This window comes from uncultured Tateyamaria sp., from assembly GCF_947504105.1.
Lineage (GTDB): Bacteria > Pseudomonadota > Alphaproteobacteria > Rhodobacterales > Rhodobacteraceae > Tateyamaria.
The window spans coordinates 112,805-167,914 of record NZ_CANNGP010000003.1 but is presented as its reverse complement, the minus strand read 5'-3'; the positions used below and the strand labels follow the sequence as shown (position 1 = coordinate 167,914).

The following is a 55,110-nucleotide window of genomic DNA, read 5'->3' as shown; positions in this document are numbered from 1 at the left end:
GTTCGTCAGGTGTCAGGTGCAGCAGTACCTTCGGAGCGGCGTAGTCGTTTAGGTACAGTATCGCCGTCTTGGCGCCAAAATTCAGCGTCTCGGTTCCGGTCAGTAGGCGGGCGCAGGTATCTGCCCCCATCTGCCACAGGATACCATGGCCGCGATCGGTAATGATTCTGGCGGCACGTCCATCTGCGGTGATCTTTATGGTTTCGATCACATCATCCGGGCGCGCGCGTAGCCATGCGGTGCGGGCTGTTTCCAAAGCGAAAGTCGGTGCTTGTGACAGTCCAAGCAAATGAAGCGCCAGCGCAATGCTCGCGATGCCGCCAACCACCAATATCAACAGGATGTGCAATGGCACGACCTGATCCTCCCTGTCGCATATCTGAGCGGCGAGCGATGGCGATCGTCAAGCTTGGCGTTGCGTCAGGTTAGGTCCGTGGACAAAGACGTGGTCGCCCATGGAGCTTTGTTTTCAAGTGGTGAAACCGATTTTCCGAACGCGTTTCTCTCCGGGAAACAGCGACGGTCAGCCGCTTTCCGCCCCAATCAATGTTGCTATGATGGCCTTGGCGCTGTCCGACGACCAATCGGCATCGCCGCGTAGGCGGGCGATTTCGCGCCCTTCGGGATCAATCAACACGGTGATGGGCAGGCCAAAGACACCCATTTGAGCGGCCAGCTTCTGCTTTGGATCCTGGTGGCGGGGCAAGTTGGTTGCATTGATCTCTTCCAGGAACTTCTGAATGGCAGCTGGATTGTTGCGGCCCGTGGCAATGGTCACGACTTCGAAGTTGTCGCCGCCGAATTTGGTCTGTAATTCCGATAGCATTGGCATCTCGTGCCGACAGGGCGCGCACCAAGTGGCCCAGAAGTTCACAAGGATATGCTTGCCCTCGTAGTCCGCGAGCGAGCCCTGACCGGCGCCGTCGGCCAGATCGTAAGACTGTTTCGAAACCGCTTCGGGGGTGCCATGGAAGATAAGTTTTTTCATGTCGCCGTCGCGCAATGCGGCAGCGGCGTCCGTGTCGGCAAGCGCGGGAATTGCACCGAGGCTCAGGGCCATGTAGAGGGCTGCGACAACAGTTTTTTTCATGTCTCTTCCTTAGGTGGGCGACCAGATGACCGACAAATCCGCGAATGCAATGTGGGGTGGCCGTTTTGCGGCAGGGCCAGATGCGATCATGGAGGCAATCAATGCCTCGATCGGATTTGACCAGCGCATGGCGTCCCAAGACATCGCGGGTTCGCGCGCCCATGCCGCCATGTTGGGCGCCACCGGCATCTTGAGTGATAAGGATGTGAAGGCGATCCGGGAAGGGCTGCTCACGGTGTTGTCAGAAATTGACGCAGGTACGTTCCAGTTTTCGACGGCATTGGAAGATATCCACATGAACGTGGAAGCACGGTTGAAGGACCTGATCGGTGAACCTGCAGGGCGCTTGCACACAGGGCGCAGTAGGAATGACCAGGTGGCGACCGACTTTAAATTGTGGGTTCGGGACCAGTTCGACGCGGCTGAGGGCGCGTTGTTGTCCTTGATCGCGGCTTTGTTGGATCAGGCAGAGGCAGGGGCCGATTGGGCCATGCCCGGCTTCACCCACCTTCAGACAGCTCAACCCGTGACCTGGGGCCACCACATGATGGCTTATGTCGAGATGTTTGGCCGGGATCTTTCGCGCGTCCGCGATGCGCGCACCCGCATGAATGAAAGCCCCTTGGGAGCGGCGGCGCTGGCTGGCACGTCTTTCCCTATTGACCGGCAGATGACGGCAGAGGCTTTGGGTTTTGATCGGCCCGCCGCCAATTCTCTGGATGCCGTCAGCGACAGGGACTTTGCGTTGGAATTCCTTAGCGTGGCCAGCATCTGTGCCATGCATCTATCGCGCTTTGCCGAAGAGCTTGTCATCTGGTCGTCGGCCCAGTTCCGTTTTGTCACGCTGTCGGATCGGTTTTCGACCGGCTCGTCCATCATGCCGCAAAAAAAGAATCCAGACGCGGCGGAGTTGATCCGCGCCAAGGTGGGTCGGATATTTGGTGCGAACACAGGCCTGATGATGGTGATGAAGGGCCTCCCGCTGACCTATTCCAAGGACATGCAAGAAGATAAGGAGCAGGTCTTTGATGCCGCGGACAACTGGATGCTGGCCCTGGCGGCAATGGATGGGATGGTGCGGGACATGACTGCCAATCGCGACAGTCTGGCTGCCGCTGCGGGCTCCGGTTTCTCGACCGCGACCGATCTGGCCGATTGGTTGGTGCGGGTTCTGGGGATGCCCTTCCGGGATGCCCACCACATCACTGGCAGCCTTGTTGCACTTGCCGAGGCCGAGGGTTGCGACCTGCCCCATCTGACACTTGATCAGATGAAAGCGGCGCATGAAAGCATCACAGAAGATGTTTTCACCGTTTTGACCGTGGAAAATTCCGTCGCATCGCGTACAAGTTACGGAGGCACTGCGCCCGTTCAGGTGCGCGCGCAGGTCGCCCGGTGGAGAGAGGTGATCGCATGATCCGCATTCTTTGTATCCTGTCGTTACTGGCCGTTGCGGCTTGCGGAGCGGATGGCGAGCCCGTGCAGCCACATGCAGGCGTGAACATCGGTGTCGGATCGGGCGGTGTGAATGCAGGCGGTACCGTGGGCGTCAGCCGCGGACCGTTGTCCGTTGGTGTGAGTATCTTCTGATCCATGGCGCCCATTCGCATGATCTATCTTGGCCTTGCCATTTGGGGGGCCGTGCATCCGATGTACTATTTCATCAATTGGTTTCAGACGAACAGCTGGGACCTGATGGCGATGGTCGATGCGTGGCATTTAAACGCCGCGACCAGCGGTTTGGTTTGGGATCTGACCATTGCGGCCCTTGCCCTGACCATCTGGATCGTCTCGGAAGTGGCGGTGCGCCGGAACTGGATCGCCCTCATTGCCATTCCTGCAACATTCTGCATCGGCGTGAGTTGCGGGCTGCCCCTGTACCTCTTTTTGCGATCCCGCCCGGTCACCTGATTGATCCCGGCGCGCCGTGGGGCTAAAGGCGCTTCTCATGGATCATTTTCTGTATCGCGATGGCGTGCTGCACGCCGAGGATGTCCCGGTAGCCGAGATTGCCGCCGCCGTGGGCACACCATTCTACGTCTATTCGACCGCCACTTTGCTGCGCCACTTCACGTTGTTTGACGATGCGCTTGATGGAATGGACCATCTGGTTTGCTATGCCATGAAGGCGGCGAGCAATCAGGCGATCCTCAAAACCCTTGCGCAGGCGGGTGCAGGCATGGACGTCGTGTCGGGCGGCGAATATGCGCGGGCAAGGGCCGCGGGTGTGTCGGGTGATAAGATCGTGTTTTCTGGTGTAGGCAAGACGGCCGACGAAATCCGAATGGCCCTGACTGGGGGGATCCGCCAGTTTAACGTGGAATCCGAGCCAGAGATGGAAGTTCTGAACCGCGTGGCGGGTGAGGTCGGCGTGATTGCCCCCATCACCATCCGCGTGAATCCGGATGTGGACGCCAAGACCCACGCCAAGATTGCAACGGGCAAGTCCGAGAACAAGTTTGGCATTCCCATTGCCCGCGCGCGCGAAGTTTATGCCATGGCAGGTGCGATGGACCACCTCGATGTGATTGGCATTGATGTGCATATCGGTAGCCAGCTGACTGACCTGACCCCATTCGAGCTGGCCTATCAGAAGGTCGCTGAGCTGACGGTTCAGCTGCGCGAGGATGGGCACGACATTCGGCGCCTGGACTTGGGTGGTGGTCTGGGCATTCCCTACGCTCGCTCGAATGAGGCGCCGCCTCTGCCCACCGACTATGGCGCACTGATCAAGCGAACCGTGGGCCATCTGGGCTGCGAGATCGAGATCGAACCAGGTCGCCTGATCGCAGGTAATGCCGGGCTGATGGTGTCCGAAGTTATCTATGTCAAATCGGGTGAAGGGCGCGATTTCCTGATCCTGGACGGGGCCATGAACGACCTGATCCGCCCTGCGATGTACGAGGCCCACCATGACATCGTCCCGGTGATCGAACCTGCGCCGGGTACGGAACAGACCCCTTATGACATCGTGGGACCGGTCTGCGAATCCGGTGACACGTTTGCCAAGCAACGCATGATGCCACCCCTTGCCGCTGGCGATCTTGTCGCTTTCCGGTCGGCCGGTGCCTATGGCGCGGTTATGAGCAGCGAATACAACACGAGGCCGCTGATCCCCGAAGTTTTGGTCAATGCTGATCAATACGCGGTGATCCGCGCACGCCCGACCTTTGACGAAATGATAAATCGCGATACCATCCCCGGGTGGTTCTGATACGTTCGGGGCGACTTGAGGTTCTGGGCGCTATGGTGCGCCACGATACCGACAAGGGACGCGATGTATGGCGAGTTTTTCCAGACATGACGTGCGACGCGGCTTGAAGTCGCTGCGCTGGCCGCTCGCGTTGACGCGCGGGGGCATGTTTGCCGAGGCCTTCTGGCAGGCGACATGGCCTCTGGCGACCGTTGTTTTGGCTGTATTGGCGCTGCTGATGCTGGGCTTGCAGGACAGCGTTATGATCGAACTGGTCTGGTTCCTTGGCGTCGTGGCGGCGCTGGCTGGTGTCGGTGCATTGATCTATGCTCTGCGCCGCTTCCGCATCCCGACGCGTGAAGCCGCGTTGATCCGGTTGGACGAAACGCTGCCGGGCCGCCCCATTCAAGCGCTGATGGATGAACAGGCCATCGGGGACGGCGATGCCGCTTCAACCGCTGTTTGGCGTGCGCACCAAGCGCGTATGGCGCAGCGCGCCGCTGCAGCGCAGCCAGTGCCGGCAGATCTGCGTATTGCCCGCCGCGATCCCTATGCTCTGCGCTATGTGGCCGTGCTTATCTTCGCCGTGGCCCTGATCTTTGGGTCAATCTGGCGTGTCGGATCGGTGACTGACATGACACCGGGCCCAGGCAACGGGTTGGCGACAGGCCCGGTTTGGGAAGGGTGGGCTGAAAGCCCGCGCTACACGGGACGTCCTACTATTTATCTGAACGATATTGCCGAGGGACCACTTGCGGTGCCTGCAGGGGCGCTCATAACTTTGCGCCTGTACGGTGAAGTTGGCGCATTGACCGTCTCGGAAACCGTGTCAGGTCGCATTGGAGAGGTACCCCCGGCGTCTGCCCCGGAACAGGATTTTACGGTTGTCCAGTCCGGAGAGATTGCGATCAACGGCCCTGGAGGCCGTACATGGGCTGTGACCGTATTGCCTGATGTCGCACCCACTATTGCGGTGCTCTCGACGCCTGAGGCAACCGCGCTGGGCGAGATGACACTTCCCTACAGCGCTTCCGACGATTACGGCGTCGAAGCAGGAGAGGCCCGGTTTTTCCTTGATCTGGCTGAAGTGGATCGCCGCCATGGTCTGAGCATTGCGCCCGAGCCGCGGCCCGAGATCACTGCCGCGCTGCCGATGCCGTTCACGGGGGATCGGACCGAATTCGAAGAGGCATTGGTCGAGGATTTCTCGGAACACCCATGGGCCAATCTGCCGGTGACTGTCATACTCACAGCGCTTGATGCGGCTGAGCAGCAATCGGAAACCGAACCGTTCAAGATGACCTTGCCGGGGCGGCGGTTTTTTGACCCACTGGCCGCGTCCATCATCGAGCAGCGTCGTGATTTGCTGTGGTCGAAGGGCAACGGCACGCGTATCGCGCAAATCCTGCGTGCTGTGGCGTATCGGCCCGATGACGTGTTCCGCCGCGAAGTGGATCAGCTGCGGCTGCGCCGCGTAATCACGAGACTTGAGACGCTGGCGAGCTATGGCTTGACGGATGAGCAGCAAGAAGACGTGGCGCGCGACATGTGGGACCTTGCCCTGGGGATCGAAGAGGGAGACCTGTCAGACGCGCTGGAGCGCTTGCGCCGCGCTCGCGAACGGCTGGAGCAAGCAATGCGCGATGGTGCCAGCCCGGCAGAGATCGAGGAGCTGATGCGCGAGCTGCGCCGTGCGACCGATGACTATATGCAGCAGTTGTCCCGTCAGGCAGAGCTGGACCAGCAGGAGAATGATGAGAACCCGCGCAATCAACCACAAAACCAGATGCAGATGACGCAGGATGACCTGCAACGCATGGTGGATCGGATTCAGGAACTGATGGAGCAAGGCCGCATGGCCGAGGCCGAGCAAGCCCTGCGCGAGCTGCAGGAGATGCTGGAGAACATGCAGGTTACCCGAGGGCAGGGCGGCGAAGGCCAAAGTCCGGGTGAACAGGCCATGGAAGGCTTGGCCGAAACCCTGCGTGAACAGCAAGGCCTGAGCGATGATGCGTTCCGCGATCTGCAGGAACAGTTCAACCCGAATGCGCAGACGGGTGAAAGTCAGGGCAACGAGGGCCGCGATGGTGGTCAGGGGCGCGGCAACCAGCATAGTCAGGGCGGTGAAGGCCAGGGTGAACAGGGCAACAATGAAGGCGCCGGTGATGGCAACGAGGAGGCAGAGGGGCAGTCCGAAGGCGCTCTTGCTGACCGTCAGCAGGCATTGCGAGATGAGCTACGCCGCCAGCAGGGCAGCCTGCCGGGTGCAGGTACGCCCGAAGGCGACGATGCGCGCGATGCATTGGACCGCGCTGGCCGCGCCATGGATGGTGCGGAAGAGGCATTGCGTCAACGCGATTTCGCCGAAGCCATCGATAACCAGTCGCAGGCCATGGAAGCGCTGCGTGAGGGAATGCGCGCCTTGGGCGAGGCGATGCAGCAGGAGCAACAAAACGCACAGCAGGGGCAGGGCACCAGCGAAAGCGACCGCCGCGCCGAGGCGCGTGATCCTCTTGGCCGTGATCCGGGGGCCAACGGATCCGTCGGCACGGAAGAGGGGCTGCTTCAGGGTGAAGACGTGTACCGCCGCGCCCGCGACCTGCTTGACGAAATTCGTCGCCGGTCAGGCGATGGCGAGCGGCCCGATGTGGAACTTGACTACCTCAAGCGCCTGCTGGACCGTTTCTAGGGGCTAGCCCTCGTCGACGGGTGCTGACAGGTTTTCGAGCCATGTCAAACCGGTAGCAACACGACCGTCCAGCCACACTCGCGCGCTGTCGACCTGGGCCACATAGGCGCTGAGAAATGGATCGACCTGCGGGACAGCCCGCGCGATGTCAGGTGCAAAGACATAGATCGCCCCAAGGATCACTGCGAGCAGGATCATCAGCATGAAACCGCGGCGAAAGCCGGACTTGCGGGGTGCTGCCTCAGCCGGGTCCGTTGCCACATCTGCCGCGGGTGCGGTTTGACGGTCACCGGTCGAGCGCAGTGTCGAATTGATCTCTTCGATGTCCGGCAGCAGATCGCGCCGGGACCCGATGGCTGCTGCCGTTGCAGCCGCTTCCGAAACGTGTTCGGGACCGCTGTCTTCGCCCCGCATACGTGCCATTCGTTCTCGGGCTTCGCGGGCCCGGCGGTCTGAATCCGTTTCGGCGCTATCCAGGCCAAGGTCCGGCTGGCTTTCAAGGCTTTCCGCCTCGGTTGCACGGGCTTGTGCTTCGATCTCTGCTTCTTGTCGCAGGATGTCCGCGATGGACGGATCAAGTTCGCGCCGCTGGTGGTCCGGCGCATCGACGCGTTCTTCGTCTTCGACCGGTGTGTCATCCGGCGGAGCCAGATCCGCGGGTGCGTCGGCCTCCTCGGGTTCGTCGGGTGCGTAGTCGGGATGATGCTGAAACCAGGTCTGCCCGCAGTTCGAACACTGCACGTCGCGTCCCTCTGAGGGGATCACGTCATCTACAACCTCGTATTGCGCATCGCAATTGGGACATATCAGCCGCATTTTGGGTCCTGCCTCGGTTTTGTGTATCACCATATGTTGTAGGAATTGTTCAGAAAAGACATAAGTGCGACCACCGGTGTCGCAGCATTCAGATTGAATCCGGCATGGTGCTGAGGCACAACAGGTCCCAAAGGGGCGGGGGCACACGTGATCGAGCTGGAAAATGTAGCTTACAGCTATGGCGGTGGTGAATTGCTGTCCGATATTTCGGTCAAGCTGGCGCCGGGATCATTTCACTTTCTGACCGGCCCATCGGGCGCGGGCAAGACGACGCTGCTCAAGCTGTGTTATGGCGCCTTGTTGCCCACTGCCGGCCATGTGCGCCTGTTTGAACGTGATGTACGTGCCCTTGAACGCGATGATGTTGCGATGATCCGGCGCAAGGTTGGCGTTGTGCATCAGGATGTGCAGTTTCTGGATCATTTGAGCGTATCGGACAATGTTGCTTTGCCGCTGACCGTTTCCGGGCGGCACGCTGATGCCGCCAACGGGGATCTGACAGAGCTGATGGCATGGGTGGGTCTGACCAATCGCGCCGACGCCATGCCACCCGAACTGTCCGGGGGTGAACGTCAACGCGCTGCCCTCGCACGGGCCGTCATTATGTCGCCCGACGTGGTTTTGGCCGATGAGCCCACCGGCAACGTGGATTGGGAGATGTCCCAGCGGTTGCTGACTTTGCTGGTCGAGTTAAACAAGATGGGCAAGACTGTACTGATTGCAACGCACGACCTGTCCCTGATCCGTGCAGCCAAGGCGCAGGTGCAGGCACGGGTGTTGCGCATCTCGAACCGGCGGGTGCAACTGGCGGGGGCGGATTTGTGACGTTTGATCGGAACACTTTGCGCGCCCTTCTTGTTGGCGACCGCCATGCGGACCGAGTTGTGCCGCCCACGGGCTTTACGGCCCAGCTGACCTTGTTCGTATCAGGAGCGATGGCGTTTCTGGCCGTATTTGCCCTGGCCCTATCCCTTGCGTCCGGCCGGTTGGCCGACCGTTGGGGGGACGAACTGGCGCGCACGGCGACCATTCGCATCGTCGCACCCGAAGATCAGCGAGCGATCCAAACCGCGGCAGCGATCGAGGTACTTTCCACGACCCCGGGTATCGCATCGGCCCGTGCGCTGACGGATGAAGAGCAACAGGCGTTGTTGGCCCCCTGGTTCGGGCAGGATCTGCCACTGGACACGTTACCGGTGCCCCGGTTGATTGAAATCGAAGCAGCCGAACAGGGGTTTGATGCGACGGGCTTGCGCCTGCGTCTGGCGGCCGAGGTGCCGGGGGCGGTACTTGATGACCATGGCCGCTGGCGTGCTCCGCTTGTGTCTGCGGCGCAACGCTTGCGCCTTTTGGGCTGGACGGTCGCTTTGCTGATCCTTGGGGCTGTCGCCGCCATGGTGACACTGGCGGCCAATGCGGCGCTGGCGGCCAATGCACAGGTCATTGCCGTGCTGCGCCTTGTGGGTGCAACAGACAGTTACATTGCCAATGCCTTTGTCCGGCGGTTTACGTTGCGAGCCCTTGTCGGTTCTGCTGTGGGGGTGGTGATTGGTGTGATTGCCGTTTGGCTGATGCCTTCAGGGGGGGATACACCCGGTTTTCTGACGGGGTTTGGCTTTGCCGGCGCGGGGTGGCTGGCACCCCTGTTTCTGCCCCCCGTTTGCGGGGCGGTGGCTTTGTTTGCCACAGCCTATGCGGCCAGCCGCGCTTTAAGGACCCTTACATGATCCAATACTTTCGATCCCTTTTCTTCGTGGGCCATATCTATGTCATGATGCTGCTGGTTGGTGTGGCCTTTGCCCCTTACGCTATTGTCAGCCGACACGGCGCCCGTGCCGCCTGCAAGACATACAGCCGCTACGTGTTCTGGTCCATGCGCTGGATGGTCGGCATCCGGGCCGAGGTGCGCGGGGCCGTCCCCGACGGTGAAGTGCTGATCGCGGCCAAGCATCAGTCTTTCCTGGACATCATGATGATTTTTACAGCGCTGCCGTCTGCCAAGTTCATCATGAAACGCGAGATCCTTTGGACACCCATCATTGGTTTATATGCCAAACGTCTTGAATGCGTGCCCGTTGAACGTGGCAAGCGGGGCGCTGCGATTGCCAAGATGGTCCAGGACGTCGAAGCCGGGCGTGCGACACCGGGGCAGTTGATCATCTACAGTCAGGGCACAAGGGTCGCGCCCGGTATCAAGGCGCCTTACAAGGTTGGAACGGCGATCCTGTATGAACAGTTGAACCAGCCCTGTGTGCCGGTTGCGACCAATGTCGGTGTATTCTGGCCCCGCAAGGGAATTATGCGAAAACCGGGCACAGCCGTGGTTCAATTTCTGCCTCCGATCACGCCGGGCAAGGATCGGGAAACGTTCCTTGCTGAGCTAGAGGAAACGGTCGAGGCGCAGTCTGATGCACTGATGCGTCAAGGAGGGTTTGAGCCCAATGGAGTTCATCAAAAACATCCCGGCGCTTGAAGCGCTCTATGGAATCCCCGGGCAGCCATCATTGCGCAAGGTGGCTGACCATCTGACACCGCTGTATGCCAAGTGGATCGCAGCCTCGCGTTTTGTGGTGCTGACGACGGTGGGGCCGTCAGGGACGGACGGCAGCCCACGTGGCGATGATGGGCCGGTGGTGTTGCAGCTTGATCCAAAGACGCTAGCACTGCCCGATTGGCGCGGGAACCAGCGGCTCGACAGTTTGCGTAATATTGTCGACGACGGTCGCGTATCGTTGATGTTCATGGTGCCCGGATCGAACACGGTGGTGCGTGTGAATGGTGAAGCGCGGCTGACAATAGACGAGAGGCTGCGTCAGCGGTTCGAACAGAAGGGGCGAAATCCGGCGACGGTGATCGTGATCCGCATCGGTGAAGTGTATACACAATGCGCCCGGGCGCTGATCCGGGCAGGCCTATGGTCGCGCAATGATGCTGAGGGGCTGCCAACACCGGGTGAGATCCTTGCAGAGGTATCTGAGGGCGAGGAAGGCGGCGCACCTTACGATGCCGCATGGCCCGAGCGCACCGCCCGAACCATGTGGTAGTTTGACATAAAGTGTCCCCGCGGGGACAGAATACGTGAGTTTAGGGGATCAGCACCTGATCGATTGCGTGGATCACGCCATTAGAGGCGAAGATGTCGGGCTGGATTACATTGGCATCGTTCACCTTCACGCCTGAACCAAATTTGCCCACGATCCCGTTCACATCCAGAGTGCCCCCTTGCACCGTTGCGACGTTCTGCCGGGTGCCCAGCACATCTCCGGCGGTAATTTGGCCCGGTACGACGTGGTAGGTCAGGATACTGACCAGCTGATCTTTGTTCTCGGGTAAGAGCAGGTTGTCCACTGTTCCTGCGGGCAAGGCGGCAAATGCGTCGTTGGTTGGTGCGAAGACCGTGAAAGGGCCGGGACCTTTGAGCGTATCGACAAGTCCGGCTGCCTGAATTGCCGCCACCAGGGTCGAGAAGTTCGGATCGCCCGCGGCGATATCGACGATGTCGGGGTCTTGCGGTTGCGCACATGCGGCAATTGTCAGCAGGGCAGCGCCGCCCCCAATCAGTTTCAAAGTGCTGCGACGATCCATGATGATATCCTCTTGTCGTTTAGAAAAGGTCTTTCAGCCCGAACGAGCTTCCCTATCAAGGAGCGCGGTTGGCCAAAAAGGAAATGACACCCCCCCCCTCTGACATAGGCATGAACGCGCCATACGCGGATTTGCTCCGAGGGCACGCCCGTGCGGTGGCGGATGGTTGCCTGTTTTGCCTTTGAATTACGAACGGATGGACACGCAACTCGATCCTATGAGCCGGTTTCGATCCAAATATACAGGGCCGCCCCCCAGAAACGGCCCTGTATCGCGCGCCTGCTGCGGCTGCCGTCAGCTATGGATCGCCCCAAGGCCACAAGCCAGTGCCGCTTCGCGTACTGCTTCGGAATAGGTGGGGTGGGCGTGGCAGGTCAGAGCCAGATCCTCGGCCGAGGCACCGAATTCCATCGCCACGCAGACCTCGTGGATCAGGTCGCCCGCGCTTGGCCCGATGATATGTGCGCCAAGGATACGGTCGGTTTCAGCATCAGCCAGGATCTTGACGAAGCCATCTGCCGCAAAGTTCGCCTTGGCCCGACCATTCCCCATAAAGCTGAATTTGCCCGCCTTGTACTTGCGTCCTTCGGCTTTCAGCATCTCTTCGGTGGCGCCGACATTGGCGACCTCCGGGTGAGTGTAGATCACGCCGGGGATCACACCGTAGTTCACATGTCCATGCTTGCCTGCAATCTGATCGGCGGCGGCCATGCCCTCGTCCTCGGCTTTGTGGGCCAGCATCGGTCCCTCGATCACGTCGCCGATGGCATAGATGCCGGGGATATTGGTCTGCCAATGGGCGTCGACCGCGATCTGACCCCGGTCGGTCATCTTGATGCCCAGAGTATCCAGCCCCAGCCCGTCGGTGTAGGGTTTGCGGCCCGTGGCAACCAGAACCACGTCGGCGTCCACAACGTGCTCACTGTCATCCTTGCGCAGCTTGTAATGTACCTTGGCCTTGCCCTTGGCGACATCCACCTTTTGCACGGCGGCCCCCATGGTGAAGCCAAGCCCCTGTTTGATCATGATCTTCTGGAACTGGCGCTGCACCTCGGCATCCATGCCGGGGGTGACGGTGTCAAGGAATTCGATCACCTGCACGTCTGAACCCAGCCGCTTGTAGACCGAGCCAAGTTCAAGCCCGATAACGCCTGCGCCGATGACCACCATTTTCTTGGGCACCTTGCCCAGCTCCAGCGCGCCGGTGGAACTGACGACAATCTTTTCGTCAATCTCGATCCCTGGCAGGGTCGCAACATCGGACCCGGTGGCGATGATGATGTTCTTGGCCTCGTGGACCTCGTCCCCGACCTTGACCTTGCCCGCCTCGGGGATGCTGCCCCATCCCTTGAGCCAGTCGACCTTGTTCTTCTTGAACAGGAATTCGACCCCCTTGGTGTTCTGGCCGATCGTGTCGGTCTTGTATTGCAGCATCTGCTTCCAATCGACGGATGGCGATTTGCCCTTGAGACCCATGGCACCGAAATTGTGTTCGGCCTCGTGAAGCATGTGGGACGCGTGCAGAAGCGCCTTGGAAGGTATGCAGCCCACATTCAGGCAGGTGCCGCCCAGCGTCTCGCCCCCCTCGACGCAGGCGGTTTTCAGGCCGAGCTGTGCGCAGCGGATGGCACAGACATAGCCGCCGGGGCCGGAGCCTATGATGATTACGTCGTAAGAAGCCATGGGTAAGGTCCTTTTGTTATGCGTTGGACCGGGGGCCAGCCCCCGGACCCCTGTGGTATTTTCAGCCAGAAGAAGGGATGAGTGCCGCGATCAGCATAAGTGTTGTGGCAGTGAACCCGGTAAACCAGATCAGCGATCGCCAGGGGATCAGGCCGAAATAGTAGGCCGGGATGTAGAGGATGCGGGCAATGAGATAGGTCCATGCGCAGACGGCTGTTAAGGACGTGGATTGATCCGACAAGGTGATGACCACGCATGCAATGGTGAACAGCGCGAGGCTTTCGAAGTGGTTGTTCCACGCCCGGATCAGCCGCGCCGTCTTGTCCGATACCTGATCCTGGATGTCGCCACCCATTCGGTTGCGGTCGCGGGGAGACAGCGTTTTGCCCTGCGGCAGTTCGATATTGGTTGGCAGCGCCATCAGGTAAAACTGGAGAACCTGTAAAAGGGCAGCGAGCGTGAGTGCCGTGAGCTCGGGGGTCATGCCGTACCTCCAGTGCTTGTATTCCATGTCCAACTGCACTCGCGTTTGGACGCGACGTATGGTGCCCGGATATGTGATGCGATCGGGATCATGCGCCCAGAAGTGGCAGGATCATAAGCGCGAGGCCAGCCAGCGATGCGAACCACGCGATGGAGCGGATCATTGGGATGCCTGAAGCATAGGCCGGGATGTAGACGACACGCGCCCAGAACCAGAGTGCAGCGCCCGTGGCCGTGGTGGCCGTGCCGAGGTCGGTGACCTTGAGCATCAGGGCGAGCGCGATGAAGGCCGGGAGGGTTTCGAGGTAGTTTTTGAGGGCGCGCTGGATGCGGCCCGCGATCTGGTTCTGGTCACGCTGCTCATCTTGTGGGCCAAGTGCCCAGCCGAGACCTTTCGACAGGTCTGAGAAGGTGGCCTGCAGGAGCGCGTGGGCGATCAGGAGGAGGACCGCGTAGGTGAGGTAGGTGAGTTCTGGGGTCATTTTTTAAAGCTTTGCTTGCTACGCGCTTTATGGTCTTGCGTCATTTCTTGGAGCGCTCCGCCCATTGCTGGATGAAAAACCAACTTAGCGGATGTTAACAAAGGGACGAGAAAGAAAATCGTTCCCGAAATTGCGAGTACTGGGCGGGCAATCACTGCTTCCACATAGCCCCGTGAGTCTGCGGCATATGCACCACTACAGATCAGTATCAGGGCCCACCAGACTTTCAGCGTGACACCCAATTTGGGCGCCGCAAAAGACAGCCCAAGAACCGGTTTCGAAAACCAGAGTGCAACAGTACATCCGATCAAGACAATGATACCGGACCAAAACGCTAGAACTGGACTGGATAAAGAACCTCCCGGGATAATCGCAGCAAAACAGGCGACAGCGCCGACTAAAAAGAGAATTGCCCGGGTTCCATAGTACAGACGAATTTTTCCGAAATCCTTTTTGGGGATGTCATAAAACGTCGGTGCACCGTGTCTGTTTGGTTGGTCTTGTTGCATCACAAATCCATCAACAGACGCCGCGGATCTTCCAGGGCCTCTTTCACACGCACCAGGAACGTTACCGCCCCTTTGCCGTCAACGATCCGGTGGTCGTAGCTGAGGGCGAGATACATCATCGGCCGGACCACCACTTGGCCGCCGATGGCCATGGGACGGTCCTGGATCTTGTGCATGCCTAGGATGCCCGACTGTGGCGGGTTCAAGATGGGTGAGGACATGAGCGAGCCATAGACGCCGCCGTTCGAGATCGTGAACGTGCCGCCCTGCATTTCCGCCATGGATAGCTTGCCGTCGCGGGCGCGGGCACCCTTTTCGGCGATGGCCTGTTCGATGGTGTGGAACGACATTGCATCCGCGTCGCGGATCACTGGCACCACAAGCCCCGTGGGCGTGCCGGCGGCGATGCCCATGTGCACGAAGTTCTTGTAGACGATGTCGGTCCCGTCAATCTCGGCATTGACCTCGGGCACTTCTTTCAGCGCGTGGCAGCACGCCTTGGTGAAGAAGGACATGAAGCCCAGCTTGACCCCGTGTTTCTTCAGGAACAGGTCCTTGTAGTCGTTCCTGAGGGCCATCACCTCGGTCATGTCCACCTCGTTGTAGGTGGTGAGCATGGCGGCGGTGTTCTGGCTGTCCTTGAGGCGCTTGGCGATGGTCTGCCTTAGCCTTGTCATTTTCACCCGTTCCTCGCGTGCGGCATCGTCTGCGGCCACGGGTGCGCGGGGTGCTGCCACTGGTGCCACCGGCGCGGGTGCAGTGGCTGCCGCTGCGACGGCTTTGGCCACATCCTCTTTCATCACGCGGCCATCGCGACCCGTTCCGGTGACCTGATCGGCGCTGATCCCGGCCTCGGCCATTGCCTTCTGGGCGGAGGGTGCGTTTTCCACGTCCGAACGACCTGTCCCCGCGGGGACGGCGGCCTGTGCGGCCTCTGATGCGGCCGCGACAGGTGTTGCGACTGCGCCGGAGGATGAGATCACGGCCAATTTGGCCGATGCGTCGACAGTTGTGCCTTCGGGTGCCGTGATTTCGGCAAGAACACCAGCCGCAGGGGCGGGTACTTCGACGCTGACCTTGTCGGTTTCCAACTCGCATAGCATTTCGTCTTGCGCGACGGCGTCACCGACGGCTTTGAACCATGTGCTGACCGTTGCTTCGGTTACGCTTTCGCCCAATGTGGGGACCATGACATCGACGCTGTCACCGCCTGTGGCGGGGGCTGCGGCAGCTGGTGCTGCCGCTTTCGGCTCGGCTTTGGGGGCGTCGCTGGATGCCGCTGCGGCTCCGCCTTCGGCGATATTGGCAAGCAGAGCGTCAACACCTACGGTTTCCCCTTCGGCAGCCACGATATCGGCCAGGGTCCCCGCCACGGGGCTGGGCACCTCGACCGTGACCTTGTCTGTTTCCAGCTCGCACAGCATTTCGTCGACCTGAACGCTATCGCCGGGTTTCTTGAACCATGTGGCGACGGTGGCTTCGGTGACGCTTTCGCCCAGTGTAGGCACGCGGACTTCGGTGGTCATTGTCTTATCCTTCGATGGTCAGCGCTTCGTTCACGAGCGCGGCTTGTTGGGCTTTGTGCTGGCTGGCCAGACCTGTAGCGGGGCTGGCGGAGGTGGCGCGGCCCACGTAGGCAGGGCGCTGATGCTTGGCTTTGATCCGGGTCAAAACCCATTCGATATTGGGTTCGATGAAGGACCAGCCGCCCTGGTTCTTGGGTTCTTCCTGACACCAGACCATTTCGGCGCCCTTGAACCGCTCCAGTTCCTTGACGAGGCTGATGGCGGGGAAGGGATAGAACTGTTCGACCCGCATCAGGTACACGTCATTGATGCCACGGGCGTCCCGCTCTTCCAGCAGGTCGTAGTAGACCTTGCCGGAACACATCACGACGCGCTTGATCTTGTCATCCTTGACCAGCTTGGTGTCTGAATTGCCCTGTTCGGCGTCGTCCCACAAAACCCGATGGAAGGACGATCCTGTCGTGAATTCCTCGGCCTTGCTGACGGCCAGCTTGTGCCGCAAGAGAGACTTGGGCGTCATCAGGATCAGCGGCTTGCGGAAATCGCGGTGAATCTGGCGGCGCAGGATGTGGAAATAGTTGGCGGGCGTCGTACAATTGGCGACGATCCAGTTGTCCTGACCGCACATCTGCAAAAAGCGTTCAAGGCGGGCGGATGAGTGTTCCGGTCCTTGTCCTTCGAACCCGTGTGGCAGGAGGACGGTCAGTCCGGACATGCGCAGCCACTTGCTTTCGCCCGAACTGATGAACTGGTCGAACATGATCTGAGCGCCGTTGGCGAAGTCGCCGAACTGTGCTTCCCATAGCGTCAGGGCATTGGGTTCGGCCATAGAGTAGCCGTACTCGAAACCCAACACTGCGTACTCCGACAGCATTGAGTCAATCACTTCGTACTGGGCCTGACCCGCGCGGATCTGGTTGAGAGGATAGTACCGCTCTTCCGTTTCCTGATTCACGTAGCCCGAGTGCCTTTGACTGAATGTGCCGCGTGTCGAATCCTGCCCAGCCAGGCGCACCGGGTACCCTTCGGTCAGAAGCGAGCCGAAGGCCAGCGCCTCACCCGTGGCCCAGTCAAATCCTTCGCCGCCGTCGAACATCCTTTTCTTGGCATCGATCAGGCGACCCACGGTCTTGTGCATCGGGAAGCCGTCTGGCGTGGAGGTCAGCGCCTTACCGACATCAGCCAGTGTTTCTGGCGCGATGGCGGTTTTACCGCGCTGGTAATCTTCCTTGTTCTTGTCGAGATGGGACCATTTGCCGTCCAGCCAATCGGCCTTGTTGGGTTTGTAGTCCTTGCCCGCCTCGAACTCATCATTCATCCGGGCTTGGAAGGCGGCTTTCATATCCTCGATCTCGCCCTCGGGGATCAGGCCATCACGCACCAGGCGTTCGGTGTAAAGCGTGAGCGTCGTTTTGTGCTTCTTGATCCGCTTGTACATCACCGGGTTGGTGAACATGGGCTCATCGCCCTCGTTATGGCCGAACCGGCGGTAGCAGAAGATATCGATCACCACGTCCTTGCGGAACTTCTGACGGAACTCGGTCGCGACCTTGGCCGCGTGTACCACGGCCTCGGGATCGTCACCGTTCACATGGAAGATCGGCGACTCAACCACCAGCGCGTTATCTGTGGGATAGGGGGAAGAGCGCGAGAAGTGCGGCGCCGTGGTGAACCCGATCTGGTTGTTCACCACGATGTGCATGGTACCACCCGTCTTATGACCGCGCAGGCCTGACAGCGCGAAACACTCGGCTACGACACCCTGACCTGCAAAGGCCGCGTCGCCGTGGAGCAAGATCGGCATCACGGTCGTGCGTTCGTGGTCGTTGTTTTGGTCCTGCTTGGCGCGTGCCTTGCCCAGCACCACAGGGTTCACGGCTTCGAGGTGTGAAGGGTTTGCGGTGAGTGACAGGTGGACAGTGTTGCCATCAAACTCGCGGTCAGACGACGCACCGAGGTGGTACTTCACATCGCCCGAGCCGTCGACATCTTCGGGCTTGAAACTGCCGCCCTGGAATTCGTTGAAGATCGCTTTGTAAGGTTTGGCCATCACGTTCGCTAATACCGACAGGCGCCCCCGGTGGGGCATGCCGATCACGATGTCCTTAACGCCAAGTGCACCGCCGCGCTTGATGATCTGCTCCATCGCGGGGATCAGACTTTCGCCGCCATCCAGACCGAAGCGCTTGGTGCCCATGTATTTGACATGCAGGAACTTCTCGAATCCTTCGGCTTCGACCATCTTGTTCAGGATCGCCTTGCGGCCTTCGCGGGTGAACTGGATTTCCTTGCCCAGCCCTTCGATTCGTTCCTTGAGCCAGCTGGCTTCCTCCGGGTCCGAGATGTGCATGTATTGCAGGGCAAAGGTGCCGCAATACGTGCGCTTCACGATCTCGACAATTTCGCGCATGGAGGCCACTTGCAGACCCAGCACGTTGTCGATGAAGATAGGCCGGTCCATGTCAGCTTCGGTGAAGCCGTAGGATTTGGGGTTCAGTTCGGGGTGCGGGGTCTGGTCGCGCATGCCCAGCGGATCAAGGTCGGCCACAAGATGGCCCCGGATGCGGTAGGCCCGGATCAACATGAGGGCGCGTATGCTGTCGAGCACGGCCCGCTTGATCTGGTCGTCGCTAACCTCAACGCCCTTTTCCGCTGCCTTCGCCTTTATCTTGTCACCAGCGCCCTTGACCTCTGCGGGGGCGGCCCATTCGCCGGTGAGTGCTTGGGTCAGGTCATCGCCCGGAACCGGAGGCCAGTCGGCGCGCGCCCAGGACGGCCCCTCCGCCTCGCGTTTGACGCTGACCTCATCATCGCCCATCGCCTTGAAGAACGCCTGCCAGCTTTCATCGACCGCGCCGGGGTCATTGGCGTAGCGGGCGTACATCTGTTCGAGGTACTCCGCATTGTGCCCCTGCATGAAAGACGAGGCATGGAACTGGTCGTTGGGAGATTGGTCGGTCATGTTTTCACCTCAGGAGCAAATGATCTCTGCGCGGTTATGTCCGCGCAGTTTATCGAACAAGGTCGGCTGCAATTCTGAAATTGATCGTGTGCCATGTCCGCAGAGAGACGTGGCGAAGTCCTGCAATGCCATTGCAGAAATCTTGGCGGGATCAAATGACACGATGTTAGGATCGCTTGGGAAGTCTACCAAAATGACTCTCAGACCTTCCGGCGTTGTTTCTCTTTGTTGAACGGTACGTTCCGGGCCGGTTATCGCGAACCAAAACAACCCTGCAAAGCTTCCCAACATCGCGAACACTATCAAGAGAGCAGTTTTCATGTTTTGCTCCCCGCCCGGCGGCACCGCCGGGCATGCCCTCTCAGTCCTGATGCCAATCGTTGCAGCATAACTAGCCTTTTATCGCCTCCATAACGGCCTCACCCAGCGTTGCGGGGCTGTCGGCCACCACGATGCCAGCCGAGCGCATGGCTTCAATCTTGTCCTCGGCGCCGCCTTTGCCGCCAGCGACAATCGCGCCTGCGTGGCCCATGCGGCGGCCCGGAGGGGCGGTGCGGCCTGCGATGAAACCGGCGGTGGGTTTCCAGCGGCCTTTCTTCTTCTCGTCAGCAAGGAACTGGGCGGCGTCTTCTTCTGCGGAGCCGCCAATCTCACCGATCATGATGATGCTTTCGGTCTCGTCATCGGCCAGGAACATCTCGAGCACGTCGATATGCTCGGTCCCCTTGATCGGGTCGCCGCCGATGCCTACGGCCGACGATTGGCCCAGGCCCATATCCGTGGTCTGTTTCACAGCCTCATAGGTAAGCGTCCCCGAGCGGCTTACGACACCCACGCTCCCGCGCTTGTGAATGTGGCCGGGCATGATGCCGATCTTGCAGGCGTCGGGTGTGATAACGCCGGGGCAGTTGGGGCCGATCAGGCGGCTCGACGAGCCTTCCAACGCGCGCTGCACCTTCATCATGTCCAGAACCGGGATGCCTTCGGTGATGCAGACGATCAGGGGCATTTCGGCGTCGATGGCCTCAAGGATCGAGTCAGCTGCAAAGGGCGGGGGCACGTAGATGACGGACGCATTGGCGTCGGTCACGTCCATCGCTTCGTGGACTGAGTTGAAAACAGGCAGGTCCAAATGCGTCTGACCACCTTTGCCTGGGGTGACGCCACCGACCATCTTGGTGCCATACGCGATGGCCTGCTCGGTGTGGAACGTGCCCTGTGAGCCGGTCAGGCCCTGGCAGATCACCTTGGTGTTTTCGTCAATCAATACGGCCATTGTGGTCGTCTCCTTCGGGGGTGTTCGTGATGCGGGAATGGCGTGTCATGCGGGGGCAGGCCCCTTGCGCAACAGCGCCCTGATATTGTCGTCGACGTGCAAGCCGACGCGGTTGACCAGTTGGACGGTAAAGTCCAAGCGGCGTGCACTGTCGCGCAAACAGGTCGGGTCGCAACTGTGGCAGGGGCGCAATTCGGTCATTCGGATAACCTCATCCCGGCGGGCAGACGATCTACGGCGATAAAGGTTCGGTCGTCACGCGTGCCAATGTGCACAACTGCGATGCGCCCACGCAGCAATTCACGCCCTTCGATGTATTCAGTACCATCCACAGCCGCGTAAGGTGCAGGCAGCGGAATGGGTGTGCCGAAAACCGGCGGCCTGGCCATCTTGGCCTGAATCGCGCGCATGGCGGTCTGACCATGGTTGCCGGCAAAATCCACTGCACAGCGGCGCTCTGCATGGTCTGGCGTGCCGGGCGCCGGGGCCAGGGACTTGTCCCAGAAGGTGAGAGTAAATGACAGCGGACTGCCGGCGACGCTTTCCATGTTGGTGCGCGCCTGTTCGACGGTCTGCCCGGCTTTGAAGCAGAAAGACACGAACGAATCGATGGCCGGATGCGCCCCGGCCGCTGTAGCCCAAAGCGCGAAGCTCAGCAGGTATGCCCCCCTTACTGCCAAACGATCCACGCTCCTGCTCCAAACGCATTTTTGCGCACGTGCAATGTTGTGCTTCCGGGTGCGCCGACTATTTGCCAGCTTTGTTGTGCACGACCCTGCGGCGCGATTTGCTTGAGGCCAAAACCGGACGCGACCAAAGCGTCGGCCTTGGCTTGCGCAACGGTACCTGCGTTCGCACCTATCGTGGAGACTCCGCAACGTGCACGGTTGTTCCCACCAGAATTCACATCTGTTTGTACCCGTATCGGACCGTCTGGAATACCGCCGACCAGCACTTCATTGCCGGAGCGAGCAGAACGGTCGCGCGCAGGCACGTCAAAATCGCGCAGATTGACGGCGCGCATGCGGTTTGAAAGGCCGCTCACATCAGGTATGGATGCCACGCAAATGTCCGCAAACGCCTGAACACCACGCGCACGTCGCGTGGATGGTCGGGCGCGGCTCGGTACCGACGCCACTGTCGTGACGGACGCGCCGGGCGCCGCGCTCCCAGATACGACAGACCGGATTTCCGACGTCGGAATCTCTTGTGCGGCGCGCACCCGAGGTGCGCTTCCTTCACGCTGCTCCAACCATACCGCCGTTGACGCAAGGCCAATCGGTGGAAGCCCGGCTTGGGTGGAAATGTCTGGCCGTCGTTCCGTGCTGCAGGCAGCGAGAATCAAGACAGCCGCGACGGTCAGACCAGCACGCCACATCACACTTAACCTTTGACTGCTTTCACGATTTTCTGGGCGCCGTCCTTGAGGTCGTCTGCGGCAATTACGTCGAGGCCGGAGTTGTTGATGATATCCTTGCCCTGCTGAACGTTCGTGCCCTCAAGCCGGACAACCAGCGGCACTTGCAGGCCCACCTCTTTCACCGCGGCGACAACGCCCTCTGCAATCACATCACAGCGCATGATGCCGCCAAAGATGTTCACAAGGATCCCTTTGACGTTCGGATCCGAGGTGATGATCTTGAAGGCTTCGGTCACCTTCTCCTTAGTAGCGCCGCCGCCCACGTCGAGGAAGTTGGCAGGCTCAGCACCGTAAAGCTTGATGATATCCATTGTCGCCATGGCCAGACCCGCACCATTCACCATGCACCCGATCTCGCCATCCAGCGCGATGTAGTTCAGGTCGTATTTGGAGGCAGCGAGTTCCTTCGGGTCTTCTTCGGTCTCGTCACGCAGCTCGTTGATGTCGGCATGGCGGTATATGGCGTTGCCATCGAAGGACACCTTGGCGTCCAGCACTTTCAGATCGCCGCTGTCGGTCAAGATCAGCGGGTTGATTTCAAGCATCTCCATGTCTTTTTCCATGAAGGCTTTGTACAGTAAGCCCATCAGGCCCACGCATTGCTTGATCTGCTTGCCTTCAAGACCCAGCATAAAGGCTATACGACGACCGTGATAGGCTTGGTAGCCGGTGGCTGGATCGACGCTGAAGCTCAGAATTTTTTCGGGCGTTTCGGCGGCCACCTCTTCGATGTCCATGCCGCCCTCGGTCGAACAGACGAACGATACGCGGCTGGTGACGCGGTCGACCAGCAGAGCCAGGTACATCTCGGTCTCAATGCCGGAACCGTCTTCGATATAGATGCGGTTCACCTGTTTGCCGGCGGGACCGGTCTGGTGGGTAACGAGCGTGCGCCCCAGCATCTTCTTGGCTTCTTCTGCGGCCTCCTCGACCGACTTGGTCAGGCGTACGCCACCCTTGTCGCCAGCATCTGCTTCCTTGAAGCTGCCTTTGCCGCGGCCACCAGCATGGATTTGCGCCTTGACCACCCAAAGCGGTCCATCAAGCGCACCTGCTGCTGTCTTGGCTTCCTCTGCACGCAGGACAACGCGCCCGTCCGAGACAGGCGCCCCGTAGCTGCGCAAAAGAGCTTTGGCCTGGTATTCATGGATGTTCATGGCGGTTTGATCCCGTATAGATACGTCAACGTTGGGCCTATACGACCAAGACTGAACGACGCGTAAACGGAAAATATGTCGCAGTGGCGGTTTTGTGCGCGAAAATCGAACATTTGTGATCACTGCATTAAATCGTGTGATCACAAAATTGATTTGAGAAAGGAATCAGATCTGTGCTGCCGCAATTTCCTGTAAAACCTGAGGAAAATGGCGTGCGCTGGGGCGTGGTCCTGACCGTGAACGAACCATCGGCTTTGGTTGAAAGCAATGTGCGATGGCATCTTGCGACCGGCGCAAAGGCAGTTTTCGTGTTTCTTGATGACCCGCACGATCCGTCAAAAAATATACTTCAGGGCATCCCGGGTTGTACGGTTCAACTCTGTGATGACACGTATTGGCAGGCCCGAAGGCCAGAAAAGGGGCGCCCACCATCGCAGATGCGACGGCAAACGATCAATGCCAACCGGACGCAAAACCGGTGCGATCTTGATTGGTTGTTTCACATCGATGCGGATGAGTTCATCTGGCAAGATGGTGACCTGGGGGCCGAACTAACTACGCACGAGGATCCCCGCACCGAGCTGAACCTGCCGGTTTGTGAACGGCTCTTTCCAACCGGGCAGCAGCAATCCCTTTTCGAAGGCGCATTTCGGGCCACATCCGACCTGACACCCGAAAATGCCGAAACTGCTTTTGGCCTTTATGCGCCTTTCATGAAACGGGGACAGTATTCGCACGGTGCGGGAAAAAGTGGCGTACGGGTCGGTGCCGGCTTGCGGCTTGGTGTGCACAACGCAACACGCATCGGGTCAGAAGGACGGCAAAGACGGGCAGCCAAGCGCATATCGACAACGTCACGCGTGTTGCATTTTGATGGGCTGACACCCCTGCACTGGTTGACGAAGGTGTTACGCTATCGGCAAATCTCACCAGAGGTTCAGTCCAAGATCCTGCAGCCGCATCGGGCCGGACAGATTGCCTGGATGATGGAACGCGCAGATACAGTGGACACTGCGCTGCAAGCCCATCACTCCATGTTTGCACTGACGGACGAACGGCGCGCGCAGTTGGATGCTTTTGGATTGCTGCGCGATATCCCATTCGAACCTGATCAGGTTTTGGGAGCACATTGCCCGGATCTTGATCCTTGCACCTTTGATGCGGATTTGATCCGCCGCAATCCTTGGCTGAGCGGTGTGATGGGAGACTAGGGCGTGGCCGTATCGCCATTCCGATAGGAGCGCCACTTGGTGTAAAGAACGTATAGCAACGCGACCTGTGGGACAGCTGTCACAAGAAAAGGCAGACTCGCAGCAACATCGATGATCACAAGAGCGCCAACCGCACCGAGAATGCGATTGCGGTCCTTCTTGAATTTCTTACGAGCGGGCGTGTCCGCGTCCCGCTCAGTTTCTTCAAGCGCGGGCGGAACCTCTTCAGCCCGTGCAACCTTGGGACCGAGGTTATCCAGATGGCGCGGCGCGGTTACGCCCTCAGCCACCACGGCGTACACACCGACCTCTTCCGCGAGGTGTTTTGGCGTGGCGGGTCCAAGCGGGCGCAATTCGACAGTCCCCAGCTTGCCATGCGCATGGTCATAGACATGTTGCGAAATCAGGATGCCGCCGACATCGGCCATCTCTTGCAAACGGGCGGCAAGGTTCACACCGTCCCCCAGCAAATCGGGTCCTTCGATGATCACGTCGCCCAGATGGATACCCAATCGAAAGGCCAGAAGGTCCGCACGTGCGTTCAGCGTGCGCTGTATTTCGACGGCGCATTTTACAGCGCCGACGACAGACGGAAAATCAACGATAAGACCATCGCCCGAGGTGTTGGCAATGCGACCGCCACAGTCTGCAATCGCGCTGTCGATGACGTCGCGGGTTGCCCGTAACGCGCGCACCGTGCCTTCTTCATCCCGGCTCATCCGGCCAGAATAGTTGGCCGCATCCGCGGCCAGAATGGTGGTCAGCTTTCGTTCGATGGGGCGCGACTGAGGCATGTGAACCATATACACATTAAAAGGGCCGGATGCGACGGCATCCGGCCCTTTAATTCGCGACCGCAGCAAATTTTATGCGAGGCTGTCGTCGATGCCTTTACAGGCCTCCATCAGACCTTGGACGGCCTTGACCGAGGTGTCGAACATCTCTTGCTCTTCCTTGGTGAGCTTGATGTTGACGATCCGCTCGATCCCGCCCGCTCCGATGACGGTGGGCACGCCAACATACATGCCTTTCAGACCGAAATCGCCATCACAATGGGCGGCGCAGGGCAGCACGCGCTTTTGATCCTTGAGGTATGCTTCGGCCATTTCGATGCCAGCTGTTGCGGGTGCATAGAAAGCAGAACCGGTTTTCAGCAGGCCAACAATCTCGGCACCGCCGTCGCGGGTGCGCTGCACGATGGCGTCCAGTTTTTCCTGCGTGGTCCAGCCCATCTTGACCAGATCGGGCAGCGGAATGCCCGCAACAGTCGAATAGCGGACCGAGGGCACCATCGTGTCGCCATGGCCGCCCAGCACAAAGGCTGTGACGTCTTTCATGGACACGTCGAACTCATCGGCCAGGAAATGGCGGAAGCGGGCACTGTCGAGCACACCGGCCATGCCGCAGACCTTCTCAGCTGGCAGGCCAGAGAATTTCTGCAAGGCCCAAACCATCGCATCAAGCGGGTTGGTGATGCAGATAACAAAGGCGTCGGGTGCGTTGGCGGCAATGCCTTCGCCCACGGATTTCATGACTTTGAGGTTGATGCCCAGCAGGTCATCGCGGCTCATGCCCGGCTTGCGGGGGACGCCTGCGGTGACGATGCATACATCCGCGCCTGCGATGTCGGCGTAGGATTGCGTGCCTTTCAGCTTGGCATCGAACCCTTCCGAAGGGCCGGACTCCGCGATGTCGAGGGCTTTGCCCTCGGGGGTGCCTTCGGCAATGTCAAACAGGACAACGTCGCCCAGCTCTTTCAAAGCTGCGAGGTGGGCAAGTGTCCCGCCGATTTGACCGGCGCCGATCAGGGCAATCTTGGGTCTGGCCATGGGTGAAAATCTCCGCACTAGGGGTTTTTGCTGGCGCGGTGCCTAGCGCGAGATGGGGCCTCACGCAAGGGTGCCGCACCGCAGCGTATCGCGACAGGCCTGCTGGTGCATATCACATTCGCGCGCTAAGGGTGCAGGACAGCACTGTTTTTCAAAGGGTCGTGCGGGCGTGAACCTGGATCTGTGGTTTTTTGCAATCGCTGCACCGGCGGTGGTCTTTGCGGGGGTTTCCAAGGGCGGTTTCGGGTCTGGCGCATCCTTTGCGTCCGCTTCGATTCTGGCGTTGGTGATTGAACCGGGCATGGCGTTGGGGGTCGTGTTGCCCCTGCTGATGCTGATCGATGCAGCGACGCTCAAACCGTATTGGGGCAAGTGGGATTGGCGCGTGTCGGCGTTGATGATTGCGGGCGGGTTGCCAGGCGTCGCGCTTGGCGCGCTGTTGTATTCGCGTACCGAACCGGACGTGTTCCGAGTGTTGATCGGCGTGATCTCTGTTGGCTTTGTAATCCGGCAGGTCGGGCGCAGCCGGGGCTGGATCAGGACGGCGTCGCGCGCCTTGCCTAAGTGGGTCGGTGTGCTGACGGGCACAGTTGCGGGCTTCACCAGCTTCGTCAGCCACGCGGGCGGACCGCCTGCCGCCGTGTACCTTCTGTCTCTGCGTCCCTCAAAGACGGCATACCAAGCCAATACAGTGCTTATCTTCACTGCGATCAACATTTTCAAATTCATACCCTACGCCTTTCTGGGCATGTTCACGGCGCAAACGGCAGTTGCGAATTTTGCGCTCGCGCCCTTTGCACTGCTGGGGGCTTGGCTTGGCGTGCGCGCGCATCACCTGGTGCCAGAACGCGCGTTCTTTTTGCTGACCTATGTGCTGTTGGTGATGACGGGTGCAAAGCTGATCTGGGACGGTCTGACATGAGTACCCGGACCCTCACAGCGGCTGATACAGCACAGGCCCTGACCTTGTATCGGCATCTTGTCGGGGATCAACTGCTCGCGTCCGGCGCGGCATTTGCGGACTTGCTCGACCACCCCGGTACATTTGTCTGGGGCGCATTTGAAGCGGATCATCTACTGGCCATGGCGACACTACACATTCTGCCGAACATGACACAGGGTGGCCGACCGTACGCGTTGGTCGAAAACGTGGTCACGCACCCTGAGTATCGTGGGACTGGGCAGGGGCGGCGGGTCATGCAGGCGGTGATCGATGCAGCGTGGGCTGCGGATTGCTACAAGATCATGCTCCTGACCGGGCGCTCGGCAGAAGCCAGAGGCTTCTACGAAAAACTGGGCTTCGGCGCGGACGAGAAATGGGGCATGACCATTCGCCGTGCTCCTGTGCGTTGAAGGTAATGACGGATCATGATCCGCCTTACGAAGGGTCGGAGAAGCTTGTTTTCGGCCCCGGGCAATGCAAAGGCGCACCCAGGTGCGCCTTACAAGGCACTGTCAGGATGCTGTAAGGTGGACATGTCGTCCGCCGCACCGGTTCAGGCGTCGCTACCCATGGCAGGCAAGGCTTCGGCGAGCGTTTCATAGGCCTGGCCGCTGGCAACAAGGCAGGTCACCCCGTTGGGCGTTGTCACTGTGATCGTCCACGATCCGCTTTCGTCCGAGGCAAAAACCTCGATCACCGAATTATTGGCCCCAAGGCCCATGGATTGGCGTGTCTCGCCATAACCTTCGGCGAGGCGGCTCACCACGATATCGCGCGGCCCGCAATTGCGGCCCTGCTGCGCCTGTGCCGCATAGAAAGGTGAACAGTCATGGCATCCAAGACGACACGGTTTTTCGAGATCATTCAGCTATTGCGCGACGCCAAGAAACCGCTTTTGGCGCGTCATCTAGCAGCGACCCTCGAAGTGTCAGTCAGAACCGTCTATCGAGACATTGCCAGCTTGCAGGCCATGCAAACCCCGATACTGGGGGAACCCGGTATCGGTTATGTTATGCGAAAGGGCTACGACCTTCCTCCGATCAACCTGGACGTCGATGAAGCAGAGGCCATTGCGGTTGGTTTAAGCCTTGTTGCACGCACGGGCGATCCCGGTTTGTGGCGCGCAGCGGGGCGGGCCTCACGAAAACTGCATGAGGCGGCACCGGGGACACGAAAGCTCGTTATCTCATCGTGGGGCGTCGAGACTGAGCCGCCGATAGATCTGTCAGGCCTTCGCGCTGCGATCCGCTCGGAAACCAAATTGGAGATTTTCTATCGAGATGCGGAGGAACGTGAAACCCACCGCATCATCTGGCCGCTTGTTCTCATTTATTATGTGGACAATGTCATGATCGTTGCGTGGTGTGAGTTGCGCCAAAGCCTGCGCCACTTTCGCGTTGACCGTATTGCCCACGGCGATTTCTTGTCGGCCGATTTTAAGGGCGAAGGGGACGCCCTTATTGCGCAGTGGGAAAATACGCAAAAGAATGAGACTGTTTCGACAAAGGACTTCTAGCGCAGAAAAGCCGCCATTGGAGCAGCCGCAGCGAAAGAGTGCTTTGTCCCGCATTGCAGTCATCGATGCACTGCGCAGCGAAGGTCCGGTTCGAGAGTGCGGGCAATCTCACTAAGACTGTGCGCACAACCAAGTGAGACCGGGCTGCTTAGTCCTTTGGGAATATGCATCACCCGTCAGAGTCTTGCTCAGCGTCAAGCTGATCGTTCTGGGACTTCGCCCGCAATGACGCATCTTTCAGCTCAATCTTTTCACTTGAATGCACCAGCCTGTCCATGATGGCGTCGGCGGTCGCATCACCGCCGAGATAGTCGTGCCATTTTGAGACTGGCATCTGGGCCGCGACAATCGTGCTGCGTCGACCGACACGACCTTCGCTGCGCAGTGCATCGATGGCTGCAGTGCGGACAAAACTGCCGTTGCTGGAAGGCAATCCAATGACTGGTTTCACAAATCAAGTGAGCATTCAAAATCTCTATCCGTTTGATTGGTTTTTAAAAGCACGGCCCGCAAACGCTGAGGTGATACAACAGGTGTTTGTTGCTGCATGATTGCCACGGTCATAGCGACAAGAAACATGACGGATCAAACTACTTGCGCGAACTTGGATCGTGCCATTCCAATCAGCAAGATTCTTCGAACTAAAGCGTTTCGAGAAAAACCTGAATCAGGTTTTGGGCGACAACGCGGTGCCATGATCAATCGTTGTGGGCATTTCGAGAAAAGTTGATGTCTCAAGTTCTTCTCGAAACGCTTTAGCCGTTACTTAGTGTCTCGGTCAGAAGTACAAGATTGCCTTCGCTATCGCGGAACATCGTAGATAACTCGTTGGGATTCCACGATGCCGCGACCCCGCGCCAGAAGATGATCCCCCATGCGTCTGTTGAAACGCCATTTGTGAAAACGCCGGCAGAACTAAAGACAATCGCGGAGACTACCACGAGAACAATGCCTGCTTTTCTTTGGTTGGTATTGATCATTGTCACCGGATGCCCCTTGCATTGCTTGTGCATGAATAGCTACGAACTACTGACACCTGTATGTCAGGAGTGTTTCATGCCGGGCATTCACCAGTGCCGCAAGCGCAAGAACACCCGCTGTCATCACATTCATCATCCGTGTCATCACGTTCAGCCTTTCACAAAGGAAGGCGTCACCTCAGGTCATCTGGCCCAGCCGGAACCCCGGCGATGACCGGGCAGCCCCGGTTCACATCTGATCCTATCGCCCACTCCGTGAAGTGTTCAGCGGCCCTGCCGAAACGGTCCTCCCAGAGCGATCGGAATGGGCACAGGCTGCGGATCGAGGTTTGAATAGTGGTTAACGCACCGTGCGCAGTTGTTCTCAATTTGATGGAACAGCCTGCAAGCAAGGGCCGATGGAGGTATTTCTGCAATGCAGCGAAATTGCCCTTGAACTATCTGGTAAAAAATGCCCCTTTCCGCGCAACTTTATGACTCGCAAGGAATCCGTGCTATGGCCCTCGATCGCCCCCTTCGCTCCGTTCTTTACATTCCCGGCTCGAAACCGCGGGCGTTGGACAAGGCGCGGGGCCTTCCTGTGGATGCGATCATCTTTGATCTCGAAGACGCGGTTTCGCTGGAGGAAAAGGAAAGCGCGCGTGCCACTCTGGCCGAAGCACTGGCGCAGGGTGGCTATGGCACGCGGCTCAAGATTGTTCGGATCAACGGGTTTGACACAGCTTGGGGTCGAGATGACGCGCAAGCGGCCAAGGACATGGGCGCAGACGCCATTCTGCTGCCGAAGGTATCCGCGCCTGCCGATCTGGATGCGCTGGCCGAAATCACGGGGGATATACCCTTGTGGGCTATGATGGAGACACCGCTGGGTATGATCAACGCGCCCGCCATCGCGGCGCATCCGAAGCTGCAGTGTATGGTCATGGGCACCAACGATCTGGCCAAGGAACTACAGACCCGCTTCCGACCTGACCGTTTGCCGCTGCAATCCGGTTTGGGCCTGTGCCTGCTGGCAGCCAAGGCACATGGCTGCGCCATTGTCGACGGCGTCTACAACGCGTTCAAGGACGACGCGGGCCTACAAGTCGAATGCGAACAGGGCCGCGACATGGGCTTTGACGGCAAGACCCTGATCCATCCGGCACAGGTCGAGATCACCAATGCGGCCTTCTCCCCGTCCGAGGCCGAGATCGACCTGGCCCGTCGCCAGATTGCAGCCTTTGAAGAGGTGGAGGCGTCAGGTCAGGGTGTGGCGGTTGTCGATGGACGTATCGTCGAGAATCTGCACATCGTGACCGCGCGCGAAATGTTGGCCAAGGCCGAGGCTATCGCGGAGATGGCAAAGGGATAAGCGATGTATTGGATTGTGTTGATTGCAGGTGTCGCCTTGTGGTGGGCGGCGCATCTGTTCAAGCGGGTGGCCCCGGCACGTCGGGCATCTATTGGGGATCCGGGCAAAGGCATCATTGCCTTGGTGCTTGTCGGGTCCATTGTGCTGATGGTCATCGGTTACCGGGGTGTGGATTTTGTCCATGTCTGGCTGCCCCCAGAATTCATGATCCACATCAACAACCTGCTCATGCTGATCGCAATCTACCTGCTTAGCCCGGCGCCCAAGCGCGGCAAACTGGTGTCTGGCATGCGTCATCCCATGTTGACCGGGTTCAGCCTGTGGGCCATCGCGCACTTGCTGGTGAATGGTGATGTCGCCTCGATACTGCTCTTTGGCGGCTTGCTGGTTTGGGCCATTGCAACCGCGCGTATCATCAATGCAGCCGAACCCGGCTGGCAACGTGGGCCAGAGGGTACGCTTGCAAAGGACGCCATGTTCCTTGTCGGGTCCGTCGTCTTGCTGGGCGTAATCGGTTGGGTCCACAACTGGCTGGGTGTCTGGCCGTTCCCGGGGTAAATCCATGAAATTGTACCGCTTTCTGTCCGAAGAGGACACGTCCGCCTTTTGCCACAAGGTGACTGCCGCCCTGAATGCGGGATGGGACCTGCACGGCTCACCGACCCAGACTTGGGACCACGCCGCGGGGATCATGCGTTGCGGACAAGCGGTCGTGAAAGAGGTGCCGGGGGACTACACCCCGGATATCAAGCTAGGAGAGCAGTGATGGCCAAGACCAATACGGGCCGGTTTTTCGAAGATTACAGTGTTGGCGATGTGCTGACGCACGCGGTTCCGAGGACGGTCGGGGCGGGCGAGCGGGCGCTCTACCATGCGCTTTATCCGGCGCGGCACGCCCTGTACTCTTCAGACACGTTTGCGCAGGCGTGTGGGCTTGCCGCGTCACCGCTGGATGACATGATCGCTTTTCACACGGTCTTTGGGAAAACCGTCCCGGACGTGTCGCTGAATGCCGTCGCAAATCTGGGCTATGCTGAAGGACGGTGGCTGAAGCCGGTGTGGCCGGGTGATACGCTCACGTCGCAATCCGAGGTGATCGGGGTCAAGCAGAACTCGAACGGTAAGTCCGGTGTGGTCTACGTGCGGACGACCGGGCGGAACCAGCGGGACGAGGCGGTTCTGGAATATGTGCGCTGGGTGATGGTGCGGAAGGGCGACCTGGATGCGCTCACGCCTGAGACGGTTGTGCCCGACTTGAACAAGGTTGTCCCCGCGGGGACACTTGCGGTGCCCGATGGTTTGACCTTCGAAAACTACAATTTCGATCTGGCCGGAGAGCCGCACCGCTGGGGCGACTATGCGGTTGGCGAACAGATCGACCATGTGGACGGCGTAACGATCGAGGAAGCCGAACACATGATGGCGACGCGACTTTGGCAGAACACGGCCAAGGTGCATTTTGACACATCTGCGCGGCCCGACGGGACGCGTTTGATCTATGGCGGGCACGTGATTTCGATGGCGCGCGCGCTGTCGTTCAACGGGTTGGCCAACGCGCAGATGGTCGTGGGCCTGAACGCGGGCGCGCACGCCAATCCTTGCCTGGCGGGTGATACGGTCCGGGCATGGTCCGAAGTGCTGGACAAGGCCGAAACCTCTGCCCCCGGTGTGGGGGCGATCCGGTTGCGGTTGGTCGCGACCAAGGGCGGCGCGCCGTTCCAGTTGCGGGGGGAGGACGGCAAGTATCTGCCCGAGGTCTTGCTTGATCTCGATTACTGGGCCTTGATGCCCATGTAATGATGTCGGGGTGACGCGCGTCTGACGACGACGCCCCACCCGCCATCCCGCAGGACGCGAAGGAGACATCCCATGATGCGATACGTGTTGCCGTTTCTACTGCTGCCGTGTGCGGCGCTTGCAGATGAAGAGCGCGAGGCCTTTGTCGAGGCCAATCTTCTGGGGGTGTTCTACCACGAGTTGGGGCACGCGTTGATCGATATCCTGGCCCTGCCGGTTTTTGGTCAGGAAGAGGATGCGGCGGATGTCGCCTCCATCCTGTTGATCGACGGCTTCTATGAGGAAGAGGCAGCACAGGCGCTGGCCTACGATGCAGCGTTCGGTTTCCTGGGTGAGGCCGCTACGGCCGCCGACATCGCCTATTGGGACACGCATGGGCCGGATGAGCAACGCTTTTATAACACGGTGTGCCTGTTCTACGGCGCCAACCCCGAAGCGCGCGAGGATTTTGCGATTGACCTGGGATTGCCCTCGGGCCGCGCTGAAAGCTGCCCTGAAGAGTTCGCACTGGCGCTTGACAGTTGGGGGCCAGCCTTTGACGAGATTGCGGGGCAGGGCGATACCATCCTGTTCGATCATGGTGGCCACACCCTGCTGATCTCTGAAGTTATGGCGGCTGAGGTTGCTGCGCTCAACGAGGACTTCGACTTGCCTGTCACCCTGACCGTCCGGATTGAAGAGTGCGGCGAAGCCAATGCTTTCTACGATACAGGCACGACTGAAATCATAATGTGTACCGAGTTCGAAGATCACCTGCGGACGCTATACGATATGCTAGAGTGACATTGCGTTTGTGAAGTGCACTGGTCGTTGGGACGCGCTAGGCTTCCTGAATGTGGCGCTTGATTTCATTCCTTCTGATCTTGGCGTCGCCAACGCGGGCATGCGAGTTGGCGCTGCTTCTGGCCGTGGACGTGTCAGGATCGGTCGATGCTGATGAATACCGTATCCAGATGGATGGCGTGGCCTATGCCTTGCGGAATGGGATCGTCGCCGACGCTCTGGTGGAGCAGCGCGCGCAGGTAACCCTTGTGCAATGGACAGGCGCCTCGCGTCAGCGCCAGACCGTACCGTGGACATCCATCGGCACCCATCAGGATGTACTGGCCCTTGCCAACCAGATCGAAGGTGATGCACGGGTCTGGCGGAACTATTCGACGGCTATTGGCGAGGCACTGGCCGTGTCCCGCGCGACCTTTGCGCCCGTAGATCATTGCTCGCGCAAGGTGATCGATGTGTCGGGCGACGGTATTTCGAATGAAGGGGTTGAACCATCAACGCAGCGGATGACTTTGACACGAGACAACATCACAGTCAACGCAATTGCCATTGAAACGGATGACACGGACCTGACAGCCTATTTCTTTGAAAACCTGATCAGCGGGCCGGGGGCTTTTGTCGTGACGGCCAAGGGATTCGAGGACTATCCCGAGCAGATCAAACGCAAGCTGCAACGCGAGACCACGAAACAGGTGACTTATTCTGCAAAGTGACCAAACTTGTGATCACACGTATTTCAACCGTGATCACGTTTGCGCAGAATCCTGCAAATGCGCCAAAAAACCGCGCCATTTATGAAAGCGTCGCGCGTGACATGTCCGTAAAAAGAGGTATCAAGAAGCAACCGACCACAAAGGATGCACAATGGCAGACGTCAACCGGGGCAATCGCCCGCTTTCGCCGCACCTGCAAATCTACCGCCCACAGTGGACATCGATGTCGTCCATTATGGTGCGCATCACCGGGATAGGCTGCCTGATCGCCTCTGTGCTTGTGGTTGCTTGGCTCTTGGCCGCTGCATCATCCGAGGCTGCATTTGCCGTGGTTGATGGTCTGCTGCGCAGCGTGCTCGGCAATCTGATCCTGATCGCAGCAGTGTGGGGCATCTTTTATCACATGCTGGGTCGGCTGCGTCACGTGTTGTGGGACTTCGGCCATTTTATCCAGGTCCCCGTGTCCGAAGACATGGCCAAGGGCATGTTCATTCTGGCCACGTTGCTGACAATTTTTGTTGTGATCGCAGTTTAGGGGAGGGTTCGATATGCGCTTTTTGACAGACCGCAAACGCGCCATGGGCCTTGGGTCCGGACGTGAAGGTACACACCATCATTGGCAGATGATGGTCAGTTCGATCCTGCTTCTTCCGCTTGTGCCGATCCTTGTCATCCTGTTCGCGTCGGCCCTTGGTGGCAACCACGCCGAAGTGGTGGCGTTCTTCAGCCGTCCGATCCCGGCCATTCTGATGGGGCTATGCCTGATCGTGATCGTGCTGCACCTGATGCGTGAAGCGCATGCGGCGATCGAGGATTACGTTCATGGAACAGCTGGTAAGTTGACGTTAATCGCTACCACCGCATTTGCCTACACTATGATCGCGGCAGGCCTGTTTGCGATCGCGCGCATCGCGCTTTGAAATAACCAAGCGCGCTTCGCCAGCGTCGCTGTGAAACGAGGAGGCCGAAATGGCTGCATATGATTACGAGACGCATGAATATGACGTCGTGGTCGTTGGTGCCGGTGGCGCTGGACTGCGCGCGACATTGGGCATGGCCGAGCAAGGCTTGCGCACCGCTTGCGTGACCAAGGTGTTCCCCACACGCTCACACACTGTTGCGGCACAGGGCGGCATCGCGGCGTCCTTGTCCAACATGGGCCCCGACAACTGGCAGTGGCACATGTATGACACAGTCAAGGGCTCGGACTGGCTGGGTGACACGGACGCGATGGAATACCTCGCCCGCGAAGCGCCCAAGGCTGTCTATGAACTCGAACATTACGGCGTGCCGTTCTCGCGCACGGAAGAGGGCAAGATTTACCAGCGTCCCTTCGGCGGCCACACCACCGAGTTTGGCGAAGGCCCCCCTGTGCAGCGTACATGCGCCGCTGCCGACCGGACCGGTCACGCGATCCTGCACACGCTCTACGGCCAGTCGTTGAAGAACAACGCGGAATTCTACATCGAATATTTCGCCATCGACCTGATCATGTCCGAAGACGGCGTGTGCCAGGGCGTCCTGTGCTGGAAGCTCGACGACGGCACCATGCACCTGTTTGCCGCCAAGATGGTTGTGCTGGCAACTGGCGGTTATGGCCGTGCTTATTTCTCTGCCACTTCGGCCCACACCTGCACCGGCGATGGCGGTGGCATGACGGCCCGCGCCGGTCTTCCGCTGCAGGATATGGAGTTCGTACAATTCCACCCCACCGGCATCTACGGCTCGGGCTGCCTGATCACCGAAGGCGCACGGGGCGAGGGCGGATACCTCACCAACTCGGAAGGCGAGCGGTTCATGGAACGCTACGCACCGACCTACAAGGACCTCGCATCGCGTGACGTGGTATCACGCTGCATGACCATGGAAATCCGCGAAGGGCGCGGCGTGGGCGCGGACGGTGATCACATTCACCTGCACCTCAACCACTTGCCGCCGGAAACACTGGCCGAACGCCTGCCGGGTATCTCGGAAAGCGCGCGCATCTTTGCAGGCGTCGACCTGACCAAGGAACCGATCCCGGTCCTGCCGACGGTGCACTACAACATGGGTGGCATCCCCACGAATTACTGGGGTGAGGTGCTGGCACCAACCAAGGACAATCCCGACAACGTCTCACCCGGTCTGATGGCCGTGGGCGAAGCGGGCTGTGCTTCGGTCCATGGTGCGAACCGTCTGGGCTCCAACTCCTTGATCGACCTTGTGGTGTTTGGCCGTGCGGCGGCGATCCGGGCCAAAGACGTGGTCGACGCCGATGCAGCCGTGCCCACGCCCAGCAAACGCGCGATTGAGGCTGCGTTCAGCCGCTTCGACGGTCTGAGGTATGCCAAGGGCCACGTGCCCACGGCCGAGCTACGCCTCGAAATGCAGCGCACCATGCAGGCCGATGCGGCGGTGTTCCGCACAGATAAAACGCTGGCGGAAGGCGAAGAGAAGATGAAGGGCGTGGCAGGCAAGCTCGAGGACCTGAAAGTCACCGATACGTCGCTGGTCTGGAACTCCGACCTGATGGAAACGCTTGAGCTGACCAACCTCATGCCGAACGCTGTGGCCACCATCACGGCGGCAGCGGCGCGCAAGGAAAGCCGGGGCGCCCACGCGCACGAGGATTACCCCGACCGCGATGACGAGAACTGGCGCAAGCACTCTTTGATCTGGTTTGAAGGCAATCAGGCGAGCCTTGGGTTCCGTGGTGTGCACCTGCAACCGCTGACCAGCCACAACGATGGCGGCATTGACCTCAAGAAAATCGCGCCCAAGGCAAGAGTGTATTGATGTAAGTGCTGATGCTGTGCGTAAAGGTGCCTACGCCTTATGGCACAGTATCACATGCCTGTCTGGGATAAAGTAATGTCATTGCGAAGCCATTCCTGTTTCAACGAACTCGCGGACAACGTCCGCGCGCTCGCAAACGGTTCCGCGCTGGTTGAAATCGTCAACTCAGGCAATTGGGGCGACGGGTTGATCCATGCCGGCCAAGCTGAGTTTCTGGCGGATATCGGTGTTCAGGTTGAGAGGATTCCCGTTCGCCGCCTGCAGAAGAAAGAGTCCTGGAAAACTGGGCTAAGGCGGCTGATAAAAGGGCGTAATGCTATCATTACCGGGTGTGGAGCTTTTCGGGACGTATACAATCGCCCGAGTGAATTTGCTCTGGCGGCCAAGCAGTTCAAGCATGTGTTGGTAATGCCGTCGTCCTTGCCGTTCATGCCAAATCTGGACGCTCGCCGGACAACGTTTTGGAGGCGGGACTCGGCTGAAAGCATGAAGGGTGCGCCGGACGCGAGGTTTTGTCATGATATGGCGTTTTACCTCCAACCTAGCCCGCGCAAAGCAACACAGGATTTGGGTATGTTTTTCCGCGACGACGCGGAACGCAGCGGGGTAACTCTCCCACCTGGAAATGTGGATCTGAGCACCCAGGGGACGCACGAAACCGACATCGGTCCGTTTCTTGATCATATCGGAGCCTGCAGAGTTATACATACAAACAGGCTGCACATTGGTATTGCTGGTGCATTGTTGGGGCGCGAAGTGCACCTGTACCCAGGATCGAACGACAAGATAAAGTCGATGTTCGAAGCATCTCTTCAGCCGTTCTACGATAACGTTCATTTTCACAGCGAACCACCGAGTTCCCTGTATGAGAAAGTCGAAACGCATGAGCCGTCTTGACGAAAAAACTACAGGTTCGTCGCGAAATGATCAAACGTACGTGATCGGCAGTGGATGGTGGTGCTCGCAAGAACCGGATTCACGTGTGAATCCGAAGCGTGGAAAATTGGGCACAAACAAGCAGCGCGAAGTCGAGTTCTTCCAGATTTGGTTGAACAACATAAAAAATTACACTTCGCCATCGTCGATTGCTGTCGTGGACTCTGCTTCACCCATCAAGCCGGATTCTGAGTTGCGTGCACAGACAACATGGATCGAACTGCCTTTCAACGCGCGCCATGCAACTGACCATATCGGTCAATGGAGTGGATGGCTGCGTTCGGTTTTGATGTCCGGTCAATACGCTTTAGCCACCGAGGCCGACTACTTTGTATATGTGGAACAGGATTGCCTGCTTAAAGGTGAACGCATAATTGACCGTTGTCTTGAAGACATGAGAACTGGATTGATGTTCGGTGACGGAGAGGGAACGCCGCAGCCCTTGCAGCAGTCCTTTTTCCTGATCGGCCGCGCGCGCTTGGGCAGCTTTCTAAAAAACCTTAGCGACATCAAGGCCCGCGACAGCGAGATTTCGCCGGAATGGAAGTTTGTCTTTGCGTCGTGGCGCCCCTTTGTCCTTTGCGCTAATATGGGTTTGTTGACGCGCAGAAAGACGCGCGCCCGGGTAGTGCGGATAGCAAGACGTTTCTTTTTTGATGATTTGCCTATGGGCGTTGGCCGCTCTCGCCCGGTGCCATTCGATGCAACGTACTACTATTTCCAGCATGGTTCAGAAGAGGAGATCACGCAGCATCTGGAGGCTTTGTACGGATGAATGCGTTGTGTTTGATAGGGTTTGGGGCAAATGCTGGGCGTCACTCGCAATGCGGTCTGCTCCCTGAGCATTCTGTTTCGGCGGACAAGATGCGCCAGTTGGCTTCGAACTTAGCTCAACACCCGGACCGAAGGGTGGGTAATGATTGACCAAGCCGTACGCGGTCTCCACGCGTCATTTACTCCGAGACGCATCTTGCGTGTCTATGGCATGCGCCGCTCGGGCAACCACGCGCTGATCGACTGGATCATGCGGAACACGGCCGGCGGCGGCCTGTTTCTGAACAACTGCAAGCCGGGGCGCGACCCCGTGGCCACGTCGCGCGGGATCACCGCCTATAGCGGAGGCGAGGAACTGGATCTGGCGGACTGGAGTTCTAAGATCGCAGCAGTCGGTGACGCACCCGTAACGCTTGTGTCCTACGAGGACAGGATGCCTCCGGTCGATCGCAAACCGCTTTATGCTGCGCCCGAGACCTGCGTGATCATCTACCGCAGTTTCTTGCATTGGGCCGCGTCGCTTTTGCGCAAGATCCAAGGCAATCCCGGCTACGGACCGGTGGAGCGGATGCGAGTGATGATGAATGCCGTCGCCACCTACGGCACGATGCTTGAACGGGTTCAGGACGAAGATACCGTGCCGCTGCTCTACGACCGCTGGAACGCAGAGGACAGCTACCGCACCGAGATCGCGGCGCGCCTCGACCTGCCCGGCCGCGATCTGGGCAAGGGGCAGATGCAACGATACGGCGGTGGCTCGTCCTTTCAGGGCAAATCTGCGGTACCTGAAACTCTCGACACCGACAAACGCGCCAGCCAGATGGCGGACGATCTGGAATACCAGTTGATCCTGTGGACCACAGCGCGCGACCCCCATTTCGTCGCGCGACTGGCCGAGGTGTTTCCCGAAGATGCGCTGCGTCTGTCCGATCTACTGCGCACAGCAAAAGCCGAGGTGACCTTACCATGATCCGCGCCACAGCCATTGTTGCCCTTCTGACACTTACCGCCTGCGAGGAAACCACCCAAGCCGTGGATGACGTAGCCCGCCGTAGTGCCAAGGCGGCTGTCGCGGAAACCTTGGTCACCCGGTTTCCTGCAGTGCCGAAACAGGCTGTCACGCCCTTTACCGATTGCATAATTGACAACGCCTCGGCCCGCGAGATCGGTGAATTTGCCAAGGACGCCGTGATCGGCGTTTCAGAAACAACCGTCGCGCTGGTACGTTCCGTGCTCGAGCGGCCAGAGACACAAAGCTGCGTGGTTCAAGCGTGGTGCCACTGCCCTGGAGCAACTGATATGAAACTAACCCTACCATGGCGTCGGACAAAAAAAAGGGATGTTGAGCCAGCCCCCTTCCAAAGCGCGCAATACTGGTCCGAACGCTATGAAAGTGGGCGGACATCGGGCTCTGGTTCTTACGGTCGATTGGCAGATTACAAGGCCGGTGTGATAAACGATCTGGTCAAGGATCAAGTCATTGGGTCTGTATGTGAGCTTGGGTCGGGTGACGGAAATCAGACGTCGCTGTTCGAGATCGAGAATTATACCGGGGTTGATGTTTCTCCGCTCGTTGTTGAGCGTGCAAACGAGAGGTTCTCGGACCGGTCAGGTTGGCATTTCTCCCAGGCCGACGCTTTTTTGATCCAGCCACGGTCGTTCGACATGACCATGTCTCTGGATGTGATTTACCACCTCGTCGAGGACGATGTGTTTGACCGCTACATGCGCGATCTGACGACACTCGCGGATCGTTTTGTCTTGATCTACGCATCAGATCACGACGAACAGCCCGCATCAGTGCATGTTCGCCACAGGGCATATGGCGCTTGGATGGCCAAACACGCGCCCGAGTTCACGCTCGTAAAAACATACGAACAACCGTATCCCATGACTGAAGACGCGGATGTAGATCAAACATCGTTTGCGTTTTTTCGGTTGTTCCAACGCCACGTGGAAGCCGAATGAGCCACATAACATCAATCAAAGTGTTGCGATACCTGCCGTACCTAGGGTGCGCGTGCACAGTTCAATACCAGAGGAGATAAGCTAATGGTCCAACTGACGCTTCCCAAGAACTCTCGCATGACGACAGGCAAAACTTGGCCCAAACCCGAAGGGGCCACGAACGTGCGTAAGTTCAGCATCTACCGCTGGAACCCCGATGACGGGAAGAACCCGCAGGTCGACACCTATTTCGTCGACATGGACACCTGTGGCCCGATGATCCTGGACGCGCTGATCAAGATCAAGAACGAGATTGACCCTACCCTGACCTTCCGCCGCTCCTGCCGCGAGGGGATTTGCGGGTCCTGTGCGATGAACATCGACGGCATCAACACGCTCGCCTGCATCTACGGCATGGACGAGGTGAAGGGCGACGTCAAAATCTACCCGCTGCCGCACATGCCCGTGGTCAAGGACCTGATCCCCGACCTCACGCATTTCTATGCGCAGCATGCGTCGATCATGCCCTGGCTGGAAACCAAGACCAACCGCCCGGCGAAAGAGTGGAAGCAGTCGATCGAAGACCGCAAGAAACTCGATGGCCTCTATGAATGTGTGATGTGCGCGTCCTGCTCCGCTGCGTGCCCCAGCTATTGGTGGAATGGCGACCGCTACCTTGGGCCAGCAGCGCTCCTGCACGCTTACCGCTGGATCATCGACAGCCGGGACGAGGCAACGGGCGAACGGCTCGACGATCTTGAGGATCCGTTCAAGCTTTACCGCTGCCACACGATCATGAACTGCGCCAAGACGTGCCCAAAGAGCCTGAACCCTGCAGAGGCGATTGCCAACATCAAGCAGATGATGGTCGAACGTACCGTCTGATGCAGGCATGAGCGACGTCTGGGCGGCCCTTCTGCTGGCAACACTTGCGGGCGGGTCGATCCCGCTGGGCGCTTGGATTGCGACATTCAATGCCGCCTGGCCCAACTGGCTCAAGACCGAAGCACGCCACGGCGTGATCGCGTTCGGGGCTGGTGCGCTCTTGGCTGCCGTCGCTCTGGTACTGGTGCCCGAAGGCACGGAACGGCTTGGGGCTGGCGCTGCCCTTGGCTGGTTCTTTGCAGGTGGTGTCGCTTTCGCCGTGATTGACCGGGCACTTTCGCGGGCAGGGGGCAAATTCGCGCAGTTTCTCGCCATGATGATGGATTACCTGCCCGAGGCGATGGCGCTTGGCACCCTTATCTCAGGCGATCTTGGCACTGCGCTCCTTGTGGCGGGCCTTATTGCCCTGCAAAACCTGCCCGAAGGCTTCAATGCCATGCGCGAATTGTCAGAGGATGGCCCCGCACCGCTGTGGCTCTTTGTATTGATGGTCCCACTCGGTCCGCTGGCGGCTTGGGTTGGGGTGTCCCTGCCACCCACGCAAGAGGGTGTGATCGGCGCGGTCATGATGCTGGCCTCGGGTGGCATACTTTTCCTGATGTTCCAGGACATCGCACCGCAGGTGCCATTGAAGAATGCGCATCTGCCGACACTTGGCGCTGTGTGCGGCTTCGGCCTTGGATTGGCCGGCGACCTGCTGATCTAGCCCTTTGAGCCAACGTATCTTGCCTCCGGATACGCCCGGCTGCCGCTGAAAGCCGATTTGTGATACTCTGCGCGTGATCAAACGGGGGTGGACATGTCGGATATCACCATTCTCATCGGCACGACCAAGGGTGCGTTTCTTTTGCGCAGTGCCACGCGCGACACCTGGAAACTGACGGGGCCGCATTGTGACGGTTGGGCCATCAACCATGTGATTGGCGATCCCAAGACAGGCAATATCTGGGCCGGCGGCGGTAATGCTTTCAGCGGTGCCGGGATATGGCGGTCTGACGATGGCGGCGCGACATGGCAGCTGTCCAAACTCTCGAAAGGAGAGATGGACACCTGGGCTGAGGACAATCCGGAGGAGGCTGCCTTCTTTGGTTGGACGGCGCACGACACCAGTTTTGACGGGGATGTCACCGCGATCTGGTCACTGTCACTGGCCAACGGGCGGCTTATGGCAGGTGGCAATCCGGGCCGCCTTTATGAAAGCACTGATGGCGGCCAGAACTGGACCCGCAACGATGCGCTCAGCGATCATGACACGCGTGACAGCTGGAACCCCGGTGGCGCGGGGCTGGTCTTGCACACGATTGTCCGCGACCTCAAGGAAGACGCCAAGATGTGGGTGGGGATCTCTGCGGCAGGCGTTTTTGCGACCGAGGATGGTGGCATCACATGGGACCGGCGCAACCGGCTCTCCAATGCGGAAATCTGCGGCCACCATGCGGACCCGACCGCGCCCCGCGATGGCGAAACAGGGCATTGCGTTCATAATTTCGTCCGCGCCAGCACCGATGTGCTCTATCAGCAAAACCACCATGGGGTCTGGCGGTCGTCCGATGACGGCCGCAGTTGGGAGGATATCACCGAAGGGCTGCCCTCGACCTTCGGGTTTCCCATCGCCGTACATCCTCACAAGCCACAGATGATCTGGACCCTGCCGCTCAACGGTGACAATGACGGGCGCTATCCGCCGGATGCCAGCGCCGCTGTCTGGCGGTCAGAAAATGGCGGCGACACTTGGACAGACCAGCGAAACGGATTGCCGCAAGACACCTGCTTTTTCACCGTGTTACGGCAGGCCATGGCGACCGATCAGCAGCCGCAAGCGGGGGTGTACTTTGGAACAAACTCCGGCTCGATTTTTGCATCAAGGGACGAAGGCGAGACATGGGATGAAGTCGCCCGGCATCTGCCCACAATCCTCTCGGTTGAGGTGATGGACCGTATCTGACACTTGCATCCAACGTGCTGGCAGTTAGGCTACGCGCATGACCGATGCCCCCGATTATGCCGACGCCCACCGCGCCATCCCGCCGGTGATCTGCTACCCGCCCGAAACACTGCCGCAACCGGATATGGCGCGCTATGCCCGTGCCCGAGATGGCATGACCAAACTGTCCGAGGCCGTCGCCGCCCCGCGTGAGGCCGCGACTTTCCACGTGCCCGCGGGTTACATCTTTCGCATCTCCTCTGTCGAAGGGCCGCAGGTGGGCGACTTGAACCTGTGGAACGCAAACGATCTGTCCGAGCGGTTCTACTCCGGCAAGACGCGGGCCTTGCACGGCACCCATGTGGACACCGGCGACCGGCTTTGGACCAGCTTTCCCACCCTGCGCCCCATGGCGACCATCATTCACGACACGCTTGATTGGTACGGTTTCGATGAATTTGGGGGTGGTGTGCATGACGTGATCGGTACGCGGTGTGACCCCTATACAGGCAACCTCTTACAGGGCGGTCACTACCATCACTGCTGCCATTCGAACCTGACCCGCGCGCTGGCCGATCACACCGGGATGTCGCTGGTCGAGGCCGAGCCGCATGTGCATGACGTCATGAACGTCTTCATGTGCACCGGCTTCACCCGCGACACCGGTCAGTACTTCATGAAGGCGTCACCGGTCCGTCCCGGTGACCACATCGACTTCTTCGCCGAGATCGACCTGCTGGGCGCGCTCAGCGCCTGTCCAGGCGGCGATTGCGGGTCCGAGCATTCCTCGGACACCGCGCCCTGCTTCCCGCTCAAGATCGAAATCTTTGCGCCAGCATCCGGCGCACTTGATGGCTGGCAAAGTCCACCGCCCAACGGCTACGATCGCAGCCATGGGCGGTGACGGTGTCGTCGCGCTTCGTTAAGCTATGGGGGTAAGATCCTAACAGATCCTTACCCCGACCGCGACTATGATAGGGAACGCGGGGTGAAATGATTGCTTCATCCCTAATTCATTGAAAAATAACTAAAGCCGCATCGCCTCAGGCAAACGCCGCTTCCAGTGCAATTTCCACCATATCACCAAAGGTCTTTTCCCGATCCTCTGCCGGCAGTGCCTCACCCGTCTGCAAGTGGTCGCTGACGGTCAGCACGGCCAGCGCCCGACGTCCGTGGCGTGCGGCAAGGGTGTACAGTTCCGCCGCTTCCATCTCGACAGCAAGGATGCCATGGCGGACCATCTGTTCATCAAGGTCGGGTCGCTCGGCATAGAACACGTCTGACGAATAGATGCCGCCTACATGTGCCTTGGTGCCCTTGGACTCAGCCGCGGTCACCGCCGCCGCCAGCAGACCGTAGTCGGCGCAGGGAGCATAGTTGATCTCTTTGAAAAAGCCCGAGGAGGGGGACGTGATGGTTGTCGCCGTCATTGCGATGATCACGTCGCGGACGTCCACGTGGCGCTGCATGCCTCCACATGATCCAATGCGGATCAGCGTCTGTGCGCCATAGGTCGTGATCAGTTCGTTTGCGTAAATCGACAAGGATGGCATGCCCATCCCGGATCCCTGAATGGTCACATGGTTGCCTTTCCAGCTCCCCGTGAAACCCAGCATGCCGCGGACTTCGTTGACCAGCTCAGCGTTCTCGAGAAACGTCTCGGCCGCCCATTTGGCACGATATGGATCGCCGGGCATCAGCACTGTTTCGGCAATCTGACCCTTTGCGGCACCGATATGAACGGTCATCTATAGCTCCTTCGTCTGAGAATGGATGCTGCAGTACCCGCTTCCAATGGAAAGGAGAATAGGGCATCCACACGCGGTTTGAAACTGGGCGACATGTGGCTCAATGCCCTTTCACGCCTTTGGAATAGCGGATGACCCCTATACGAAAAAAACCGCGCCCCTCTTTCAAAAGGAGCGCGGCCCGATTTCAAATTGAAGTGGGATCAGATTTTCATCTTTTCCGGAGATGTGCCCGCTTCAACCGCAGCCTTGAACCAGTTCGGCTGACGCCCCTTACCAGTCCAGGTTTGCGTTGGATTTTCTGGGTTCATGTATTTCGGTTCGGCATTGGATGCTTTTGCGCCACCGCGACCCGGCTTTTTGCCAGTCAGGTCATCCAGCGAGAAGCCGAACTCTGCCGCAGCTTTCTGAGCAGCGGCCAAGGCGTCCTGACGCTCTGACTTCCGACGTTTAACAATTGCTTCCTCCACGTCGGCGCGTAGCGCTTCAAGTTCCTTGCGGCTCATCTTATCAAGTTTTACTGCCATGATTTCTTTCCAACGACCTAAGTTCTGCCACTCCTATTTTGGAAATTAACAGGGAAATCAATAGCCCGAGTGTCCGACTTTGTGTCAGCAGCGGTAAATTGCCCGCCAAAGTCGAAGCTTTCGCTGCCTGGTGGAATTTCACGCCGGTATGCGTAAATTTCATTTTCGACTGTAGCGCATTTGCAATGGACCAAAAAACCGATGATCAATTGGGGCGCAACCGGTGGTGGTTCACTGCGCTTCTATTCCGCGGCCACTGCCTTTGGATCCGCCAATGTCACGATGTCCTGCATGATGGTATTCAACTCAAAGTCCTTGGGCGTATAGACCCGCGCAACCCCCATGGCCCGCAGCCGGTCGGCGTCATCATCTGGAATGATGCCACCGACAATCACCGGCACATGGCCCAGCCCGGCGGCCTGCATACGCTGCATCAGATCCTCGACCAACGGAATATGACTGCCTGAGAGGATCGACAGACCAACCACATGTGCGTCATCATCACGGGCGGCGGCCACGATCTCCTCCGGTGTCAAACGGATGCCCTCATAGGCGATGTCCATCCCACAATCGCGGGCGCGGACAGCAATCTGTTCGGCACCGTTCGAATGTCCGTCAAGGCCCGGTTTGCCCACCAGGAATTTCAAACGGCGGCCCAGGCGATCACTCACCGCGTCAACCGCGTCTCGCAGATCATCCAGCCCTTCGGTCATGTTGGAACGGCCTGACGACACGCCCGTTGGTCCGCGGTATTCGCCATGCGCTGCACGCATTTGCGCGGCCCATTCTCCTGTGGTCACACCAACCTTCGCGCAGACGATCGAGGCGGGCATGACGTTCTCGCCTGCCTTGGCAGCCGCGCGCAAATCCGCGAGCGCAGACTGAACTGCAGCATCGTCCCGATCCGCCCGCCAGATGTTCAAGCGGTCAATCTGTTCCTGCTCCACTGCGGGATCGACAACCATGATCCCACCATCTCCCGTCATCAGCGGAGACGGTTCCCCGGCCTGATACTTGTTCACACCTACAACAACCGTTTCACCTTTTTCGATACGGTTCAGGCGCTCTGCGTTGGATTGCACCAATTGCGCTTTCATATAGTCGATTGCCGCAATAGCCCCGCCCATTGCATCAAGATTTTCCAATTCGTGGCGCGCACCGGCTTTCAATTCAGCGACCTTTGCATCGATTGCGGGATTGCCGTCAAAAAGGTCATCATACTCCAGAAGGTCGGTTTCAAAGGCCATGATCTGCTGCATCCGCATCGACCATTGCTGGTCCCATGGACGGGGTAGGCCCAGTGCTTCGTTCCACGCGGGCAATTGCACCGCCCGGGCCCGCGCCTTTTTCGACAAGGTCACTGCCAGCATTTCAATAAGAATACGGTAGACGTTGTTTTCCGGCTGCTGTTCCGTCAGTCCCAGGGAATTGACCTGGACGCCATAGCGGAAGCGGCGGAATTTCGGATCTGTCACGCCATTGCGTTTGGCGCAAATCTCGTCCCACAGATCGACAAAGGCGCGCATTTTGCACATCTCTGTCACGAACCGGATACCTGCATTTACAAAGAAAGAAATGCGCCCCACGACGGCGGGAAAGTCAGCCGGATCGATACGCGGCTTCAATTCGTCCAGAACGGCTGTTGCCGTGGCAAGCGCAAATGCCAATTCCTGCTCGGGCGTCGCACCAGCTTCTTGTAGGTGATAGGAACACACATTCATCGGGTTCCATTTCGGCACATTGGAATAACAGTATTCCGCGACATCCGCGATCATCTTGAGCGATGGTTTTGGTGGGCAGATGTAAGTACCGCGGCTCAGATATTCCTTGATCAGATCGTTTTGGACGGTGCCTTGCAGCTTGGATACATCTGCGCCCTGTTCCTCGGCCACGGCGATATAGAGTGACAACAGCCAAGGGGCGGTTGCATTGATCGTCATCGACGTGTTCATCTGTTCCAGTGGAATACCCGAGAACAGCGTGCGCATATCGCCCAAATGCGCCACGGGGACACCAACCTTGCCGACCTCACCGCGCGCCAAAACGTGGTCGCTGTCATAGCCGGTTTGCGTTGGCAGGTCGAAAGCAACCGACAAACCGGTCTGCCCTTTGGCCAGGTTCGACCGGTACAGCGCGTTCGATGCGGCGGCGGTCGAGTGCCCGGCATATGTGCGGATCAACCAGGGGCGGTCTTTCTGTGCAGGCTGCGACATGGCATACTCTCCCGTGAATCGGCTGGGTAACAAAATTTCGTATGGTGTGAGGTATAGGTAATTTTGTGGTGCAGTCAATCCGCTGCGTTGCGGCATTTTCTGCGTTGCGGCCAGACGGCGACCGCGCACATCAACCAACCCAGAACACCTACGCCGTGGGCCGACAATGTCGTTGGTCCGGTAAAAGTCAGCAGCGCCAATATCTCTTCAGGTGGGGACGGGGCCTTTATCACTGATTGTGCCGGCAGCCCGTCAAAGATCATGCGGTAATAGGTATAGTAGCCTTGTGGTGACGCCCAAACGAAGGTGATGAAAGCGACCAGCCATACAGGAATGCGGATGATCAATGGACGACGCAACACGAGCAAGCGCGTAAACCCAAGGGCGATAACGGCAAAGAGCAGCGATACGACGGCAAGACCGACCTGCCCCCAAGCTGTCAGGGTGTAGAATGAATCTCCGTCATACATGGGGCCACTTTCAGGCCGTGACAGTGGAAAGACCAGCCCATTTTGCTTGCCCCGCCCCCATACGCCTGCGAGGGTCCACGCGATGATGAGATCGGTTGAACTCCCCCTCTGGCTCTTTGTGCTGATCGTGTTGTTCGCGGCGGTGACCTTTGCCTCGCATTTCCTGTTCCCATCGGTGCGCTGGTTCTTTCGACGGCGGCTCGAGCGGGCGGTGAGCCGACTGAACGAGCGGCTGACCCGGCCCATTGAGCCATTCAAGTTGGCGCGTCGTCACGACATGATCCAGCGTTTGATCTACGACCCGGAGGTGACAGAGGCGATCGTTCAGCATGCCAATGAGAACGATGTGCCCGAGAACGTAGCTTTCGAACAGGCCCGCTGGTATGCGCGCGAAATCGTACCCAGTTTTTCTGCCTTCGCCTATTTCAGCTTTGGCGCGCGCGTGGCCCGCTGGCTGGCAACGGCGCTTTACGATGTGCGCACAGGACTGAACAACGATCAGCAAATCCAAAGCGTAGACCCTGATGCGACGGTGGTCTTCGTGATGAACCACCGCAGCAATATGGACTACGTGCTTGTCACATATCTCGCTGCACGCGCTTCGGCTCTCAGTTACGCCGTGGGGGAATGGGCGCGGGTCTGGCCACTTTCTCGTCTGATCAAGTCCATGGGCGCCTACTTCATCCGACGTAAGGCGCGTGGCGCGCTCTATCGCAAAGTTTTGGCGCGCTATGTGCGCATGGCGACCGAGGGGGGGGTGACCCAGGCCATCTTTCCCGAAGGCGGGCTGAGCGTGAATGGTCGGTTGATGCCGCTCAAGATGGGGCTCTTATCCTATGTGGTCGAAGGATATGACCCAAGCAAGCGCGACGTGGTCTTTGTTCCGGTCGCGATCAACTATGATCGCGTGCTCGAAGACCGTGTTCTGATCGCTGCCGACAAACGGGGGGATCGGCGCTTTGGCGTTAGTATCACAGTCGTGATGGCAGAGATATTGCGGCTGCTCTGGCAATGGATCACGCGGCGATACCGTAAGTTCGGAACGGCCTCTGTTGTCTTTGGGCCGCCAGTCTCCCTTGCTGCGCTCGGTCAGGACCATGATATCGACACACTGGCAGAAACGCTGCGCGGGCGTATTCAGGATGTCATGCCCGTACCGTTTGTGCCGCTGATTGCGCGCACGCTTTTGCAAGTTGATGCACCGATCACGGATGCCGATCTGACTCACAAGATCAAAACGGCCATGCCATCTGCGCGTGGCACGCGCCCGCCCTTGATGGAAGATGAATTGACCGAAAGGGTTTCCCGTGCGTTGGGCGACATGGAACGGCGCGGTATGATCCGCCGGATGAATGATGGATGGGCCATGGTGAGTGCTGAGCAGGATCTTTCCCGCTTCTATGCCAACTCAATTGACGATCTGTATCCTGACAGCATTGCACTCGAAGATGCTGCGAATGCAAAGTCATAAAGTTACAAAAATGACAAAGCATGGGTTGCTTTATTTCGTGTCGAGCCATATTCAGCCGTAACGCAGTCGATTCTGCGCTGCGGCACGGAATTTTCAACCCGGAGGCTGAACATGGCACTCGATACTGGCATCGCGTCCTACGACGCACCTGAAAAAGACCTCTACGAGATGGGGGAAATTCCTCCCATGGGGTTCGTCCCGAAACAAATGTATGCGTGGGCCATTCGCCGCGAACGGCATGGTGAACCGGACACGGCGATGCAGTTGGAAGTGGTCGACGTGCCAAAGCTCGACAGCCACGAGGTGTTGGTGCTCGTGATGGCGGCTGGGGTGAACTACAACGGTGTCTGGGCCAGCTTGGGCAAGCCGATCTCGCCTTTTGACGGGCACGGTCAACCGTTTCATATCGCCGGTTCCGACGCCTCGGGTATCGTCTGGGCCGTGGGTGACAAGGTAAAGCGTTGGAAAGTCGGTGATGAAGTGGTGATCCACTGCAATCAGGACGACGGCGACGACGAGCATTGCAACGGCGGTGACCCGATGTATTCGGAAAGCCAGCGCATCTGGGGCTATGAAACCCCTGACGGATCCTTCGCCCAGTTCACCAATGTGCAAGCGCAGCAGTTGATGCCGCGGCCCAAGCACCTGACATGGGAAGAAAGCGCCTGTTACACGCTGACGCTTGCCACTGCTTACCGCATGCTGTTTGGCCACGAACCACATGACTTGAAGCCTGGCCAGAACGTTCTGGTCTGGGGCGCGTCCGGCGGCCTCGGATCCTACGCGATTCAGCTGATCAACACCGCCGGTGCAAACGCGATTGGTGTTATCAGTGACGAAAGCAAACGCGACTTCGTCATGGACCTCGGCGCCAAGGGCGTGATCAACCGCAAGGACTTCAACTGCTGGGGCCAACTGCCCACGGTCAACACGCCGGAATATGCAGAATGGTTCAAAGAAGCGCGGAAGTTCGGCAAGGCGATCTGGGAGATCACCGGCAAGGGCGTGAACGTTGACATGGTGTTCGAACACCCCGGTGAAAGCACATTCCCGGTCTCGACCTTCGTCTGCAAGAAGGGCGGCATGGTCGTGATCTGCGCCGGCACCACCGGCTACAATCTGACCTTCGACGTGCGCTACATGTGGATGCACCAGAAGCGTCTGCAGGGCAGCCACTTCGCCCACCTCAAGCAGGCGTCGGCTGCCAACCACCTGATGGTTGAGCGCCGTCTTGACCCGTGCATGTCCGAAGTCTTTGCCTGGAACGATTTGCCCGAAGCCCACATGAAGATGCTGCGCAACGAACATAAGCCCGGCAACATGTCCGTTTTGGTGCAAGCGCCCAAAACGGGCTTGCGCACGCTTGAGGACGCGCTGGAGGCGCGGCGTTAACAACATACACGCCAGAGATGAGTATAAATGCCCGCGAATCACTCTCTGGTTTCGTGGGCGTTTTCGCGTTCTGAGGGGGATCTAACGGGATCAATGACTTGGAAATTACCGCCTCGCTATTTCTGGGGAGGGGAAATACGTGAATTTTCGAGCCGAGTTAACACATGCTATAGTTGTGTTAACCTTTCGTTAACCACTCGGGAGTGAGTCTGATCATGAAAAGTGACTGGATACTGGACGTTCTGACGGACCTAAAGACGTTTGCCCGCGCCAACGACATGCCCGCCCTCGCCGAGCAGTTGGATGACACAGCAATCGTCGCGATGGCCGAGATCGCCGCGATGAGGGAAACACAAGATGGTCAGCGCCACGACGGCGAGGCAGCCGTTGGAACCTATTTTGGAGGATTTGGAACAAGCTGAGGGCCTCGCCGCCCTTCAGGCGGCGTCCGAAGAAATACGTGACCACTACAGGATCGATCACGTGGTGTACCACTGGGTTGATTCCGCCGGGGATCAGTATGGTTGCGGCACGTATTCGGATGCCTGGCGTGATCGGTACCTTGAGCAGAACTACCTGCGAGTGGATCCGGTTATTCTTGGGTGTTTTCAAAGATTTCACCCTGTTGACTGGAAACGGTTGGACTGGAGCAGCAAGCCCGCCCGCACATTCCAGGCAGAAGCCATAAAGCACGGGGTCGGGAACCAGGGGTTCTCGGTGCCGATCCGGGGCCCGAATGGGCAATTTGCACTCTTTACGGTCAGCCACTCATGCGACGACAAGACGTGGGCCGAATGGACAGACGCACATCGCCGTGACCTGATCCTGATTGCGCACACGTTCAACGAAAAGGCGCTCGATTTCGAACCGGATCGGGCGCCGGAACAATCCCAGGCGCTCAGCCCGCGCGAGGTTGACGCAATGACCTTTCTGGCCATGGGATATAGCCGCGCGCAGGTGGCCGACACGCTTTCGATCTCGGAGCATACCCTGCGCGTCTACATCGAAAGCGCCCGGTTCAAACTGGGTGCCATGAACACGACACATGCCGTTGCCCGGGCCATGAGCCGGGGGTTGATCGTCGTGTGAAAACGCTTGTTGCTTGAGAGGGCAACACAACGGACGGGCATGCGTACAAGATATTAACTTACGTTACGGTAGCCTTTTGGTCACACCCTCCCCGGTTTGACTAGGAGTACTCCGATGCTGCGTTACGTTTATGCCTCTGATCTTGGCGATTATCCCAAACTTTCTCGCACGATGTTCCGTGACCGTGCGGACCAATTCAAAACCCGATTGGGGTGGGATGTGAATGTGGATCAGGATGGGTGCGAGCGGGATGAGTACGACGATCTGAACCCGCTTTATGTCATCTGGGAAGAACCCGATGGGTCGCACGGTGGCTCCATGCGGTTTTTGCCCACGACGGGGCGCACTATGGTGAACGAACACTTTGGTGACCTAATCTCTGGACCCATTGCCAGCCCGATGATCTGGGAATGCACCCGTTTCTGCCTGACCCGCGGGGCCGGTGGCCACGTTGCCGCCGCCCTTATGCTGGGCGGGGGCGAGATCATGCAGAATTTCGGGATCGAGCATTTCGTCGGCGTGTTCGATGCGCGCATGGTGCGTATCTACCGCATGATCGGGTCCTCGCCCGAGGTGCTGGGCAGTGCGGGCACTGGCCGTGACCAGATCAGCGTTGGGCTATGGCACTTTGATGATCGGGCCGCCACTACCGTGGCCGAACGCGCAGGCGTGCCGATGGAACGATCACGCCGGTGGTTCGACCATGCCTTCGGCACGGCACCCCGTCGCGAGTTCGCCCGCAGCGCCTGATCCCGCTGGCACCTGCCGCGCCCCGCCTATAGGGTCGCGACATGTCCACCGCACTTGCCCTTTCCGATGATCAGGCGTCCGCCTTTGACACCGTGACCGAGATGCTGCGGGGGGCGGGCATTGACCTTGATGACGCGCTTCTGACACCCCCGAAATCCAATGCTACATCCGTCATGGCCATCACGGGCAAAGCCGGATCGGGAAAGACCCTTCTTCTCTCCGAGCTTTACAAGGCGCTTGAGGCGGCAGGGGTTGAAATCGTTTCGGGTGACTACGAATCCCGCAGACGCAAGGACCGCCGTACCCTTGCCATCCTGGCTCCCACGAACAAGGCGGCCAGCGTGTTGCGCTTTCGCGGGGTGCCCGCTACAACCATCCACCGCATCCTTTATACGCCCGTCTATGACCCAGAGTACGAGCGCATCGCTGAATGGTTGGCCGGCAATGGGGACCGGCCCGAAGTCGAAGGGCTGACGGATCAGGCCCTCGACCGTGCCCATGCCTTTTACCAGACCAACAAATCCATCCCCGGCGCATTGGCCGCTGCAGGGCTGCGTGGCAGCGACTTCATAACCGGCTGGAAACGGCGCGAGGAACCGCTTGATATCGGCTTCATCGACGAAGCCTCGATGCTGGATGACAAACAGTTCGAGGATCTGAAAGAGATTTTCCCAACCCTCTTGCTGTTTGGTGATCCTGCACAATTGGCTCCGGTCAACCAATCCGGCGCGATGGTGTTCGACAAGCTGCCCGAACGCCGGGTCATGAACCTGGGCCGCATCCACAGGCAGGCGGCGGACAACCCGATCCTCGATCTCGCGCACGCGCTGGCCGACCCACAGGTCGACTTCTACCGGTTCGAGAAGATGGTGGAGGAGGCAGCCACCCGTGACGAGCGCGTCGTGTGGGGCCAGCGGGTCGAGGTGGACTTGATGGCGCGCAGTCCGGTCCTTGTCTGGCGCAACGCCACCCGCATCCGTTTGATCAACGCGTTCCGGGCCGTGTACGACGCGCCTGATGATCGGTTGATCGAGGGTGAGCCGCTGATCTGCGATGGGCTTGAGCTGCCGCTGAAGCACCGCAAGAAGCGGCTTGACCTAGAGGCGCGCGGGCTGATCAAGGGCGCGCAGGTTGTCTATCTTGGCGAAGGGCGCAAACCCGGCTTTTCCCGCTTGCACGTGATCGGGGCAGAAGACCCCCAGGTCTCTGCCGCCTCAATTGTGAAGATAGAAAAACCGGACGAAGAAGAACCTTTTATCCCCTATGCGGCCCGCATGGGTGCGACATTTCTCCATGGTTCGGCGGTGACAATCCACAAGGCGCAAGGATCGCAATGGGACACCGTTCAGGTGTTCGCGCCCGACCTTTATGCTGCTGCCCGGATGAACCGAACCGAAGCGGGGCAGCCCCTCTGGAAGCGGCTTGCGTATGTCGCGATCACGCGGGCGCAGGATCGGTTGATCTGGGTAGTGCGCAACAGGTTGTCGAAGCCGGCAGGACCGCTCAGAGTGGATGATCTGCGCAGCGTTCCGGCGGCGACGCTCACGCTCGCGGCCGAAGAACCGGACGTCTAGTTCCTGAGCACCGAAAACGCCGCTGACGCGGTCCAGCCGGCTGCAATGGCGATGGCCAGCGACATCAACCCGTACCAGAACGGGTTTTCGCGGCTCAAAGTGAACAGCCAGCGTTCCAATCCGACCTTTCGTACGTCAATGGTTGTCTCATAATTGGCGACAACCTCCCCATCCCGGGTCAGAAAGATACGCGTGCCATAAGCACCCTCTGTCAACGCAGCCGGTAGGCGGATACGGGTCCGGAACAGCGTGTCTTCATCGACGACAACCTGGTCCTCAAGCAGTTGAAAGGTCTCTGCCGCGGTGTTGATACGGATCAGGGCGGCGACATAGGCGCTCGCATCCAGAACCGTGTCGGGGGCACCCACGGCATTCAGTTTGCTGGTCACTGACACGCGGTGTTCCAGGTTTTCACGGATGCCCAGAACCTCGTCCAGCGGCGCGCTTGAAGCGACCGCGTAGTAGCTGGGGGCGCCGTCGATTTCGACGGCTTCGGTGTTGACCCAGATGCCAAACCGGCGTTCCTTGCGGCGCACCGTAACGGGTTCGGGTGGACCGGCGATCGTGACGATGACACCCAACTCACCCTCGGGCATCGGGGCCTCGCGCTTGACGGCGCCAAAGATCAGGATTTCGGAGCCGTT

General features: G+C 59.0%; 62 protein-coding genes (2 of these 62 only partly in view). 36 read left to right on the top strand and 26 right to left on the bottom strand.

Annotation, left to right across the window (positions count from 1 at the left end; translation table 11 throughout):
- Together Q1A75_RS03555 and Q1A75_RS03550 are read right to left on the bottom strand one after the other, a co-directional pair.
- Positions 1-355: the 5' portion of a hypothetical protein gene (locus tag Q1A75_RS03555; protein WP_299546617.1), read on the bottom strand. 35 nt of this gene lie to the left of the window's left edge; the window shows 355 of its 390 coding nt (coding positions 1-355); it begins with the start codon at positions 353-355; the stop codon falls past the left edge of the window.
- Between the two features lie 168 nt (positions 356-523).
- Positions 524-1,090 carry a TlpA disulfide reductase family protein gene (locus Q1A75_RS03550; protein ID WP_299546615.1) on the bottom strand — a complete coding sequence of 189 codons (567 nt, stop codon included), beginning with the start codon at positions 1,088-1,090 and terminating at the stop codon, positions 524-526.
- Positions 1,091-1,115: 25 nt separating this feature from the next.
- Here Q1A75_RS03550 and argH point away from each other — a divergent pair, with 25 nt between their 5' ends.
- From argH to Q1A75_RS03525, 5 genes are all read left to right on the top strand, one after another.
- The gene (gene argH / locus Q1A75_RS03545) at positions 1,116-2,507 is read left to right on the top strand and encodes an argininosuccinate lyase (protein ID WP_299546614.1); all 1,392 of its coding nucleotides are present in this window, start codon (positions 1,116-1,118) and stop codon (positions 2,505-2,507) included.
- A complete protein-coding gene (locus tag Q1A75_RS03540) occupies positions 2,504-2,680 on the top strand; it encodes a hypothetical protein (RefSeq protein ID WP_299546612.1) in 177 nt (58 codons plus the stop codon). Before argH ends, Q1A75_RS03540 begins: the two co-directional genes overlap by 4 nt.
- Before the next feature lie 3 nt (positions 2,681-2,683).
- The gene (locus Q1A75_RS03535; protein WP_299546610.1) at positions 2,684-3,001 is read left to right on the top strand and encodes a DUF2834 domain-containing protein; all 318 of its coding nucleotides are present in this window, start codon (positions 2,684-2,686) and stop codon (positions 2,999-3,001) included.
- A gap of 37 nt (positions 3,002-3,038) precedes the next feature.
- On the top strand, positions 3,039-4,304 hold the full coding sequence (gene lysA, locus Q1A75_RS03530) for a diaminopimelate decarboxylase (RefSeq protein ID WP_299546608.1): 1,266 nt from the start codon (positions 3,039-3,041) through the stop codon (positions 4,302-4,304).
- A 67-nt stretch (positions 4,305-4,371) separates the two neighbouring features.
- Positions 4,372-6,972 (top strand): TIGR02302 family protein, encoded by a 2,601-nt coding sequence (locus tag Q1A75_RS03525; protein ID WP_299546606.1) that lies wholly within the window; start codon positions 4,372-4,374, stop codon positions 6,970-6,972.
- A 3-nt stretch (positions 6,973-6,975) separates the two neighbouring features.
- Here the strand turns inward: Q1A75_RS03525 and Q1A75_RS03520 are convergent, their stop codons facing one another.
- Entirely contained in the window at positions 6,976-7,788 is an 813-nt protein-coding gene (locus Q1A75_RS03520; RefSeq protein ID WP_299546604.1) for a zinc-ribbon domain-containing protein, read from the bottom strand.
- A 147-nt stretch (positions 7,789-7,935) separates the two neighbouring features.
- Between Q1A75_RS03520 and Q1A75_RS03515 the strand changes: the two genes are divergently transcribed.
- The 4 genes from Q1A75_RS03515 to Q1A75_RS03500 are packed head-to-tail and all read left to right on the top strand — an operon-like array spanning position 7,936 to position 10,832.
- Complete coding sequence (locus tag Q1A75_RS03515; RefSeq protein ID WP_299546602.1) at positions 7,936-8,613, top strand: ATP-binding cassette domain-containing protein; 678 nt, start codon at positions 7,936-7,938, stop codon at positions 8,611-8,613.
- Positions 8,610-9,515: an FtsX-like permease family protein gene (locus Q1A75_RS03510; RefSeq protein ID WP_299546600.1), complete on the top strand. Its 906-nt coding sequence runs from the start codon at positions 8,610-8,612 to the stop codon at positions 9,513-9,515. Before Q1A75_RS03515 ends, Q1A75_RS03510 begins: the two co-directional genes overlap by 4 nt.
- Positions 9,512-10,261, top strand: a complete 750-nt coding sequence (locus Q1A75_RS03505) for a lysophospholipid acyltransferase family protein (protein ID WP_299546598.1) — start codon at positions 9,512-9,514, stop codon at positions 10,259-10,261. The genes Q1A75_RS03510 and Q1A75_RS03505 overlap by 4 nt, the downstream gene beginning before the upstream one ends.
- On the top strand, positions 10,230-10,832 hold the full coding sequence (locus Q1A75_RS03500; RefSeq protein WP_299546596.1) for a pyridoxamine 5'-phosphate oxidase family protein: 603 nt from the start codon (positions 10,230-10,232) through the stop codon (positions 10,830-10,832). Before Q1A75_RS03505 ends, Q1A75_RS03500 begins: the two co-directional genes overlap by 32 nt.
- 40 nt (positions 10,833-10,872) lie before the next feature.
- On the opposite strand, the gene Q1A75_RS03495 is transcribed toward Q1A75_RS03500, so the two are convergent.
- The 13 genes from Q1A75_RS03495 to sucC all read right to left on the bottom strand — a co-directional run bounded on the left by Q1A75_RS03495 (position 10,873) and on the right by sucC (position 22,871).
- Entirely contained in the window at positions 10,873-11,373 is a 501-nt protein-coding gene (locus Q1A75_RS03495; protein ID WP_299546594.1) for a fasciclin domain-containing protein, read from the bottom strand.
- 294 nt (positions 11,374-11,667) lie between these two features.
- Positions 11,668-13,056 (bottom strand): dihydrolipoyl dehydrogenase, encoded by a 1,389-nt coding sequence (lpdA, locus tag Q1A75_RS03490; RefSeq protein WP_299546592.1) that lies wholly within the window; start codon positions 13,054-13,056, stop codon positions 11,668-11,670.
- Between the two features lie 61 nt (positions 13,057-13,117).
- On the bottom strand, positions 13,118-13,540 hold the full coding sequence (locus Q1A75_RS03485; protein WP_299546590.1) for an MAPEG family protein: 423 nt from the start codon (positions 13,538-13,540) through the stop codon (positions 13,118-13,120).
- 88 nt (positions 13,541-13,628) lie between these two features.
- Positions 13,629-14,021 carry an MAPEG family protein gene (locus Q1A75_RS03480; protein WP_299546588.1) on the bottom strand — a complete coding sequence of 131 codons (393 nt, stop codon included), beginning with the start codon at positions 14,019-14,021 and terminating at the stop codon, positions 13,629-13,631.
- Complete coding sequence (locus Q1A75_RS03475; RefSeq protein WP_299546586.1) at positions 14,018-14,530, bottom strand: hypothetical protein; 513 nt, start codon at positions 14,528-14,530, stop codon at positions 14,018-14,020. Before Q1A75_RS03475 ends, Q1A75_RS03480 begins: the two co-directional genes overlap by 4 nt.
- Positions 14,530-16,056 (bottom strand): 2-oxoglutarate dehydrogenase complex dihydrolipoyllysine-residue succinyltransferase, encoded by a 1,527-nt coding sequence (gene odhB, locus Q1A75_RS03470; protein ID WP_299546585.1) that lies wholly within the window; start codon positions 16,054-16,056, stop codon positions 14,530-14,532. Before odhB ends, Q1A75_RS03475 begins: the two co-directional genes overlap by 1 nt.
- A 4-nt stretch (positions 16,057-16,060) precedes the next feature.
- Positions 16,061-19,018 (bottom strand): 2-oxoglutarate dehydrogenase E1 component, encoded by a 2,958-nt coding sequence (locus Q1A75_RS03465; RefSeq protein ID WP_299546584.1) that lies wholly within the window; start codon positions 19,016-19,018, stop codon positions 16,061-16,063.
- A gap of 9 nt (positions 19,019-19,027) precedes the next feature.
- On the bottom strand, positions 19,028-19,339 hold the full coding sequence (locus Q1A75_RS03460) for a hypothetical protein (protein WP_299546583.1): 312 nt from the start codon (positions 19,337-19,339) through the stop codon (positions 19,028-19,030).
- 70 nt (positions 19,340-19,409) lie between these two features.
- Positions 19,410-20,294 (bottom strand): succinate--CoA ligase subunit alpha, encoded by an 885-nt coding sequence (gene sucD, locus Q1A75_RS03455; RefSeq protein WP_299546581.1) that lies wholly within the window; start codon positions 20,292-20,294, stop codon positions 19,410-19,412.
- 45 nt (positions 20,295-20,339) lie between these two features.
- Positions 20,340-20,495, bottom strand: a complete 156-nt coding sequence (locus tag Q1A75_RS03450) for a hypothetical protein (RefSeq protein ID WP_299546579.1) — start codon at positions 20,493-20,495, stop codon at positions 20,340-20,342.
- Positions 20,492-20,983, bottom strand: coding sequence for a hypothetical protein (locus tag Q1A75_RS03445; RefSeq protein WP_299546577.1), 492 nt, complete (start codon positions 20,981-20,983; stop codon positions 20,492-20,494). The genes Q1A75_RS03450 and Q1A75_RS03445 overlap by 4 nt, the downstream gene beginning before the upstream one ends.
- Complete coding sequence (locus Q1A75_RS03440) at positions 20,965-21,672, bottom strand: hypothetical protein (protein WP_299546575.1); 708 nt, start codon at positions 21,670-21,672, stop codon at positions 20,965-20,967. Before Q1A75_RS03440 ends, Q1A75_RS03445 begins: the two co-directional genes overlap by 19 nt.
- Before the next feature lie 5 nt (positions 21,673-21,677).
- Positions 21,678-22,871, bottom strand: a complete 1,194-nt coding sequence (gene sucC / locus Q1A75_RS03435; protein ID WP_299546573.1) for an ADP-forming succinate--CoA ligase subunit beta — start codon at positions 22,869-22,871, stop codon at positions 21,678-21,680.
- A 173-nt stretch (positions 22,872-23,044) separates the two neighbouring features.
- Here sucC and Q1A75_RS03430 point away from each other — a divergent pair, with 173 nt between their 5' ends.
- A complete protein-coding gene (locus Q1A75_RS03430) occupies positions 23,045-24,082 on the top strand; it encodes a glycosyltransferase family 2 protein (RefSeq protein WP_299546571.1) in 1,038 nt (345 codons plus the stop codon).
- Here the strand turns inward: Q1A75_RS03430 and Q1A75_RS03425 are convergent.
- Positions 24,079-24,876 carry an adenylate/guanylate cyclase domain-containing protein gene (locus Q1A75_RS03425; protein ID WP_299546569.1) on the bottom strand — a complete coding sequence of 266 codons (798 nt, stop codon included), beginning with the start codon at positions 24,874-24,876 and terminating at the stop codon, positions 24,079-24,081. The genes Q1A75_RS03430 and Q1A75_RS03425 overlap by 4 nt on opposite strands.
- Positions 24,877-24,948: 72 nt before the next feature.
- A complete protein-coding gene (gene mdh, locus Q1A75_RS03420; protein ID WP_299546567.1) occupies positions 24,949-25,911 on the bottom strand; it encodes a malate dehydrogenase in 963 nt (320 codons plus the stop codon).
- Positions 25,912-26,080: 169 nt separating this feature from the next.
- Here mdh and Q1A75_RS03415 point away from each other — a divergent pair, with 169 nt between their 5' ends.
- Complete coding sequence (locus Q1A75_RS03415) at positions 26,081-26,833, top strand: sulfite exporter TauE/SafE family protein (RefSeq protein WP_299546565.1); 753 nt, start codon at positions 26,081-26,083, stop codon at positions 26,831-26,833.
- The gene (locus tag Q1A75_RS03410; protein WP_299546563.1) at positions 26,830-27,264 is read left to right on the top strand and encodes a GNAT family N-acetyltransferase; all 435 of its coding nucleotides are present in this window, start codon (positions 26,830-26,832) and stop codon (positions 27,262-27,264) included. The genes Q1A75_RS03415 and Q1A75_RS03410 overlap by 4 nt, the downstream gene beginning before the upstream one ends.
- Before the next feature lie 143 nt (positions 27,265-27,407).
- On the opposite strand, the gene Q1A75_RS03405 is transcribed toward Q1A75_RS03410, so the two are convergent.
- On the bottom strand, positions 27,408-27,722 hold the full coding sequence (locus Q1A75_RS03405) for a hypothetical protein (RefSeq protein WP_299546661.1): 315 nt from the start codon (positions 27,720-27,722) through the stop codon (positions 27,408-27,410).
- Here Q1A75_RS03405 and Q1A75_RS03400 point away from each other — a divergent pair.
- Positions 27,684-28,370, top strand: coding sequence for a YafY family protein (locus Q1A75_RS03400; protein WP_299546562.1), 687 nt, complete (start codon positions 27,684-27,686; stop codon positions 28,368-28,370). The two genes, Q1A75_RS03405 and Q1A75_RS03400, sit on opposite strands and share 39 nt — an antisense overlap.
- Positions 28,371-28,539: 169 nt before the next feature.
- On the opposite strand, the gene Q1A75_RS03395 is transcribed toward Q1A75_RS03400, so the two are convergent.
- Positions 28,540-28,803, bottom strand: coding sequence for an ATP-binding protein (locus Q1A75_RS03395; RefSeq protein WP_299546560.1), 264 nt, complete (start codon positions 28,801-28,803; stop codon positions 28,540-28,542).
- A gap of 322 nt (positions 28,804-29,125) precedes the next feature.
- Positions 29,126-29,350, bottom strand: a complete 225-nt coding sequence (locus Q1A75_RS03390; RefSeq protein ID WP_299638903.1) for a hypothetical protein — start codon at positions 29,348-29,350, stop codon at positions 29,126-29,128.
- 496 nt (positions 29,351-29,846) lie between these two features.
- Between Q1A75_RS03390 and Q1A75_RS03385 the strand changes: the two genes are divergently transcribed.
- From Q1A75_RS03385 to Q1A75_RS03305, 17 genes are all read left to right on the top strand, one after another.
- Entirely contained in the window at positions 29,847-30,701 is an 855-nt protein-coding gene (locus Q1A75_RS03385; RefSeq protein ID WP_299546556.1) for a CoA ester lyase, read from the top strand.
- A 3-nt stretch (positions 30,702-30,704) separates the two neighbouring features.
- On the top strand, positions 30,705-31,259 hold the full coding sequence (locus tag Q1A75_RS03380) for an NnrU family protein (protein ID WP_299546554.1): 555 nt from the start codon (positions 30,705-30,707) through the stop codon (positions 31,257-31,259).
- 4 nt (positions 31,260-31,263) lie between these two features.
- The gene (locus Q1A75_RS03375; RefSeq protein ID WP_299546552.1) at positions 31,264-31,467 is read left to right on the top strand and encodes a DUF1737 domain-containing protein; all 204 of its coding nucleotides are present in this window, start codon (positions 31,264-31,266) and stop codon (positions 31,465-31,467) included.
- Positions 31,467-32,498, top strand: a complete 1,032-nt coding sequence (locus Q1A75_RS03370; RefSeq protein ID WP_299546550.1) for a MaoC family dehydratase — start codon at positions 31,467-31,469, stop codon at positions 32,496-32,498. The genes Q1A75_RS03375 and Q1A75_RS03370 overlap by 1 nt, the downstream gene beginning before the upstream one ends.
- 72 nt (positions 32,499-32,570) lie before the next feature.
- Positions 32,571-33,281, top strand: coding sequence for a DUF4344 domain-containing metallopeptidase (locus Q1A75_RS03365; protein WP_299546548.1), 711 nt, complete (start codon positions 32,571-32,573; stop codon positions 33,279-33,281).
- A 50-nt stretch (positions 33,282-33,331) separates the two neighbouring features.
- Entirely contained in the window at positions 33,332-33,991 is a 660-nt protein-coding gene (locus Q1A75_RS03360) for a DUF1194 domain-containing protein (RefSeq protein ID WP_299546546.1), read from the top strand.
- 151 nt (positions 33,992-34,142) lie between these two features.
- Positions 34,143-34,526 carry a succinate dehydrogenase, cytochrome b556 subunit gene (gene sdhC, locus Q1A75_RS03355; protein WP_299546544.1) on the top strand — a complete coding sequence of 128 codons (384 nt, stop codon included), beginning with the start codon at positions 34,143-34,145 and terminating at the stop codon, positions 34,524-34,526.
- 13 nt (positions 34,527-34,539) lie between these two features.
- A complete protein-coding gene (sdhD, locus tag Q1A75_RS03350; RefSeq protein WP_299546542.1) occupies positions 34,540-34,911 on the top strand; it encodes a succinate dehydrogenase, hydrophobic membrane anchor protein in 372 nt (123 codons plus the stop codon).
- A gap of 49 nt (positions 34,912-34,960) precedes the next feature.
- A complete protein-coding gene (gene sdhA / locus Q1A75_RS03345) occupies positions 34,961-36,766 on the top strand; it encodes a succinate dehydrogenase flavoprotein subunit (protein WP_299546540.1) in 1,806 nt (601 codons plus the stop codon).
- A gap of 39 nt (positions 36,767-36,805) precedes the next feature.
- Positions 36,806-37,663 carry a hypothetical protein gene (locus tag Q1A75_RS03340; RefSeq protein ID WP_299546538.1) on the top strand — a complete coding sequence of 286 codons (858 nt, stop codon included), beginning with the start codon at positions 36,806-36,808 and terminating at the stop codon, positions 37,661-37,663.
- On the top strand, positions 37,650-38,477 hold the full coding sequence (locus Q1A75_RS03335) for a hypothetical protein (RefSeq protein WP_299546536.1): 828 nt from the start codon (positions 37,650-37,652) through the stop codon (positions 38,475-38,477). Before Q1A75_RS03340 ends, Q1A75_RS03335 begins: the two co-directional genes overlap by 14 nt.
- 141 nt (positions 38,478-38,618) lie before the next feature.
- A complete protein-coding gene (locus tag Q1A75_RS03330; RefSeq protein WP_299546534.1) occupies positions 38,619-39,446 on the top strand; it encodes a hypothetical protein in 828 nt (275 codons plus the stop codon).
- Complete coding sequence (locus Q1A75_RS03325; RefSeq protein WP_299546532.1) at positions 39,443-40,444, top strand: class I SAM-dependent methyltransferase; 1,002 nt, start codon at positions 39,443-39,445, stop codon at positions 40,442-40,444. The genes Q1A75_RS03330 and Q1A75_RS03325 overlap by 4 nt, the downstream gene beginning before the upstream one ends.
- Positions 40,445-40,528: 84 nt before the next feature.
- Complete coding sequence (locus Q1A75_RS03320; RefSeq protein WP_299546531.1) at positions 40,529-41,308, top strand: succinate dehydrogenase iron-sulfur subunit; 780 nt, start codon at positions 40,529-40,531, stop codon at positions 41,306-41,308.
- Between the two features lie 7 nt (positions 41,309-41,315).
- A complete protein-coding gene (locus Q1A75_RS03315) occupies positions 41,316-42,014 on the top strand; it encodes a hypothetical protein (protein WP_299546529.1) in 699 nt (232 codons plus the stop codon).
- 93 nt (positions 42,015-42,107) lie between these two features.
- Positions 42,108-43,253, top strand: coding sequence for a sialidase family protein (locus tag Q1A75_RS03310; protein ID WP_299546527.1), 1,146 nt, complete (start codon positions 42,108-42,110; stop codon positions 43,251-43,253).
- 37 nt (positions 43,254-43,290) lie between these two features.
- On the top strand, positions 43,291-44,136 hold the full coding sequence (locus Q1A75_RS03305; protein ID WP_299546525.1) for a DUF1989 domain-containing protein: 846 nt from the start codon (positions 43,291-43,293) through the stop codon (positions 44,134-44,136).
- Between the two features lie 139 nt (positions 44,137-44,275).
- Here Q1A75_RS03305 and deoD read toward each other — a convergent pair whose 3' ends face one another.
- From deoD to Q1A75_RS03285, 4 genes are all read right to left on the bottom strand, one after another.
- On the bottom strand, positions 44,276-44,980 hold the full coding sequence (gene deoD, locus Q1A75_RS03300; RefSeq protein ID WP_299546523.1) for a purine-nucleoside phosphorylase: 705 nt from the start codon (positions 44,978-44,980) through the stop codon (positions 44,276-44,278).
- 203 nt (positions 44,981-45,183) lie between these two features.
- Positions 45,184-45,507: an H-NS histone family protein gene (locus tag Q1A75_RS03295; protein ID WP_299546521.1), complete on the bottom strand. Its 324-nt coding sequence runs from the start codon at positions 45,505-45,507 to the stop codon at positions 45,184-45,186.
- Positions 45,508-45,749: 242 nt separating this feature from the next.
- Positions 45,750-47,720, bottom strand: a complete 1,971-nt coding sequence (locus Q1A75_RS03290; protein WP_299546519.1) for a protein meaA — start codon at positions 47,718-47,720, stop codon at positions 45,750-45,752.
- Positions 47,721-47,794: 74 nt separating this feature from the next.
- Positions 47,795-48,190 (bottom strand): hypothetical protein, encoded by a 396-nt coding sequence (locus Q1A75_RS03285; RefSeq protein ID WP_299546517.1) that lies wholly within the window; start codon positions 48,188-48,190, stop codon positions 47,795-47,797.
- A gap of 82 nt (positions 48,191-48,272) precedes the next feature.
- Between Q1A75_RS03285 and Q1A75_RS03280 the strand changes: the two genes are divergently transcribed.
- The 6 genes from Q1A75_RS03280 (at position 48,273) to Q1A75_RS03255 (ending at position 54,466) form a co-directional block, all read left to right on the top strand.
- Positions 48,273-49,661, top strand: coding sequence for a 1-acyl-sn-glycerol-3-phosphate acyltransferase (locus Q1A75_RS03280; RefSeq protein ID WP_299546515.1), 1,389 nt, complete (start codon positions 48,273-48,275; stop codon positions 49,659-49,661).
- A gap of 111 nt (positions 49,662-49,772) precedes the next feature.
- Entirely contained in the window at positions 49,773-51,053 is a 1,281-nt protein-coding gene (gene ccrA / locus Q1A75_RS03275; RefSeq protein ID WP_299546513.1) for a crotonyl-CoA carboxylase/reductase, read from the top strand.
- A 215-nt stretch (positions 51,054-51,268) separates the two neighbouring features.
- Positions 51,269-51,475 carry a hypothetical protein gene (locus tag Q1A75_RS03270; protein ID WP_299546511.1) on the top strand — a complete coding sequence of 69 codons (207 nt, stop codon included), beginning with the start codon at positions 51,269-51,271 and terminating at the stop codon, positions 51,473-51,475.
- Positions 51,411-52,142: an autoinducer binding domain-containing protein gene (locus Q1A75_RS03265; RefSeq protein ID WP_299546509.1), complete on the top strand. Its 732-nt coding sequence runs from the start codon at positions 51,411-51,413 to the stop codon at positions 52,140-52,142. Before Q1A75_RS03270 ends, Q1A75_RS03265 begins: the two co-directional genes overlap by 65 nt.
- Positions 52,143-52,256: 114 nt before the next feature.
- Positions 52,257-52,892, top strand: a complete 636-nt coding sequence (locus Q1A75_RS03260) for an acyl-homoserine-lactone synthase (RefSeq protein WP_299546507.1) — start codon at positions 52,257-52,259, stop codon at positions 52,890-52,892.
- 41 nt (positions 52,893-52,933) lie between these two features.
- The gene (locus tag Q1A75_RS03255; protein WP_299546505.1) at positions 52,934-54,466 is read left to right on the top strand and encodes an AAA family ATPase; all 1,533 of its coding nucleotides are present in this window, start codon (positions 52,934-52,936) and stop codon (positions 54,464-54,466) included.
- Here the strand turns inward: Q1A75_RS03255 and Q1A75_RS03250 are convergent.
- Positions 54,463-55,110 carry the 3' portion of a TIGR02186 family protein gene (locus tag Q1A75_RS03250; RefSeq protein ID WP_299546503.1) on the bottom strand. 105 nt of this gene lie beyond the right edge of the window, so 648 of the gene's 753 nt are visible here — the last part of the coding sequence; the start codon falls outside the window, past its right edge — the gene reads right to left on this strand; its stop codon occupies positions 54,463-54,465. The genes Q1A75_RS03255 and Q1A75_RS03250 overlap by 4 nt on opposite strands.

Bases quoted from the DNA above. Each gene is read 5' to 3' on its own strand.
- Q1A75_RS03550 (WP_299546615.1), bottom strand. From the start codon at position 1,090: ATGAAAAAAACTGTTGTCGCAGCCCTCTACATGGCCCTGAGCCTCGGT.
- argH (WP_299546614.1), top strand. From the start codon at position 1,116: ATGACCGACAAATCCGCGAATGCAATGTGGGGTGGCCGTTTTGCGGCA.
- Q1A75_RS03540 (WP_299546612.1), top strand. From the start codon at position 2,504: ATGATCCGCATTCTTTGTATCCTGTCGTTACTGGCCGTTGCGGCTTGC.
- Q1A75_RS03535 (WP_299546610.1), top strand. From the start codon at position 2,684: ATGGCGCCCATTCGCATGATCTATCTTGGCCTTGCCATTTGGGGGGCC.
- lysA (WP_299546608.1), top strand. From the start codon at position 3,039: ATGGATCATTTTCTGTATCGCGATGGCGTGCTGCACGCCGAGGATGTC.
- Q1A75_RS03525 (WP_299546606.1), top strand. From the start codon at position 4,372: ATGGCGAGTTTTTCCAGACATGACGTGCGACGCGGCTTGAAGTCGCTG.
- Q1A75_RS03520 (WP_299546604.1), bottom strand. From the start codon at position 7,788: ATGCGGCTGATATGTCCCAATTGCGATGCGCAATACGAGGTTGTAGAT.
- Q1A75_RS03505 (WP_299546598.1), top strand. From the start codon at position 9,512: ATGATCCAATACTTTCGATCCCTTTTCTTCGTGGGCCATATCTATGTC.
- Q1A75_RS03500 (WP_299546596.1), top strand. From the start codon at position 10,230: ATGGAGTTCATCAAAAACATCCCGGCGCTTGAAGCGCTCTATGGAATC.
- Q1A75_RS03495 (WP_299546594.1), bottom strand. From the start codon at position 11,373: ATGGATCGTCGCAGCACTTTGAAACTGATTGGGGGCGGCGCTGCCCTG.
- lpdA (WP_299546592.1), bottom strand. From the start codon at position 13,056: ATGGCTTCTTACGACGTAATCATCATAGGCTCCGGCCCCGGCGGCTAT.
- Q1A75_RS03485 (WP_299546590.1), bottom strand. From the start codon at position 13,540: ATGACCCCCGAGCTCACGGCACTCACGCTCGCTGCCCTTTTACAGGTT.
- Q1A75_RS03480 (WP_299546588.1), bottom strand. From the start codon at position 14,021: ATGACCCCAGAACTCACCTACCTCACCTACGCGGTCCTCCTCCTGATC.
- Q1A75_RS03475 (WP_299546586.1), bottom strand. From the start codon at position 14,530: ATGCAACAAGACCAACCAAACAGACACGGTGCACCGACGTTTTATGAC.
- odhB (WP_299546585.1), bottom strand. From the start codon at position 16,056: ATGACCACCGAAGTCCGCGTGCCTACACTGGGCGAAAGCGTCACCGAA.
- Q1A75_RS03465 (WP_299546584.1), bottom strand. From the start codon at position 19,018: ATGACCGACCAATCTCCCAACGACCAGTTCCATGCCTCGTCTTTCATG.
- Q1A75_RS03460 (WP_299546583.1), bottom strand. From the start codon at position 19,339: ATGAAAACTGCTCTCTTGATAGTGTTCGCGATGTTGGGAAGCTTTGCA.
- sucD (WP_299546581.1), bottom strand. From the start codon at position 20,294: ATGGCCGTATTGATTGACGAAAACACCAAGGTGATCTGCCAGGGCCTG.
- Q1A75_RS03450 (WP_299546579.1), bottom strand. From the start codon at position 20,495: ATGACCGAATTGCGCCCCTGCCACAGTTGCGACCCGACCTGTTTGCGC.
- Q1A75_RS03440 (WP_299546575.1), bottom strand. From the start codon at position 21,672: ATGTGGCGTGCTGGTCTGACCGTCGCGGCTGTCTTGATTCTCGCTGCC.
- sucC (WP_299546573.1), bottom strand. From the start codon at position 22,871: ATGAACATCCATGAATACCAGGCCAAAGCTCTTTTGCGCAGCTACGGG.
- Q1A75_RS03425 (WP_299546569.1), bottom strand. From the start codon at position 24,876: ATGCCTCAGTCGCGCCCCATCGAACGAAAGCTGACCACCATTCTGGCC.
- mdh (WP_299546567.1), bottom strand. From the start codon at position 25,911: ATGGCCAGACCCAAGATTGCCCTGATCGGCGCCGGTCAAATCGGCGGG.
- Q1A75_RS03410 (WP_299546563.1), top strand. From the start codon at position 26,830: ATGAGTACCCGGACCCTCACAGCGGCTGATACAGCACAGGCCCTGACC.
- Q1A75_RS03400 (WP_299546562.1), top strand. From the start codon at position 27,684: ATGGCATCCAAGACGACACGGTTTTTCGAGATCATTCAGCTATTGCGC.
- Q1A75_RS03390 (WP_299638903.1), bottom strand. From the start codon at position 29,350: ATGATCAATACCAACCAAAGAAAAGCAGGCATTGTTCTCGTGGTAGTC.
- Q1A75_RS03385 (WP_299546556.1), top strand. From the start codon at position 29,847: ATGGCCCTCGATCGCCCCCTTCGCTCCGTTCTTTACATTCCCGGCTCG.
- Q1A75_RS03380 (WP_299546554.1), top strand. From the start codon at position 30,705: ATGTATTGGATTGTGTTGATTGCAGGTGTCGCCTTGTGGTGGGCGGCG.
- Q1A75_RS03375 (WP_299546552.1), top strand. From the start codon at position 31,264: ATGAAATTGTACCGCTTTCTGTCCGAAGAGGACACGTCCGCCTTTTGC.
- Q1A75_RS03370 (WP_299546550.1), top strand. From the start codon at position 31,467: ATGGCCAAGACCAATACGGGCCGGTTTTTCGAAGATTACAGTGTTGGC.
- Q1A75_RS03365 (WP_299546548.1), top strand. From the start codon at position 32,571: ATGATGCGATACGTGTTGCCGTTTCTACTGCTGCCGTGTGCGGCGCTT.
- Q1A75_RS03360 (WP_299546546.1), top strand. From the start codon at position 33,332: ATGTGGCGCTTGATTTCATTCCTTCTGATCTTGGCGTCGCCAACGCGG.
- sdhC (WP_299546544.1), top strand. From the start codon at position 34,143: ATGGCAGACGTCAACCGGGGCAATCGCCCGCTTTCGCCGCACCTGCAA.
- sdhD (WP_299546542.1), top strand. From the start codon at position 34,540: ATGCGCTTTTTGACAGACCGCAAACGCGCCATGGGCCTTGGGTCCGGA.
- sdhA (WP_299546540.1), top strand. From the start codon at position 34,961: ATGGCTGCATATGATTACGAGACGCATGAATATGACGTCGTGGTCGTT.
- Q1A75_RS03340 (WP_299546538.1), top strand. From the start codon at position 36,806: ATGGCACAGTATCACATGCCTGTCTGGGATAAAGTAATGTCATTGCGA.
- Q1A75_RS03335 (WP_299546536.1), top strand. From the start codon at position 37,650: ATGAGCCGTCTTGACGAAAAAACTACAGGTTCGTCGCGAAATGATCAA.
- Q1A75_RS03330 (WP_299546534.1), top strand. From the start codon at position 38,619: ATGATTGACCAAGCCGTACGCGGTCTCCACGCGTCATTTACTCCGAGA.
- Q1A75_RS03325 (WP_299546532.1), top strand. From the start codon at position 39,443: ATGATCCGCGCCACAGCCATTGTTGCCCTTCTGACACTTACCGCCTGC.
- Q1A75_RS03320 (WP_299546531.1), top strand. From the start codon at position 40,529: ATGGTCCAACTGACGCTTCCCAAGAACTCTCGCATGACGACAGGCAAA.
- Q1A75_RS03315 (WP_299546529.1), top strand. From the start codon at position 41,316: ATGAGCGACGTCTGGGCGGCCCTTCTGCTGGCAACACTTGCGGGCGGG.
- Q1A75_RS03310 (WP_299546527.1), top strand. From the start codon at position 42,108: ATGTCGGATATCACCATTCTCATCGGCACGACCAAGGGTGCGTTTCTT.
- Q1A75_RS03305 (WP_299546525.1), top strand. From the start codon at position 43,291: ATGACCGATGCCCCCGATTATGCCGACGCCCACCGCGCCATCCCGCCG.
- deoD (WP_299546523.1), bottom strand. From the start codon at position 44,980: ATGACCGTTCATATCGGTGCCGCAAAGGGTCAGATTGCCGAAACAGTG.
- Q1A75_RS03295 (WP_299546521.1), bottom strand. From the start codon at position 45,507: ATGGCAGTAAAACTTGATAAGATGAGCCGCAAGGAACTTGAAGCGCTA.
- Q1A75_RS03290 (WP_299546519.1), bottom strand. From the start codon at position 47,720: ATGTCGCAGCCTGCACAGAAAGACCGCCCCTGGTTGATCCGCACATAT.
- Q1A75_RS03285 (WP_299546517.1), bottom strand. From the start codon at position 48,190: ATGTATGACGGAGATTCATTCTACACCCTGACAGCTTGGGGGCAGGTC.
- Q1A75_RS03280 (WP_299546515.1), top strand. From the start codon at position 48,273: ATGATGAGATCGGTTGAACTCCCCCTCTGGCTCTTTGTGCTGATCGTG.
- ccrA (WP_299546513.1), top strand. From the start codon at position 49,773: ATGGCACTCGATACTGGCATCGCGTCCTACGACGCACCTGAAAAAGAC.
- Q1A75_RS03270 (WP_299546511.1), top strand. From the start codon at position 51,269: ATGAAAAGTGACTGGATACTGGACGTTCTGACGGACCTAAAGACGTTT.
- Q1A75_RS03265 (WP_299546509.1), top strand. From the start codon at position 51,411: ATGGTCAGCGCCACGACGGCGAGGCAGCCGTTGGAACCTATTTTGGAG.
- Q1A75_RS03260 (WP_299546507.1), top strand. From the start codon at position 52,257: ATGCTGCGTTACGTTTATGCCTCTGATCTTGGCGATTATCCCAAACTT.
- Q1A75_RS03255 (WP_299546505.1), top strand. From the start codon at position 52,934: ATGTCCACCGCACTTGCCCTTTCCGATGATCAGGCGTCCGCCTTTGAC.